This window comes from Teichococcus coralli (genome assembly GCF_009829925.1).
In the GTDB taxonomy this organism is placed as follows: domain Bacteria; phylum Pseudomonadota; class Alphaproteobacteria; order Acetobacterales; family Acetobacteraceae; genus Pseudoroseomonas; species Pseudoroseomonas coralli.
This window is the reverse complement of record NZ_SNVJ01000019.1, coordinates 1-55580: the sequence shown is the minus strand read 5'-3', so window position 1 is coordinate 55580 and position 55580 is coordinate 1. Positions and strand designations below refer to the sequence as shown.

Sequence of the window (55580 nt, the reverse complement as noted above, 5' to 3'; positions counted from 1 at the left end):
CCAGCATCCGCCGCTGGGCCTCGCGCGATTCCTTCGGGCAGGCGCTGATGGCCGCGACGGACGAGCTTTCCGCGCCGGACGACCGCACGATCCTGTTCCGCCTGAAGAAGCCCTTCCCGCTGCTGCCCGCGGCGCTGGCCAAGGCCTCGCCCAGCATGTGCGCCATCATGCCGGAGCGGCTGGCCGGCACCGATGCCGCCAAGCAGGTGACGGAGATCGTCGGCAGCGGCCCATTTCGCTTCCTGGAAAGCGAGCACATGGCCGGCGCCCGCGCCGCCTATGCGCGCTTCGACGGCTACGTGCCACGGCCGGAGGGCGTGGTGGGCGGCACCGCCGGCCCCAAGGTCGCGCATTTCGAGCGGGTGGAATGGAACGTCATGCCGGACGTCTCGGCCGCCTCCGGCGCGCTGATGGCGGGCGAGGCGGACTGGTGGGAGACGCCCTCGCCGGATCTCGTCGCCCTGCTCAGGCGCAACAAGGATGTCCGCGTCGAGGTGAAGGACCGCCAGGGCCTGACGCCCATCCTGCGCTTCAACTGCATCCAGCCGCCCTTCGACAACGTCGCCCTGCGCCGCGCCGTGCTGGGCGCGGTGGACCAGTCCCAGTTCATGCAGGCCTACAGCAGCGATCCCGACACCTGGCACGTCAAGCTCGGCATGTTCTGCCCGGGCACGCCGATGGCCAGCGACGTCGGCTTCGACCATCTCTTCGGCAAGACCGACATCGCCCGCGCGAAGCAGGCGGTGGCCGCTTCCGGCTACAAGGGCGAGAAGGTCGCCTTCATGCTGCCGATGGACCATCCCGTCAGCGCGCCGATCGGCCAGGTCGGCATCGACCTGTTCCAGCGCATCGGGCTCAACGTGGACGTGCAGGCGATGGACAGCGGCACGCTGTTCCAGCGCCGCAACTCGCGCGAGCCGGTGGAGAAGGGCGGCTGGAGCGTGTTTCCCTCCATGGTCTCCGGGCTCAACATCCTGAACCCGGCGGTGACCAACGTGGCGCGCGCCAACGGGCTCAAGGGCTGGTATGGCTGGCCGACCAGCGCGGAGGCGGAGCGGCTGCGCGATGCCTGGATGGATGAGCGCGACCCCGCCGCGCAGAAGCAGCTGGCCGAGCAGATGCAGGCGCAGGCCTGGAAGGACGCCACCTTCCTGCCCACCGGCCAGATCTTCCAGCCCATGGCCTGGCGCCGCGACATCGACGGCGTGCTCGACGGCTTCGTGAAGTTCTGGAACGTGCGGCGGGTGTGAGGCGCCGAAGCCGGGGGGAGAATGAATTCTCCCCCCGAACCCCCCCCTTCTTTTTTCTTTCAGTTTGCCGCCGGGCCTTCAGGAACGCCTTCGCCGTGAACGGAACCTGAGAACGGGCGAAAGGAAGGAGGGGGTGCGGGGGAGTTCACTCCCCCGATCTTCTGCCGGCTGGCAAAGCGGGGCTTTCCGGCATCCGGCCGCCCAGGCTGCGGGTCAGCCGCGCCGCGGCCTCGCGCAGCACGGGGCGGACCGCCTCCGCTGCCTCGGCCGTGAGGCGGGTGATCGGGCCGGTGACGCAGACCGCGCCGGCGAACGCTTCCTCCGGCCCGAAGGCCGGCATGGCCATGCCGGCCACATGCGGATCGTTTGCCCCGGCGGTGTAGAGCGGGAAGTCCAGCGTCGCGGCTTCCGGCGGCAGGGGCGAGGTGGTGAACAGCCGCAGCACCTGTGCGATGGCGGAACCGTCCATCGGCAGCCGGTCGCCCGGCCGCACGTGCAGCCGCAGGCGGTGCGGCGAGTCCACCCGGAACAGGCAGAGCCGGTTGTCGCCGCGGCGGATGTAGAAGGAGGCGCTTTCCCCGGTCCGCTCCACCAGCGTTTCGAGCACCGGAACCACATGCGCCTCCAGCCGGAAGGACTGCTGGTAGATCATTCCGAGGCGCAGCAGCTCGGCATCCAGCCGATACTGCCCCTCCGGCGTGCGGGAGATGTAGCCGAAGCCCTCCAGCGACACCGCCAGCCGCATGATCGTCGTCTTGACCAGGCCCGTGCGCGCCGAGAGCTCGGCCAGCGACAGCGCGGAATCGCCTTTGCGGAAGGCGCTGAGGATGGTCAACAGGCGCTCCGCCGAGGCGACGCCTTCCAGCGCTGGAGCGGGCCGAGCTTTACCGGTCATGGCGGGAGGTCTAGCGCCCGGCACGCATGCCGATCAAGCGCCCTGCGGGCGCCCGGATCGGTGCGCGGCCCCTGCCGCACGCGCGGGCTGCGCCCCGGGATCTCGGCCCGCGACCAGCCTGTCATGCGCTCGAACCGCGCGTTGACGAAGACGATGGGGGGATCGGAGAGGTCGAGGTCCGCTGCGGTGAGCATGACCGCCTCGGCGATCTGCGCCAGACCGAGCAAGGGGTCGGGGCGTGCCGGCGGCGCCCGCCTTTCGCCCAGGATCACCTCCTCCAGAGGTTTGCCTGCCCACTCAAGCGCCCCCGCGCGAAGGCCAGCGGCGAAGCGGCCCGCCGCCACCCTGCCCGCCCGCGCAGCCATGGCCAGCAGAAAGGCGCCCCAGGCGCGATCCTGCCGCAGCGCATGGACGCCGGGCCCGCCCGGTATGACAAGAGTGCCGATGCGCCCGCCGGAACAGGCCTCGACGGCGATGCCGAAGCCGGGCACCGTGGCCGCGGTGCCGGCGGAGCGGCCGGCCACCTGGAATGGCGCAGGGCGGATCGGCGCCTTCCTCGTTGGCCGTGGCGAAAGCTTGCGCCGGGCCGGACCGGTCGATCGGCTGAACCCCGTCAAAGGCGAGAATGGCGATGCGGTGGAATGGCAGGATCTGTTCGTTTTCTGTTATCGACGCCCGCAGGCCGGCTCGGCTCCACTTCGATGCGCCGCCCCTGGCGGGGCGCAGCTTGAGAGGAGCATGCACATGAGCGGACATCCGAATGCAGCCGCCGCTTCCGCCCCCGGGCCGGCCGGCGAGGGCGCCCCGGGCCGCCAGGCGGCGGCGCCGCGGCAGGTCAACGTGGTGCTGGTGCCGGACATGGTGCAGCTCGACATGACGGGGCCCTTCGAGGTGCTGGCCCGGGTGCCGGGCTGGTCGGTCTCGCTGGTGGCGGCGACAATGGAGCCGGTGCGCACCGACCGCGGCCTGCGGATCGTGCCGGACGTCACGCGGGAGGGTGCCGCGCCGGCGGACCTGCTCGTCGTGCCCGGCGGAGCCGGAGTGGATGTCGCGATGCTCGATCCGGCATGGCTCGCGTTCGTGCGGCGGCAGGCGAACTCGGCCGCGCATGTGTTCGGCATCTGCACGGGATCGTTGCTGCTCGGCGCGGCGGGTCTGCTGCGCGGCCGGCGCGCCGGGGGGCACTGGCAGGCGCGGGACCTTCTGGCACGCTTCGGCGCCACGCCCTCGGACGACCGGCTGACGGTGGACGGGAAGTTCTACACCTCCGGCGGCGTGACCTCGGGCATCGACCTCGCCCTGCGCGTGGTCGCGGACCTGGAAGGGGAGACGGTGGCCCGCAAGATCCAGCTGGCCATCGAATACGATCCGCAGCCGCCCTTCGCGGGCGGCACGCCGGCCACTTCGCCTCCCGCGATCGTGCAGGCGGTGCTGGCCGACTCCCGCCGCCGCCGTGCCGAGCGCGAGGGCAGGGTGGCCGAGGCAGCGGAAAGGCTCGGCCGGACCTGATTGCCGGCCCCGCCGCCGCGTCGGTCCTGGTCAGGCGCCTCCCAGGGCGGCGCCGACCTGCCGCACCATTCGCAGCAGCCGGGGCCCCACAGCCTCGAGCTGCGCCGCATCCACGGCAAAGCCGATCGCCGAGCAGCTGAAGCTGAAGACGCTTCGTCCCCGCGGATCGATGAAGGGCGCACCGATCGCCGCCACATCGGCACGAAGCTGCGCGATCACGACGCAGAAGCCCTTCTCCTCCAGTTGCGCGAAGGAGGCGGCAATGGCGGCCTCCTGTGCCGGCCATGCAGCGCCGGCGAGCCGCCGCAGGCGTTGCAGGGTTTCCTCCCGCTGCCGCTTCTCCATGGCGAAAAGCGCCGCGTGGCCGAGCGCCGTGCGGGCAATCGGCAGGCGCGCGCCCATCTCGCTCGCCACCACCACCTGCCCGGCCTTCTGCGCCAGCTCGAAATGCAGCATCTCGTCGCCGACGGGCATGGCGAGGTCCACCGGCAGGTCGATCTCCTCGCTCAACGCGCGCATCAACGGTGCCGCGATGCCGCGGATGTCGAGATTGGCCAGCCGCGTCAGCCCCAGCCGCAGCGCCGCCGGCCCCAGTTGCCAGCCCAGGCCCTCCACGCGCTCCAGATAGCCAAGCGCCGCCAGGCTCAGCGCCAGGCGCGACAGGGTGGAGCGCGTCAGCCCCAGCTCCCCGGCGAGCATCAGGCCGGACACCGGGCGTGGAGAGGCCGCGACCGCCTCCAGGATCTGGAAGCTCTTGCGGACGGCGGTCGGGACGGCTTCGGCGGCGGCGGACGTCATGCCGCCATGGTAGCTCCGGGCCCATACCCGGAAAATCCTGTATTTTGGGATGTAATCCTGCATATTGACATCGATGCGGCGCCGTTATGTGCTGTGGGGAACACGGAAGCCGCTTCCGGGGAGAAGCACGACCAGGCCCGCCCGCCCGTGCAGGAGAAGCCGCCATGACCGCCGATGGGCCTTGCCGCGTGCCGCCCGTGACGCGTCGCTCCGCTCCCGCAGCGGCCGCGCCGGTGCGCGCCGCGCTGGTTTCTGTTGAGGCTGCGGAAGGAGCCGCCTTCTCCTGCGGCAGCCTGCCCCGCGTCGGTTCCAGCGACGCCGCCGCGCCCCCGCTGCACGACGCCGTCACCCGCTTGAGCCCGGAGAGCCCGTCATGAGCCGCATCCTGCACCGCAGCCTGCGCAAGGATCCCCTGCTGGCCGTCTCCGGCCGCGGCCTGATGGTGCAGGGCGCCGAGGGGCCGCCGGTGATCGACGCCTCGGGCGGCGCCGCCGTCGCCTGCATCGGCCATGGCGATCCGCGCGTGGTGCGCGCCATCACCGAGCAGGCGGAGAAGCTTGCCTATGCCCACACGGTTTTCTTCACCTGCGAGGCCGCCGAGGAGCTGGCCGAGCTGCTGGTGGGCCATGAGCCGGGCGGCCTCAGCCACGCCTATTTCGTTTCCTCCGGCTCAGAGGCGATGGAGGCGGCGCTGAAGCTGGCGCGGCAGTACTTCCTGGAGATCGGGCAGCCGCAGCGCAGCCGCTTCATCGCGCGGCGGCAGAGCTACCACGGCAACACCCTCGGCGCGCTTGGCCTCGGCGGCAACATGGCGCGGCGCGAGCCCTACGAGCCGCTGCTTGCAACCTGCTTCAGCCATGTCTCGCCCTGCTTCGCCTATCACGGGCAGAAGCAAGGGGAGAGCGATGCCGACTACGTGGCACGCCTCGCCGCCGAGCTGGATGCGGAGTTCCAGCGCCTCGGCCCGCAGACCGTGGCGGCCTTCGTGGCGGAAACCATTGTGGGCGCGACGGCAGGCTGCGTCACCGCCCTGCCGGGCTATTTCCCTGCCATGCGCGAGGTTTGCGACCGGCACGGCGCGCTGCTGATCCTGGACGAGGTGATGAGCGGCATGGGCCGCTCCGGCACGCTGCATGCCTGGGAGCAGGAGGGCATCGCGCCCGACATCCAGGCCATCGCCAAGGGGCTGGGCGGCGGCTACCAGCCGATCGGCGGCATCCTGATGCAGGGGAAGATCGTGAAGGCGCTGGCCGAGGGCTCGGGCGCCTTCAAGCACGGGCACACCTACCAGGCGCATCCAGTGGCCTGCGCGGCGGCGCTCGCCGTGCAGCGCATCATCCGCGCGGACAATCTGCTCGAAAACGTCCGCGCCATGGCCGCGCGGCTGGAAGCGGCGTTGCAGGAGCGCTTCGGCAACCATGCGCATGTCGGCGACATCCGCGGCCGCGGCCTGTTCTGGGCGCTGGAATTCGTCGAGGACCGCGCCAGCCGCCGGAGCTTCGACCCTGACCGCAAGGTCAATGAAGTGGTCAAGGACGCCGCCATGGCTGCGGGGGTGATGATCTATCCGATGGGCGGCACCATCGACGGCAAGCTCGGCGATCACGTCATCGTCGCGCCGGCCTACACCGCGACCGCACCGGAGATCGACCGCATCGTGGAGCGCCTCGGGCAGGCGGTGGACCAGGTGCTGCGCTGAGCTTCGCAGCCGCCCCGCGAATCATGGGAAACGCAGGCGGCGCCATCGGACAATGGTTGCACCGGCCTGGATCGGTGCTCACAATCCTTCGCAAGCCGTGACTAGAAACAGGGAACCGGGAGGAACATCGTCGCCATGGCCGCGCCTCGTGCGAGAACCGGATCGCGGCCACGCCCTGCGCGCCGCATGCGTGCCGGCGTGGTGCGCCCGGCCTGGAGTTTGCTTGCGGGCGCAGCGATCTCCGCCTCCGCTTGCGCGGGGGGCAAGGGCGCCGGGGCTGCCGCCGGGGCGGGCGGCCCAGGCAGGCGCCGGGCCGTAGGGCGGCCGCTTCCGCACCGCCCGCAGCCCCGAACACCAGTCCGCCCGATCCATCCAAAGCGAGGTGCATCATGACGTTCGAAACGAACCGCCGCGGCATCCTTCGCGTTGCCGGCGGCCTTCTTGCCACCGGCCTTCCGCTCCCTGCCTTCGCGCAGGGCGCCGCCCCGCCGAAGCCGGACCGCATCGTGGTCAACGCCTCCGGCGGCGCCATGGCCTCCTCCATGCGGCGCTCCTATTTCGCCGACTTCGAGCGCGAGCACGGCATCCGCGTCGTGGAAACCTCGCCGGTGGACTTCGGCAAGCTGCGCGCCATGGTCAACAGCGGCAATCCGGAATGGACGGTCACCGAGATCGGCGGCCAGGACGCCGAGCGCGCGAAGGAGCTGAACCTGCTGGAGCCGATCGACACCTCCATCGTCGACCTCTCGCGATACCCCGCCATCGGGCGCCAGTCGCATATCTTCGTCGGCTCCGCCTACTCCACGGTCCTCGGCTATCGCACGGACGTGTTCAAGGACGGCAACCACCCCAAGGGCTGGGCCGACTTCTGGGATGTCCGCCGCTTTCCCGGCGCACGCTCGCTGCGCAACCATCCCGTGGACAACCTGGAGTTCGCGCTGCTCGCCGATGGCGTGCCGATGGACAAGCTCTATCCGCTCGACATGGACCGCGCCTTCCGCAAGCTCGACGAGATCCGCCCGCACATCACAGCCTGGTGGAGCACGGGCGCGCAGCCCGCGCAGATGCTGGTGGACAAGGAGGTGGTGCTGGCAACGGGCTGGAACGGCCGCTTCTTCGAGCTGGCGAAGAAGGATGCGCCGGTCGGCTCGGAGTTCACCGGCGGCTCGCTGAAGAGCAGCGCCTGGGGCATTCCACGCGGCACGCGCCACGCCTATTGGGGGCAGCAGTTCCTGCAGACCATGACCAAGCCCCAACTGCAGGCCATCTACGCGACGGAGCTTTCCTATGCGGGGCTGCATCCGGATACGGTGAACTACGTCCCGGAGGAGATCAGGCCCCTCCTGCCGACGGCGCCCGACAACCTGAAGAAGCAGTTCTGGCTCGACGTCGGCTGGTGGACGGAGAACGCCGCCGCGGCGCAGGAACGCTGGAACCGCTGGATGCTGCAGCGCGGCTGAGGCGGGAGCGGCGCGTGCAGCTTTCCGTCCAGCGCATCGTCCGGCGCTTCGGTCCCGTGGCCGCCCTGGGCGGCGTCGACCTGGAGGTGGCCGAGGGTGAGTTCCTCACCATCCTCGGCCCGTCCGGTTCGGGCAAGACAACCCTCCTGAAGGCCATCGCGGGATTCGAGATCCCTGACGAGGGCACGGTTCTGCTGGGCGGGGAGGATGTCACCCTCGCCCCGCCGCGCCAGCGCGACGTGGGGATGGTGTTCCAGAACTACGCGCTGTTTCCGCACCTGACGGTGGCCCAGAACGTCGCCTTCCCGCTGGAGATGCGCCGCCGCCCGCGCGCGGAGGTCGCGCGCCGCGTCGAGGACGTGCTGCGCCTGGTGGAGCTGCAATCCTTTGGCGGCCGCCTGCCGCGCCAGCTTTCCGGCGGGCAGCAGCAGCGCGTCGCGCTGGCCCGCGCCGTGGTATTCGGGCCGCGCCTCCTGCTGCTGGACGAGCCCTTCGGCGCGCTGGACCGCAAGCTGCGCGAATCCCTGCAGCTTGAAGTGCGGCGCCTGCAGCGCAGCCTGCGCCTGACCACCCTGTTCATCACCCACGACCAGGAGGAAGCGCTGATCATGTCCGACCGCATCGCGGTCATGGACAAGGGGCGCATCCAGCAGATCGGCCTGCCCGGCGACCTCTACGCCCGCCCGGCGACACGCTTCGTGGCGGACTTCCTGGGCGAGTCCAACCTGCTGGAGGGCACGGCGAGCGCCGCATCGGCCAGCATCCCCGGCTTCGGCGAGGTGCCGCTGGCGGCGCCGCAGCCCGCCGGGCCGGTCACCCTCCTTCTCCGGCCCGAGGCGCTGCGCCTGGGCGGAGAGGTGGAGGCCCTTCCCTGCCGCGCGCGGGGCACCGTGGTCGAAACCGTGTTCCTCGGCCTTTCGGCCAAGCTGCGCCTGCGCCTGCAAGACGGACCGGAGGTGCTCGCCCGCGTCCCGCTCCGCCCTTCGGCGCCGCCGCCGGCGGCCGAGGGCGAGGTCGTCACCGTCGGCTTCTCCCCGGAGGACGTGCATGTTGTCCCCCGGGCTTAACCGCCGCGTCATCGCGCGGCGGCGCGAAAGGGGCCTTTTCCTGCTCGCCGTGCCGGCGCTGCTCCTGCTCGGCGTTCTTTTCGCCTGGCCGGTGTTGCGCCTGCTCGCCATGTCGGTGGAGGGCGGCACGCTGGAGCACTTCCGGAAGGCGGCGCTGGACGGGCTCTATGTCAGCGTGCTGCTCGAAAGCATGAAGGTCGCCGGCATGGTGACGGCGATCTGCCTGGTTCTCGCCTATCCCGTCGCCTTCTGGCTTTCGCGCGCCGGCCGGCTTGGCCTGGCCCTCGGCATGTTCGCGCTGCTGCTGCCCTTCTGGACCAGCGTGCTGGTCCGCACCTATGCCTGGCTCGTGCTGCTCGGCCGCAACGGCGTGATCAACCGCGCCCTGCGCGACTGGGGCTGGATCGAGGTGCCGCTGCCCCTCCTGCACAACATGACCGGCGTGCTGATCGGCATGGTGCATGTTCTCCTGCCCTACATGGTCCTGCCGATCTACGCCTCGCTGCTGCGCATCGACCCCGACCTGCCGCGCGCCGCCGAGGGGCTCGGGGCGCCGGCCTGGCGCGCCTTCCTGCGCGTCACCTTCCCGCTCTCGCTGCCGGGCGTCTCGGCGGGATGCGCGCTGATCTTCGTGCTCTCGCTCGGCTTCTTCATCACGCCGGCGCTGCTGGGCGGCGGGCGCGTCATCATGGTGTCCATGCTCATCGAGCAGCAGGTGCGCGAGTTCCTCAACTGGCCCTTCGCCGCCGCGCTCTCCACCGTGCTGCTGGTCGCCACCCTGGCCATCTACGCGCTGATCGGCCGCCTCACCCGGGGGTCCCGCCTTGCGACGCACTAGGCGGCGCTCCGCCGGGAACATCGTCCTCGGGATCTTCGCGGCGGCGGTCTTCGCCTTCCTGTTGCTGCCCCTGCTGGTGGTGTTCCCGATCTCCCTGTCCTCCGCCGCCTATCTCCAGTTTCCGCCGCCGGGCTATTCCTGGCAGTGGTACCAGCGATACCTCGACGACCCGAGCTGGATCGAGGCCACGCTGCGCAGCGTGCAGGTGGCCACGCTCTGCACGGTCCTGGCCATGGCGCTCGGCGTGCCGCTCGCCTTCTTCCTCGTGCGCTCGCGCTTTCCCGGCGTGCGCGTGCTGGACAGGGTGACGGCGGCGCCGATCATCGTGCCGACCATCATCCTCTCCATCGCCCTCTACGGCGTCTTCGCGCGCCTGCAGCTGATCGGCGCGTGGTACGGCCTCGCGGTCGCGCATGCCGTGCTGGCGCTGCCCTTTGTGGTGATCCTGGTCAGCGCCGGGCTCCGCGGCTTCGACGAGGCGCAGGAGCAGGCGGCGGCAGGCCTGGGCGCGACCTGGCCGCGGATCATCTGGCGCGTGACCCTTCCCCAGCTCCGCCCCAGCCTCGTCTCCGCCGCCTTTCTTTCCTTCATCAGCTCCTTCGACGAGCTGGTGGTGGCGATGTTCCTTTCCGGGGCGTCGATGACGCTGCCGAAGAAGATGTTCGACAACATCCTGATGGAGATTGACCCGACCATCGCCGCGGTGTCGGTTCTGCAGATCCTGCTGGTGAGCGTCGCGCTCGGCCTGACCAGCCTGTTCGGCCGTGGCGCGCTCACCACGACCATCACGCGCTGAGGTCATCATGGACAGATCCATCTTCCACCCCGACTTCAAGGCCCGGCCCTTCTGGTGGGAGGCCATCGACATGGGCGGGGACGATCCGCCGGCCGAGCTTCCCGCCAGGGCCGACATCGTCATCGTCGGCGGCGGCCTGACGGGGCTGAACTGCGCCATCGAGCTGGGCCGCGGCGGCGCGCGCGCCGTGGTGCTGGATGCCGAGCCGCTCGGCTACGGGGCCTCCACGCGCAACGGCGGCGGCGTCTCCGGCGGCAACAACGTCGGCAAGGGGCTTTCGGGCGCCAAGGGGCGGCAAAGCCCGGAGGAGATGAAGGACTGGCTGCGCGCCATCATGGGGGATGCCTCGGAGGGGCTCGCCCATATCGAGGCGCTCGTCCAGCGCGAGGGGATCCACTGCCACTACGAGCGCACGGGCCGCTTCGTCGGCGCCTGGACGCCGAAGCACTATGCCGGGATGGCGGCCAAGATCGACGCCCTGAACGAATTCGCGCAGGCGGACGCCGCCATGCTGCCGCGCGCGCGGCAGAGGGAGGAGATGGCGTCCGACTACTACTACGGCGGCATGGTGGTGAACCGCACCGGCAAGATCCATCCCGCGCTCTACCATCGCGGCCTCATGGAGGCGGCCCGGCGCAACGGCGCCGTGCTGCTCGGGCGGACCAGGGCGGGCGCCCTGACGCGTGTCGCGGACGGGTGGCGGGTGGAGACCTCGCGCGGCCCCATCCTGGCGCGGGAGGTGGTCATCGCCACCAACGGCTACACCGGTGCCCTGACGCCCGACCTGCGGCGCCGCCTGATCCCGGTGGCCTCCCACATCATCGCCACGGAGGAGCTCGATCCCGAGCTCGCGAGGAGCCTGATCCCCAAGCGGCGCACCCTGGCCGACAGCCGCCGCATCCTCTGCTACTACCGCATGTCGCACGACAACCGGCGGGTGATCTTCGGCGGGCGGGCCCGCTTCACCCAGGTCACGCCCGAGGTCTCGGCGCCCATCCTTCATGCCATGATGCTGGCGCGATGGCCGCAGCTGAAGGGCACGCGCATCACGCATGCCTGGACCGGCAACGTGGCCTTCGCCTTTGACTACCTGCCGCACATGGGCGTGACGCAGAAGGGCCTGCACTACGCCATGGCCTGCAACGGCTCGGGCGTCGCGATGCTCTCCTATCTCGGCGCGGAGCTCGGCAAGAAGCTGCTGGGGAACAGCAACCGCATGCCGGTCTTCGACGGCCGGGACTTCCCGACGCGGCCCTTCTACACCGGCCATCCCTGGATGCTGCCGATGGTGGGCAACTGGTACCGCTTCCGCGACTGGCTCGACCGCCGCGCCGCCTAGGGCGGCTTCCGCTCGCCCAGGCTCGTTCGAAGCGCGTCAGCTCCCGGTCCTGGCGAGCATCTTCACTCGCTCAGGTGCTTCCGCCTGGCCGGGATCCGCTCGCGCCGAGGCGCACCGCCTTCAGGTGCCGCAGAAGGTCTGCCGCACGCGCTCTTCGGGAGCAGGCGGCAGGGCGAAGCCTTCCAGCCCGGGCCGGTCCTCGTAGGGTCGCGAAAGGACGTCCAGCAGCGTCTCGAAGGGGCCGAGATCCTGCTCCTCGATGGCGGCCTTCAGGGCCGCCTCGACCCGGTGGTTGCGCGGGATGAAGCGGGGGTTGACCGCCTGCATGGCGGCGCGGCGGTGCTGCGGCGCCACGGGCTCCGCCGCCAGGCGCTGCCGCCAGGAAAGCGCCCAGCCATCATAGGCGCCCGGCTCGGCGAAGAGCGCCCGTGGCGCCGCATCGCCTTCCGGCCCCAGGGCCGCGTCGCAAAGGCCCCGGAAGGTCAGGGTGAAGTCTGCGCCGTTCTCCGCCATCCGCCGCAGCAGGTCCTGGACCAGCGCGGCGTCCCCTTCCCGCTCCGTCGCAAGGCCGAGCTTGCGCCGCAGCCCGCCCAGATAGGCCGCCTCGAAGCGCGGGCCGAAGCCTGCCAGCGTCTCCTGCGCCATGGCCACCGTCGCTTCGCCATCCTCATCCAGCAGCGGCAGCAGCGCCTCGGCCAGCCGGGCGAGGTTCCACTGCGCGACGCGCGGCTGGTTGCCGTAGGCGTAGCGGCCCATGTAGTCGATCGAGCTGAACACCGTGGCGGGGTCGTAGGCGTCCATGAAGGCGCAGGGGCCGTAGTCGATCGTCTCGCCGGAGATCGCGGTGTTGTCGGTGTTCATGACGCCGTGGATGAAGCCGACGAGCAGCCAGCGGGCGACGAGTTCCGCCTGCCGCTCCACCACGGCCTCAAGGAAGGCGCGGTAGGGCTGCTCCGCTCCGGCGGCCTCCGGGTCGTGCCGGGCGATCGCGTGGTCGGCCAGCAGGCGCACGCCTTCCACATCGCCGCGGGCGGCGAAGTACTGGAAGGTGCCGACCCGCAGATGGCTGGCGGCCACGCGCGTCAGCACGGCGCCGGGCAACGCCGTTTCGCGACGGACCGCCTCGCCGGTGGCCACCGCGGCCAGGCTGCGCGTCGTCGGCACGCCGAGCGCCGCCATGGCTTCGCTGACCAGGTATTCCCGCAGCACCGGGCCCAGCGCCGCGCGCCCGTCACCCCGGCGGGAGAAGGGGGTCGGCCCGGAGCCCTTGAGCTGGAGGTCCCGCCGCAGGCCGTCCCGCCCCACCACCTCGCCGAGCAGGATGGCGCGCCCGTCGCCGAGCTGCGGCACGAACTGGCCGAACTGGTGCCCGGCATAGGCCATGGCGAGGGGCGCGGAGCCGTCCGGCACGCGGTTGCCGGCCAGAACCGCCACGCCCTCGGGGCTGGCAAGGTCTTCCGGATCCAGGCCAAGGATTTCCCCAAGGGCGGCGTTCACCCGCAGGAGGGCGGGCGCGGCCACCGGCGTCGGCGCAACCCGCGCGTAGAAGCGTTCCGGCAGAGCCGCGTAGGTATTGTGGAAGGGCAAGCGCAGCGGCATGGTCGTTTCCGGATGGATGCGGCACTGAACGCGGCACCGGGTGATGCCGCGCCGCGACAGGCCGCAATGCCGGATGAAGAACGCCGCGCCGGCCACGGAACGGCCGCGCAGCCCTTCCGAGATTGGCCCTCGCGCGCCGCGTGGCAAGGTGCCGCCCGCCCACCTGGAGCTGCCCTGCCCGCGTGCGCGAGGCGCGGGAGGGTGCGCGCTCACGCGTGCCGGGCGGCGTCCATCATCACGGCGCGCCAGATCTGCGCCGGCAGTCCGCCGCCCGATACGCCCCGCATCGGCTCGTTGTCGCCGTTGCCGAGCCAGACCCCGGCGACGTAGGTGTCGGTGAAGCCGATGAACCAGGCGTCGCGGCTGGCCGTGGTCGTTCCCGTCTTGCCCGCGGCCCAGAAGCCCGGATCGGCGGCCTTTCCGGTTCCATGCTCGATCACGCCCGACAGCATGGCCCGCATCGTTTCGGCATGCTGCGGCGCGATGACCTGCCTGATCTCCGAGCTTGCCGGCCTGACGCGCGTCAGCGTTTCGGTGCCCGTCGAATCCTGAACCTTCTGCACCGCGTAGGGAACCACCATCCTGCCGCGGTTGGCGACGCTGGCGAAGGCCGCCGTGAGGTCAACCAGCCGGGCCTCGTAGGTGCCCAGTGCCAGGTCGCCGGCCTCGCCCTGCGGATCGTCGTCGATGTTCATTGCCATGATCAGTTTCCTGACCTCGGCGGTGTTCTGCATCGCCAGCCGGACCGCCGCCGTGTTGGAAGACCTTTCCAGGGCGGTGGAGAGCGGGATCTCGCCGAGATACCGGTCGTCGAAGTTCCTGACCGGGCGCCCGCCCAGCGTCAGCGCGGCATCGCTGACGCGGGTCTCGGGCGTGCTGCCTTCCTCAAGCGCCGCCAGGTAGACGAACAGCTTGGCCACCGAGCCCGGCTGCCGCCTGGCCTGCGTGGCATGGTCCCATTCCTTCTGCCTGTAGTCACGCCCGCCCACCAGCGCGACCACCGCCCCGTCATACCGCATGACGACCACGGCGCCCTCCTCGATCTGCCTGTCGCGGGCATGCTGGCGCAGCGCCTGCTGCAGGTGCTTCTCGGCGGCGGCCTGGATCCGCAGGTCCAGGGTGGTCGTGATGGTTCGCGTCCCCTCCCGCGCGGCGACGGGAGCGTTGGCGTTGGCTTCCTTCTCGGCCCAGCGGGCGAACCAGCCGAGCTGCGTGCCGCGCGGATAGACCCCGCCCCAGGCCGCGCGGGAAGGGGCGATGGCGACCTCCTGCCGCTTGGCGCGGTCCGCCGCGCGCCGCGAGAGCATGCCGGCCTCCACCATCTGCTCGATGACGCGGAAGCCGCGGTCGCGCGAGGTTTCGAAGTCGCGATGCGGGTTGTACCGGTTGGGCGCGGGCAGCAGCCCCACCATCATGGCCGATTCCAGGATGCTGAGGCTGCGCGCGTACTTGTTGAAGTAGACGCGTGCCGCCGCCTCGATGCCATAGGCGTTGCCGCCGAAGAAGACCCTGTTCAGGTACACGAACAGGATGTCTTCCTTGCTCAGGTTCAACTCCAGGATCGGCGCGAGCACAGGCTCCTCCAGCAGCTTGCGCACGATCGGGCTGTGCTCCTTGAGGTAGATCTCCTTGATGGTCTGCTGGGTGAGCGTGCTGCCGCCCTGGGTGCGCCCGGTGAGCGTCGACCAGACGGCGCGCGCCATGGCGCGGGGGTCCAGCCCCCAGTGCTCGTAGAACCGGCGGTCCTCGCTGGCGACCAGCGCGTCGACCAGATGCTTGGGCAACTGGCTGAACGGCACCGGCGGGCCATAATACGCCCCGCGCGCGCCGATGAACTCGCCCTCCGCGCTGAGCAGGCGCACCCCGTCTTCACGGTTGTCGGTGATCAGCCGGCTGGCATCGGCCAGTTCCAGCGCTTCGGACCTGCGGGGCGCTGCGGCTGCGAGGCCTAGAAGGGCAAGAAAGGTTCTGCGGTTCAGGGTGGTGTCAACGGACATGGTACTGCCGGCGCATGCCTCCTGGTACACCGGAACGCCAGCAAGCGATACCTGACAACATGCGGTGCCCCCGCTGCGGCGCCCGCCAGGGCGGGGCGGCGAGGAGGCTGCCGTAACAGCCACGCTTGTTCTTTTTATGTTCTTTTCCTACCTCTCTGCCATTGGAGATCCTGATGGCGCAAAGACCCCCGCTTTTGCCTCCTCCCGGCCCCCGTTGCGTGCCGACGGCCGGCGCATCCGGCCACTTGCGCCGCGTGGTGGAGGGCATGGCGGGCGGCGGAAGCCCGCAGGAGCCCCTGGACCCGGTCTTCATGCTCGCCGGGCTGCGGCTGCGCGTAGTGTGCGGCTGCGGGCACAGCACAAAGCCGCAGATCGGCAAGCTGGCCGTCCGGCACCGGGTGCCCAGCGTCACGCCGATCCGCCAGGTGATCGAGCGGCTGCGTTGCTCGCGCTGCGGCGGGAGGCCGACCGTCGCCGAGCCGCTGCGCGCGTCGGCGGCCTGAAGGCCACAGGCAGCGCGACCCGTCTGGGTCCGCCCCGCTGGACGAGGAGCGGCCCTGCATCGCGGCGTGCCGGCCATCCGGTGCAACACGCGCGCGGCCCGCCGCTGATCAGGCTCGCACACAGGCACCGGACCACGCAGCCGAACGGCACGCCCGCGCGGCAGCTTCTCGGGCGGGCCTGCGGCCGCATGGGCATCCTGACGCCGCCCCGCATCACCGTGTCGAACCGATCCTGACCTTCATCCACCGGCTGGCCGGCCGCAGCGCGGTCGCCATGCCGCCGGGCTGCCTTGTGCGCTGCCCCGGCCGATCGGGGCGCGGCTCTCCGGCCTCGCTCCATCCGCAGCGCCCCGGCGAGCGCCAACCCCGGCGAGCGCCAACCAAGGCTTCCGCGAAGTTCACCCCCCCCCCCCGGTTGCGCGCCATCACCCAGGGCCATGCCTGCCGGAGGGGCCGAGGCAGGGGGGATGCCCTGTTCTCGCCGGCGAGGGCGGCCTGCCGCGGCGGCGCGGCTCTCTCGACACTCGCGTCAGGGCTGAGGGCGTGACAACCTCCGTGCCAGCGCCGGGCGCCGTGCGGCTGCCGGGCAAGACGCCCGACCCTCCGCCAAGCCGCCGGCCATTGAGCCGCTGGGACGCCGGATGCACCCCCGGCCCCGGCATTCCACAAGGGAGGACCGCATGACCACCTCCGATCCTGTTGTCATCATGGGCATGGCCCGCACGCCCATGGGCGGGTTCCAGGGCGATTTCCGGGATGTCAGCGCCGCCGCCCTGGGCGCGGCCGCCATCGGCGCCGCCCTCGCGCGGGCGAGGGTCGCCCCCGACCAGGTGGAGGAGGTGGTGTTCGGCTGCGTGCTGTCCGCCGGCCAGGGGCAGGCCCCGGCGCGCCAGGCGGCCCTTCGCGCGGGCCTGCCGCCCTCCGCCGGCGCCACGACGGTGAACAAGATGTGCGGCTCCGGCATGAAGGCCGCCATGCTCGCCCACGACCTCATCCTGGCCGGCTCGGCGCAACTGGCCGTGGCCGGCGGCATGGAGAGCATGACCAACGCTCCCTACCTCCTGGACCGCGCCCGCGCCGGCTACCGCATGGGCCATGGCAGGGTGACGGACCACATGTTCCTGGACGGGCTGGAGGATGCCTACGAGAAGGGCCGCCTCATGGGCAGCTTCGCGGAGGATTGCGCGGCGGCCTACCAGTTCACTCGCGAAGCACAGGATGCCTTCGCCCTTTCCTCCCTCGCCAGGGCGCAGAAGGCCATCGCCGACGGCTCGTTCCAGGCGGAGATCACCCCCGTCACGGTCATGGCGGGCCGGGTGGAAAAGGTGGTGACCACCGACGAGCAGCCCCCCAAGGCCAGGCCCGAGAAGATTCCGACGCTGAAGCCCGCCTTTCGCGAAGGCGGCACGGTGACGGCGGCCAATTCCTCCTCCATCTCCGATGGTGCGGCGGCCCTGGTCCTCATGCGCCGGTCCGAGGCGGAGAAGCGCGGCCTCGCCCCCCTGGCCGCCATCATCGGCCACTCCACCCACTGCCAGGCGCCGGATCGCTTCACCACCGCGCCGGTGGGCGCCTTGCAGAAGCTGGCCGCGCGCACCGGATGGCAGCTCAAGGACGTGGACCTGTTCGAGATCAACGAGGCCTTCGCCGTGGTGCCCATGGTGGCCATGCGGGATCTCGGCCTGCCGGAGGAGAAGGTGAACGTGCATGGTGGCGCCTGCGCGCTCGGCCATCCCATCGGCGCCTCCGGCGCGCGGGTGATGGTGACGCTGCTCGCCGCGCTGCAGACGCATGGCCTCAGACGTGGCATGGCCTCGCTGTGCATCGGCGGCGGCGAGGCGACGGCGGTTGCGCTTGAACGGCTCGGGTGAGGCGCGGCCCACCCTTTCGCCATAGCAGGTGCAGGGGCCTCACATCGCATGCCCGCACCCCTGCGAGCGGCGCAGCCAACAACAACCACGCCCCTGGAGGAAACCGCCCATGATCCTTACCGAAGCGCAGGCCGAGATCCGCGAGGCCGTGCGCGCCTTTGCGCAGGGTCGCCTCTCGCCCGGCGCTGCCGCCCGCGACCGGGAGCACCGTTTTCCCGGTCAGGAACTCGCGGAAATGGGCGCGCTCGGCTTTCTCGGCATGCTGGTGCCGGAACGCCATGGCGGTTCCGAGGCCGACCTTGTCGCCTACGCCCTCGCGCTGGAGGAGATCGCGGCGGCCGACGGAGCCTGCTCCACCATCGTGAGCGTGCACTGCTCCCTGGTCTGCACGCCCATCATGACGTTCGGCACCGAGGAACAGCGGCAACGCTTCCTGCCGAAGCTCGCCTCGGGCGCGTTGCTCGGCGCCTTCGCCCTCACCGAGCCGCAGGCGGGCTCGGACGCGGCGAACCTCCGGACCCGCGCACGCCGCGACGGCGACCATTACGTCCTTTCCGGTGCCAAGCAGTTCATCACGTCAGGCAAGAACGCCAACCTGGCGATCGTGTTCGCGGTCACCGACCCGGATGCCGGCAAGAAGGGCATCTCCGCCTTCATCGTGCCGACCGACACGCCGGGCTACGAAGTGGTCCGTGTCGAGGAGAAGCTTGGCCAGCACTCCTCGGACACCTGCCAGCTCGCCTTCAACGACATGCGCATTCCGGTGGAGCTGCGCCTTGGAGCGGAGGGCGAGGGGCTGAAGATCGCCTTGTCCAACCTCGAGGGCGGCCGCATCGGCATCGCCGCGCAATGCGTGGGGATGGCGCGCGCGGCCTTCGAGGCGGCCCACGCCTATGCCCGGGAGCGCGTCACCTTCGGCAAGCCCATCCTGCAGCATCAGGCGGTCGCCTTCCGCCTCGCCGACATGGCCACCCGCATCGAGGCGGCGCGGCAGATGGTGCTCCACGCCGCCGCCCTCCGGCAGGCCGGCCTGCCCTGCCTCACCGAGGCTTCCATGGCGAAGCTCTTCGCCTCCGAAGCGGCGGAGCTGGTGTGCTCCGCCGCCATCCAGGTCCATGGCGGCTACGGCTATCTGGCGGACTTCCCGGTCGAGCGCCTGTATCGCGACGTGCGCGTCTGCCAGATCTACGAGGGCACCAGCGACGTTCAACGCCTCGTCATCGCGCGGGGGCTGAAGTAACGGCCGGCTGGCGGACCCGATCAGGTAGCGGCCATGCGCCATGGGCTTGAGGCAGGCGGACCCCAGGCCTGGGTGCCCAATGGCCGGTTGCCGCGTCGCTGGCCTCTCCGGCGGACGGCCTTCCAGCCGCCGCACAAAGTAATTTCAGTTCCGGAATGATTAGGGCTAGGGTTGCGGTCTCGTGGAAGGCCCAACGGCGCCCAGGGACAGTTCAGGCAAACCAGTTCCGGATCGTGATCGGCATTCCCGTGCGCGGGCCGCGCGGGTGATGCCGCCGGTCACCGCAGGGCCTCTGCCGGCCGTCCGCGAGGCCCTGCGGGGAACACCCTGCCTGGAAGTCCCTGAGGGCCGGAGGTGCCTTGTCCTCGCCCGCCTCTCCCCATGCGGAGTTGCTCACCATGGCCGATGTGTCCGCTGCCGACGAAACAATCTCGATACGTCCTTCTCCCGGCCTCGCGCCGCAGACCCGCGCGGCTGGCGCGGCTGGCGCGCCGGCGGGGGGACCTCCCCTGCATCGCTTCGGCACGGTCGAGATCATGCGCGCCACACCAGGCGCCGGAGGGCAGGTCCCCCAGATCGCCACGGCAGGCCTGTCCCTCGTTGAACGGCTCGGCGTCGAGGCGTTCAAACTCCGCCTCTCGCCCAACTTCGCCGCCGCCAAGGCGGCGCGGCCGCGGAACGGGCAGATCTGGGACATGCAGGCCTGCGGCGCCGGTCCGGCGGGGCCGTCCGGCGCCGGAGGGGCAGGGTCTCCGCCAGCGGCGGGGGCGCCGGCACCACGGCCAACCAGCGCCGCCATGACCGGCTCCATCGCCGTTGGGATCGTGATCGTCAACGGACCGACCGACGCCCTGCGCTTCACGAATGAGGAGCAGGTCCGTGTTGTCGCCGAGGCGCAGGCGGGGCTCGGCTGGCTGGCCGAGCAGAACCGCGGAGCGGGCATTTCCTGGGTCTACGACACGAGGGTGGTCGATATCACCACCGCCGCCGACGCCGCCGCCGCGAACAACGAGGAGCGCTGGCGCAACCCGGCCATGGCTGGGTTGGGGCACGCCCAGTCCTGGCAGGGCGTCATCGACTTCGTGGAAGGCCTGCGAAACGGCCACCGCACCGACTGGGCGTACTGCGCCTTCTTCGTGAAGTACCCCCTCGACCATTTCGCCTACGCTTCCATCGGCGGCCCGCGGCTCGTCATGGACTACGCGAATGACGGCTGGGGGGTCGACAACATCGACCGCGTCTTCGCGCATGAGACGGGCCACATCTTCGGGGCTCCGGACGAGTACGCGTCCAGCGGATGCGACTGCGGAGGTGCCTGGGGCGTCTTCAAGGAAGCCAACCTCAACTGCGAGAACTGCGCTCCCGGCGGCGGCATCGCCTGCATCATGAAGGCCAACTCGTGGGAGATGTGCGCGCACACGCGGCGGCACTACGGCTGGGGCCTCACCACCGCCCGCGCGCCCCAGGGAACCGCCATCCATGCTGTGTCCCGCAGCAGGGACAAGCTCGACATCTTCTTCTGCGACGACAAGGGACGGGTGATGTCCGCGGCCTGGGAGCCCGCCATGCCCACCTGGTGGCAGGGCTTCTGGCACATCCTGGGAGGGATGGGGGCGCCCGGCGCCCCGGTCACGGCCGTCTCGCGCGCGCCCGACCATCTCGACATCTTCGTGGTGGGAACCGACAACCATGTCTGGACAGCCGCCTGGCGCCCGGACAGCGGATGGCTGGGATGGTGGCGCATCGGCAACGAGACCTTTCCGCCGAGCACGCCGATCCATGTGGTGTCGCGCAGCCGCGACAAGCTCGACATCTTCGCCTGCGACGTCCGCGGCCGCGTCCTCTCCGCCGCCTGGGAGCCGGCCTTCGCCGACGGATGGCACGGCTGGTGGCACATCAACGGCGGCATGGGCGCCCCTGGCGCGCCGGTGACCACCGTCTCGCGCGCGCCGGACCATCTCGACATCTTCGTGACCGGGACCGATGGCGGAGGCTGGACGGCCGCCTGGCGTCCGGACAGCGGCTGGCTGGGGTGGTGGCGCATCGGCGGCGAGGCCTTTCCGGCGAAGGCACCGATCCACGTGGTGTCGCGCAGCCGCGACAAGCTCGACATCTTCGCCTGCGACGTCCGCGGCCGCGTCCTCTCCGCCGCCTGGGAGCCGGCCTTCGCCGACGGATGGCACGGCTGGTGGCACATCAACGGCGGCATGGGCGCCCCTGGCGCGCCGGTGACCACCGTCTCGCGCGCGCCGGACCATCTCGACATCTTCGTGACCGGGACCGATGGCGGAGGCTGGACGGCCGCCTGGCGTCCGGACAGCGGCTGGCTGGGGTGGTGGCGCATCGGCGGCGAGGCCTTTCCGGCGAAGGCACCGATCCACGTGGTGTCGCGCAGCCGCGACAAGCTCGACATCTTCGCCTGCGACGTCCGCGGCCGCGTCCTCTCCGCCGCCTGGGAGCCGGCCTTCGCCGACGGATGGCATGGCTGGTGGCATATCAACGGCGGCCTGGGAGCGGCCGGTGCCGCGGTCACCGCGGTGTCCCGGAGCACCGACAAGCTCGACATCTTCGTTGTCGGCACCGACGGCTTCATCTACACGGCCGCCTGGGAGCCGGCCTTCGCCGACGGATGGCATGGCTGGTGGCGCCTCAACAACGGGCAGGCGGCGGCACGCTCGCCCGTGGTCACCGTGTCCCGCAGCACGGACAAGCTTGACGCCTTCGTCACCGGGCTGGATGGCCGGGCCTGGACCGCGGCCTGGGAGCCCGCCTTCCCGGATTGGTGGCATGGCTGGTGGGCCATGGGCGCCTGAGAGCCACCCGGCCATTCTTGCGGGCGGCCGGACGAAAGCCGCGCCTTCGGGGCACTCCCCCTCGATGGCGCGGGGCGGCCGCCTGACGGACCTACGGCCTCCGCGGCGGATCAGGCGGCGTGAAGCCCGGCGCATCCCACGGCAGCCCCTCGCCGCGGCGTTCCCCTTTCGCCTGCGTTGCCTGCATCCTCCAGGCCTGCGCAAAGAGGCGCTCGCTCGCGGTCAACTCCGCCAGCAGGTCGGGCGGGATGTCGCCCTCGACGACCATCCTGACGCCTGGTGCCTGGCGGAGGGCCGGCACCTGCCCCTCCTCGGCCTCGACCACGGCGAGGCGGGGCGGGGCGGTGGAGACCACCCGGTATTGCTGGCCGATGGCGCGCAGGACGTCCGGGAGCCGGTCCGCCGGGCCGGCCACCGTGTTCAGGACCAAAAGGACTTCGAGAAGTCTCGCCATGGTCGCCTCCGCCGTGTTCTGGCGAACGCGACGATGCCATAGATCGCAGTCGACGGCAGCCGGATTGATGAAAGATCGAACCCGCAGCACCGGCCTGCCGGGCGAGGCATCGTGACGCACGGCGCACATCATCCTCCGGCCATGAGGTCACGCCAGAGGGCTGCGAGGAGGCTCCAACTGCCGAGTTGTCGCCCGTCCGCGCCGGAGCCGACCGCGGGTGGGCCGACACTTGCCCGGTGTGTCCGTCGCGGCCGCGCGTGCAGGCCCGGACGAAGGCGATCGAGCTCCCTGAGGGGGCCTGTCACGGCGATCCCTCGAGCGCACGCCAAGCGACACGGACCAGGATCCCTGCTATTATGGACGAACTGGAGAGTCCATCGTCGAGATGCCCTTGGAAGACCTGTCCATCGCGCCCGCAGGCAACGCCGGAGAACGCCGCTCGCGTGCACCGGAGCAGACCCGGCGCGACATTCTGGACGCAGCCATCGCCGAGTTCAGTGAGAAAGGCTATTCCGGCGGCCGCGTGGATGAAATCGCCGCCCGCACCCGCACCACCAAGCGCATGATCTACTACTATTTCGGCGGCAAGGAGCAGCTCTTCGCCGCCGTGCTGGAAGAGATGTATGGCGGGATGCGCGACGCCGAGCAGGCGCTTCGTTTCGAGGAATTGCCGCCCGCGGAGGCGTTGCAGCGACTGGTCGAGGTGACCTTCGACCACCATGCCGCGCATCCCGAATTCGTCCGCCTCGTCAGTGTGGAGAACATTCAGGAGGGCCGCCACGTTGCGGCATCGGCAGCTATCCGCAAGCGCAATGCCGCCGTGATCGATACTCTCCGTGCCCTGCTGCAGCGGGGCGAGGGGGAGGGCGTCTTTCGCCCGGGGGTTGATCCACTCGACCTTCACATGCTGATCAGCGCCTTCTGCTTCTACCGTGTCTCCAACCGGTACACCCTGCACGCCATCTTCGGCCGCGACCTGCAGGCTGTTGAATGTATCGCCACGCACCGGCGCATGATCGTGGCAGCGGTTCTGCGCTACCTGGCGCCGGATGGCCACGGATCGCCCTGAGCACGCGCGGGCTCAGGCATCGGCGGACCGGAGCCGCCCAGTCACTCCGCCAGTCACTCCGCCAGTCACTCCCCCAGTCACTCCGCCCAAGGCACCCCGCTCAGGCGCGCTCAGGGCTGCTCCGGCCTGGCTGATGGCCGACTGGTGCCGGCCATGGCGGCGAAGTGGCGCAGCATGCGCCCGGCGTCAGGCTCGATACCGGTGAACAGGCGGAATGCCCCGACGGCCTGGAACACTGCCATGCCGCCGCCGTCGAGCGTCCGGCAGCCCAGCGCCCGGGCCGCCCGCAACAGTTCCGTCTCCAATGGGAAGTACACGATCTCCGCGACCCAGAGCGCGGGCCGCAGCAGGGCCGCGGGCAGGGGCAGCCCGGGATACTTCGCCATGCCGGTCGGCGTGCAGTTGATCAGCCCGTCCGCCGCCGCCATCGCCGCCGGCAGATCCGTGCCGGCCACCGCGCGGCCCGCGCCGAAGCGTGCCGAAAGGTCTGCCGCGAGCGCCGCCGACTTTGCGGCGTCCACGTCGAAGACCGCCAGGCGATCCACGCCCAGTGTCAGCGCCGCATGTGCCACCGCCGCGCCGGCCCCACCGGCGCCGAGTTGCACCACCCGTTCGCGCCGGACATCCGGCAGGCCACGCCGAAAGCCCTCGGCGAATCCCCACCAATCCGTGTTGTGGCCGATCCGCCGGCGGTCCCGCAGCACCACGGTGTTCACCGCCCCCAGGGCACGCGCATCCTCGGAGAGTTCATCCAGGAAGGGGATGACCGCCTGCTTGCAGGGATGGGTGATGTTGAGCCCGGTGAAGCCCATCCGCTCCGCGCCCCTCAACAGGTCCGGCAGCGCCTCCACGCCGAGCCCGAGGCGTTCGATATCCACCAGCCTGTAGACATAGCGCAGCGCCTGCTCGGCCCCCTCGCGTTCATGCAGCGCGGGCGTGAGGGAGGCCTGGATCCCGCTGCCGATCAGGGCGGCGAGAATGGCGGGGCGGGTGTCCCAGCTGGACATGCGGCGATCTCCTCGAAGGACGAGCCGGTCACGAAACGCGGAGGGGTGGCGGACAGTGCCGGAAGAACTGGCCGCCAGCCGAATTTTTCCTTGCTCAGGTTTTGTACTATCCGGTACGTACAGGTCAATGGAGATCAAGGCCGGTGAACGGCTCCGGGGATGGATCCCCGATCGCACGGGAGGAACCAAAATGCCTTCGAACCGTCGCGCTTTCGGCGGCCTGACCCTCGGGGCGCTCGCCATCCTGGCTGCGGGCCCGCGTGGAGCGGCGGCACAGCCGCAGGCCAGCGAAGTTGCCTATCCCGGCAGCCGACCGGTCACGGTGGTGGTGGCCTGGGCCCCCGGCGGCTCGACTGATTTTGTCGCGCGCGTCATCGCCCAGCAGCTCTCGAAGGAGCTGAATGGCAACGTGGTGGTGGACAACCGCCCCGGCGCCTCCGGCACCATCGGGCACGCCTCCGTCGCCCGCGCCCGTCCGGATGGCTACACGCTGCTGCTCGGCGTGAACTCCACCTATGCCATGTCGCGCCACCTCTTCCCGAACCGGGGCTATGACGACGACAAGGCCTTCATCGGGATCGGCCGCATCGCGGTCTCGCCCATCTTTCTCTGCGTCAACCCGCAGCTCGGCGTGCGCGATATCGCCGGCCTCGTCGCCAAGGCGAAGGCAGCCCCGGGCAAGCTGAGCTACGCCTCCTCCGGCGCGGGCTCCTCCGCCCATCTCGCGACGGAGCTGTTCCTCCGCCAGGCCGGCATCGAGATCCAGAACGTCACCTATCGCGGCGGCGCGCCCGCGGTGCAGGCGCTGATGACGGGCGAGGTCGATGCCGCCTTCGTGGACGCGGTGACCGCGCTGCCCCTGATGGCCGACAAGAAGATCATCGCGCTTGGCGTCAGCACATCGGAGCGCAACCCGCTGGCTCCCGCTGTGCCGACCATCGCGGAATCCGGCTTCCCCGGCTTTGAGGCGACCAGCGACTTCGCCCTGCTCGCGCCGGCCGGTCTGCCGGAGCAGATCGTCCACAAGCTCTCCACGGCTCTTCACGCGACGATGATGAATCCTGAAGTGTTGGAGCGGTTGCGGCAGAACTCGATCCTGCCCACCGTCGGCAGCCCGGAGGAGTTCCCGACCTATCTCACCGCCGAGAGCACCAAATGGGGCGAGCTGATCCGCAGCCGCCACATCACGCTGGAGTAGGGAGGGACTGTCGCCATGGCTGAGCCCTGCATCATCTCGGTCGCGATCACCGGATCCGTCCCGCGCAAGCGGGACAACCCGGCGCTGCCCGTCACCGTGGCGGAGCAGGTCGAGAGCGCCCATGCGGCCTACGAGGCTGGCGCGGCGCTGGTCCATGTCCATGTCCGCAACGCCGACGAAAGTCCCTCCAGCGATCCGGAGAAGTTTGCCGCCTTTCAGGAGGGCATCCGCCGGCACTGCCCGGACATCATCGTGCAGTTCTCGACGGGAGGGCGCGGCAGGGCGCTGGAGCAGCGCGGCGCGATGCTGCACCTGAAGCCCGAGATGGCTTCGCTGGCCACCGGCAGCGTGAACTTCCCGACCATCGTCTACGAGAACCCGCCCGACTTCGTGCGCCACCTGGCCGCGCAGATGCGCGATCTCGGAATCAAGCCGGAGATCGAGGTCTTCGACCTCGCCATGCTCTACAACACCGCGGACCTGGTGGCCGGGGGGCTGATCCTCCCGCCGCCGCATGTGCAGTTCGTCCTCGGCGTGAAGCATGCCCTGCCGGCGCGGCGCGACATCCTGGAATTCGAGGTGGCGAAGCTGCGCGAATTGCTGCCGGGCGCCACCTGGACCGCCGCCGGCATCGGCCGCAGCCAGTTCGAGGTGGCGCGCTGGGCCCTTGAGATGGGCGGCCACTGCCGCACCGGCCTCGAGGACAACATCCGCATGGACCGGAACACGCTCGCACCCAGCAATGCCGCCCTTGTCGCGCATGTCGCCGCGCTGGCGGTGGAGCACGGCAGGCGCGTCGCCACGGCGCGGCAGGCCCGCGCCATGCTCGGTCTGCCGGCCAATCCCACGGCCTTGAAGGAGGCCCGCCCATGAATCCTGAAAGCGAGTTTCTCCAGCGCGACCCGGCGGCGCATCCGCCGGCCTTCACGCCGATCTACAAGACCAGTGTTCTCCGCTCCCCCCGCCTGCCGCTCTGGTCGCTGCAGAACTCCCTCTCCGAGATGACCGGCCCGGTCTTCGCGCAAGGCGAGCTCGGCGCCCTCGACAATGACCTCGTGCGGAACCACGCACAGGACGGCGGCGCCCCGATCGGCGAGCGCATCATCGTGCACGGCCGGGTGCTGGACGGCGGTGCCCGCCCCGTTCCCGGCGTGCTGGTGGAATTCTGGCAGGCCAATGCCGCCGGCCGCTACCGGCACCGCAATGACCGCTTCGAGGCGCCCATCGACCCGAATTTCGGTGGCTGCGGCCGCGTGTTGACGGATGCGGAGGGGCGTTGGCACTTCCGCACCATCAAGCCCGGCCCCTACCCTTACCGCAATCGGGTGAATGACTGGCGGCCGGCGCACATCCATTTCTCGGTCTTCGGCGCGGGCTTCGCGCAGCGCCTGGTCACCCAGATGTATTTCGAGGGCGACCCGCTGATCCCGCATGACAGCATCATCGCCACCATCCCTGACCCGGCGGCGCGGGAGCGGCTGGTGGCGCGGCTCGACCTTGGCGCCTCGGTGCCGCTGCACACCCTGGCCTATCGCTGGGACATCGTGCTGCGCGGCCGCCGCTCCACGCTGTTCGAGAACAAGCTGCAGGGGAACTGAGCCATGACGCCGGACCGCCTCGGCTACCTGCCGGAGACGCCATCGCAGACCGCCGGCCCCTATGTGCATATCGGCCTGATCCCGCGTCAGGCCGGCTTCGAGATCTTCGAGAACAACCTGGGCGACCGGCTGATCGGGCCGGAAACGCCGGGCGAACGCATCCGCATCGAGGGACGCATTCTCGACGGCACCGGGGCGCTCGTCCGCGACGCGCTGGTGGAAATCTGGCAGGCCAATGCCGCAGGCCGCTACGCCCATCCCGCGGACCGGCAGGAGGGAAAGCCGCTGGATCCCGCCTTCCGCGGCTGGGGCCGGGCCGGCACGGATTTCGAGACGGGACTCTGGGCCTTCGAGACGATCAAGCCCGGCCCCGTTGCCGGCCGCCGCGGCCACCAGCCGATGGCGCCGCACGTCAACCTCTGGATCGTGGCGCGCGGCATCAATCTTGGCCTCGCCACGCGGCTCTATTTCGAGGATGAGGCGGCCGCCAATGCCGCCGACCCCGTGCTGAACCTGATCGAGCCGCCGGAGCGGCGGCAGACGCTGATTGCGCGGCGCGAGCAACGGGACGACGGGGCTGTCTATATCCTCGACATCCGCCTCCAGGGCGAGCGCGAGACGGTGTTCTTCGACATCTGACGGAGGAAGGACGGGCCATGCACCACAAGCGTTCGATCGCGACGGTCTGCCTCTCCGGCAGCCTTCCCGACAAGCTGGAGGCCGCCGCCGCTGCGGGCTTCGAGGCAGTGGAGATCTTCGAGAACGACCTGCTGACCTTCGAGGGCTCGGCGCGCGAGGCCAGACGGCTCTGCGCGGATCTCGGCCTGGAGATCGCGATCTTTCAGCCCTTCCGCGACTTCGAGGCAATGCCCGAGCCGCAGCGCGCCCGCAACCTCGACCGCGCCGAGCGCAAGTTCGACACCATGCAGGCCCTCGGCGCGGAGCTCCTGCTCGTCTGCAGCAATGTCCAGGCCGCGGCCCTGCCTGAGCCAGCGCGCGCGGCGGCGGACCTGCGCGAGATGGCGGAACGTGCCGGGCGGCGCGGCCTGCGGATTGGCTATGAGGCGCTCGCCTGGGGCACGCATACCAACCGCTGGCGCCAGGCCTGGGATATCGTGCAGCAGGCGGACCACCCGGCGCTCGGGCTCATCCTCGACAGCTTCCACACGCTCTGCCTCGGCGACGATCTTGCCGGCCTGGCGCAGGCGGTGCCGGCGGAGAAGCTGTTCTTCGTCCAGTTCGCGGATGCGCCGCGGCTGACCCTGGACCCGCTCTCCTGGAGCCGCCACTTCCGCAGCTTTCCCGGCCAGGGAGAACTGCCCGTTGCCGGCTTCCTGCGCGACATCCTGGCCGCCGGTTACTGCGGCCCGCTCTCGCTCGAGGTCTTCAACGACGAGTTCCGCGCCGCCCCCTCCCGCCGCATCGCGCGCGATGGGCTGCGCAGCCTGATCTGGCTGGAGGAGCAGGTGGGCAACGCCGCACTTCCCGCCATGCCGAAGCTCTCGGGCATCGAGTTCGTGGAATTCGCGGTGGATCACGCCGCGCGGGCCGAGCTCGGCGCCATGCTCGGCACGATGGGCTTCCGCCATGCCGGCACGCATCGCTCCAAGGATGTCGAGCTGTGGCGCAATGGCGGTGCGAACCTGGTGTTGAACGCGGAACCCGACAGCGCGGCATCGGAGCGCTTCCAGCAGCTCGGTCCCTCGGTCTGCGCCATGGCCTTCCGGGTTGATGACCCGGCGCGGCTGGTGGCGCGGGCGGAGGCACTGCTCTGCCCCGTCTGGCGCGAGCGGACCGGCGAAGGAGAGCGCCGCATTCCCGCTCTGCGTGCCCCGGACGGCACGCTGATCTATCTCGTGGAGAACCCTGAAGGCGGCGCGCGGCGGATCTGGGAGGATGATTTCCACCTGGAGGAGGCTGAGGCAACCGGTAGCGGCGGCCTGCTCGGCATGGATCACGCGGCGCAGGCCCTGGCGCCGGGCATGATGGACAGCTTCGTCCTTTTCTACCGCGCATTGTTCGGCCTTGAGCCGGATACCCCCTGGGAGTTGCCCGACCCTTACGGCCTGGTCCGCAGCCGGGCCTTCGCCAGTGGCGATGGCAGCCTGCGCCTGCCGCTCAACGTCTCGGAGAGCACCCGGACCGGCACGGGCCGCTTCGTGTCCGCCTTCGCCGGCGCTGGCGTGCATCATATCGCCTTTGCCACGCCGGACGCCGAGGCAACCGTGGCCGCCGCGGCGGCGCGCGGTGCCCCCCTGCTCGACATTCCCTCCAACTACTATGAGGATCTCGGCGCCCGGTTCGGGCTGGAGGATGCCGAGCTGAACGCCCTCGCCCGCCAGCACCTGCTCTACGACCGCGATGCGCAAGGCGGCACCTTCCGCCATGCCTATACCCGCGCCTTCCGGGACCGCTTCTTCTTCGAGATCGTGGAGCGGGCCGGCGGCTATGCCGGCTTCGGCGCCGCGAACGCCGCCGTGCGCATGGCGGCGCAGCGCCGGCTGCCCAGGGGCGACTGATCCTGCTCGGCTCCTTCCCGTCCTCGCCCGAAGGTGAGGGCAGGTCGGCCCGCGCGTGATGGGCACGCGCATCGGCAGGCTGGGCGTCGCACCGTGGGCGAGGGGCGCCTCAGTCTCCGAGAAGATCGCGCATGCAGCGAACGGCGGTCGAATAGCCGCGCGCGCCGAGGCCCGCGACCACCGCTGTCGCAACGCTGGAAACAAGTGAACGGTGATAGATCGGCTCACGCCGGTGGATGTTCGAGATGTGCAGCTCGATGATCGGCCCCGGGAACATCTTGAGGGCGTCGAGGACCGGGATCGAGGTGAAGGTCAAGCCGGCCGGGTTGATGATGATGCCATCCGCCGCACTGTCCGTGGCCTCGTGGATCCATTCCACCAGCTGCCCTTCATAGTTGGTCTGGTGGAACAGGATCATGTCCTCGCCGGCCGCATCGCGGCACATCGCCTCCACTTCGGCGAGCGTCGTGTGCCCGTAGATCTCGGGCTCCCGCTTGCCGAGGCGGTTCAGGTTGGGACCATTCAGCACGGCGATTGTTCGGGTCATGACGGTCGCCTTGAGCTTGTGTGGGGGGCTGCCGCGCTCATCCCTGGTAGCCCAGCCGCCGCGGCAGCCAGAGCACCAGTTCGGGCACGTAGGTGATCAGGATCAGCGCGGCGAGCATGGCCAGGATGAAGGGAATCGTGTCGCGGACCACGGCGGCGAGCGGTGCCCCTGAGAGCTTCGCCACGATGAAGAGCAGCAGCCCGTAGGGCGGCGTGATCAGCCCGATCATGATGTTCACCACCACCACCACGCCGAAATGCACCATGTCCACGCCGAGCGCCTGGGCCGTCGGGATCAGCACCGGCACCACCACGAGCAGGATGGTGCTGCCCTCGAGCAGGCAGCCCAGCACCAGCAGCACGAGGTTGACCACGAGCAGGAACTGCCATTGCGAGAGCTCGTATCCGGCCAGCAACTGGCGCACGGTGCCCGGGATGTTCTCGCTGGTCACCACGTAGTTGAAGGCCAGCGCGCCGGCGATCAGCATGCCGATGGCGGCGGTGGAGCGGGCGCTGGCGAGCACGGCGCCGTAGATGTCCCGCAGCGAGACGCTGCGATAGATCAGCACGGCCATCAGGAAGGCGTAGGCCGCCGCAACGGCTGCGGCCTCGGTCGGCGTCATGACGCCGCCATAGATCCCGCCCAGCAGGATCACCGGCATCATCAGCGCCGGAAAGGCATCGAGGGTCAGGCGCGGGACCTCGCGCAGCGGCACGCGTTCCGCCACCGGGTAGTCGTGGCGGTAGGCCATCCAGGTGTTGATTCCCATTTGCGCGAGGCCCATCAGCAGGCCGGGAATCACGCCGCCGAGGAACAGGTAGCCGATGGAGCTGTCGGAGATCAGCGCGTAGAGCACCATCGGGATGGAGGGCGGGATGATCGGCCCGACCACCGCGGTCGCGGCGGTGATGGCGGCGGCATAGCTCGCGGGATAGGCGCCGTCGCGCCGCATCATGTCGATGATCAGCTTGCCGCCGCCGGCCGCATCCGCGATGGCCGAGCCGGACATGCCTGCGAAGATGACGCTTTGGACCACGTTCACATGGCCGAGCCCGCCGCGGAACCGCCCGACAAGCAGGTTGCAGAACCGCAGCAGCCTGTCGGTCATCGTGCCGACGTTCATCAGGCCCGCCGAGAAGATGAAGAGCGGGACGGCGAGCAGGATGTAGCTGCCGTTCAGGCCGTTGAGGATCTGCTCCGCCGCGATCGACATGTCCTGCCCGGAAAGCGCCAGGTAGAGGATCGAGCCCATGATCATGGCCAGGCCGATCGGCAGCCCCAGCAGCGACAGCCCGACCAGCGCGAGGAGCGCGAGGGAGAAGGGGCTGCCGGAGATCATGCGGCGCGATCCGCCGCATGGCGCCGTCCGGTGGCCGCCTGCCAGGCGATCCAGCCGTGGCGGACCATCATGGCCAGCGCGAAGGCCAGGTAGATCGAGTAGAGCAGGTCGAAGCGGATGCCGAGATAGGCCGAGCGCTCCACCTTCATGAAGGTGACGTAGTCATAGACCGCCGGCAGCGACCAGCCGAAGACGGCGACCACCGACAGGCCGGTGATGACATCGGCGAGGCGGCGCAACACCGGCGGCAGGGGGCCGTAGACAATGTCGAACCGGATCTCCTCCTCGTCCCTCAGGACGAACGCGGCGCCCCAGAGGATGCCCCAGAGCCAAGCCAGCGTGGAGACCTCGGTCGTCCAGCCAACCGGACGGTTCACCACGTAGCGCATGACGATCTGGATGATGAAGGCGATGAACATCGCCGCCAGCAGCGCGGCGAGCACATTCTCGGCCCGCCGGTGCAGCCAGCCGAGGGCGGGGCGCGGGACAAAGGCCATTCCCCGGCCTCAGCGGACGGCGCTGATCCGCTCGAGGATGCCGGCCGGCCAGTCCTTCGACTGCGAGGAGGCGAGGTAGCGGCGCTGCGCCTCCGCCCGGAACGCCTCCACATCCGGCGCATAGACCTCCAGGCCCTGGGCCTTGAAGAACTCCGCCGTTTCCTGTTCCTGGGTCAGGTGGCGCCGCGTGCTCTCCTCGATCACGCGATCCGTCGCGGCCTGCAGCTTCTCCTGTTGCGCCGCCGTCAGCCCATCCCAGAAGCGGCCGGAAACGGAAAGCAGGTCATAGGCCACCAGATGGCTGGTCAGCACGAACTGCGTGGTCACCTCGTGGAAACGCATCGTGCGGCTGGTCGGCAGCGGGTTGTCCTGGCCGTCGATCGCCCCGCTCTGCAAGGCCGTATAGAGCTCCGCGAAGGCCACGGGGGTCGGGTTCGCGCCCAGTGCCTCGCCCAGGAACTGCCAGGTCTCGCCGGGCGGCATGCGCAGCTTGATGCCGGCCATGTCGGCGGGCGTGGCGATGCGCTTGCGCGGGCGCAGGTTGACCTGCCGGGTGCCGAAGTAGAGCGGGCCGAGGATCTGCACGTTGAGCTGCTCGCGCGCCATGCGCTTGAACTCGCGCCCGACATCGGAGGCGAAGGTCTTGCGCATGTGGTCCACGTCGCGGAACAGGTAGGCGGAGGCCATCACCGACCAGGCCGGGATCTGGCGCGAGAGGTCCTGCGGCGAAAGGTTCGCCATCTCCACATTGCCGCGCTGCAGCGCAACAAGCTCGGTGCCCTGCCGGAACAGGGTGGCGTTCAGGTGCAGCTCGACGTCGAAGTCGGAGGCGAGGTCGCGCTGGAAGCCGCGCATGGCCTCCCCGCGGATGTCCTGGTCGGAGAAGACGGCGGTGAAGCGCAGGCGCTTGCGGGCCTGGGCTTGCGCCGGGATGGCGGGGGCGGCGGCGAGTGCGGCGGCCGCGGCCACCAGGGCGGACCGGCGTCCGATCAGCGGTTGCATGGGCGTTTCCCTGTCCCGAAACGTTCTCTTGTGCTCTTGGCCGCATGGCGGCGTCCGGTCTGACGGTATTTACAACGAAAGCCAGGATCAACAGCGATTCCGCGTTTGATCGGATATTTTCAAAAACAGCGGATATTGCACTCGGGTCGCGCCACCTCGATATTTCGGCGTCAGGAAAGGGAGCAAAGGCGTGCGGGCACCGGCTGCCGAGATGACGGACGCGGAGGACAGCTCTGGCGAAGGCGTTTATCGCCGCCTCCGCGCCGATGTCGTGCTGGCCCGGCTTGCCCCTGGCCAGAAGCTCGGGCTGGACGCTCTTCGGCAGGTCTACGGGACCAGCATCGGCACCTTGCGGGAGGCGCTGAACCGCCTCGCCTCCGAGGGGCTCATCGCGGCCGAGGGGCAGCGCGGCTTCACCGTCGCCCCCGTTTCAGAAAAGGACTTCCGGGAGATCGCCGATCTCCGGCTCCTGCTCGAGTGCCACGCCCTCGTGCCGGCCTTCGCGGCGGGCGACCTGGAATGGGAGGGCCGCGTCGTCGGCGCGCATCATAAACTCGCCGTGCTGGAGCGGCGCCTGCTCGCCGGCGAACCCGCCGATGCCGCTCTCTGGAAGCGCTACGATCGCGAGTTCCATCACGCGCTGATCGAGACCTGCGGCTCCGCGGCGCTGCTGGAGACCTGCACCGCAGCCTATGACCGCTACCTGCGCTACCAGATGGTGGCCGTGCTGTTCCGCGGCACCGTGGCGGCGGAGCAGCACGCGGCCTTGCTGGACTGCGCGCTTCGCCGCGATGCCGCGAGCGCCTGCCGTGTGCTGGAGGCGCATGTGGCCGGCTGCGTGGACCATGTGGTTCGCACGGGCGCCCTGCTGCCATTCGCCGGTGGCCGCCCTGCCGCGCGCCCCTTGGAAGCCGCGCCTCCGGCCCGGCTGCGGGCAAGGGCATGAACGACGCCTCACCGCTGCTCGCGGCGCCGGAAGCCGCCGGCGAGCGCGCCTATCGCCTGATCCGGGCCGACATCCTGCGCGGCACCCTGGCGCCGGGCCAGAAGCTCAGGCTGGAGGCCTTGCGCGACGCCTATGGCGCCGGCGTCGGCACCCTGCGGGAGACGCTCAGCCGGCTGGTCGCCGAACGGCTGGTGGTGGCCGAGGGGCAGCGCGGCTTCGAGGTCGCCCCCTTCTCCGAAGCCGATCTCCGCGAGCTCGCGAGCCTGCGCCTGCTGCTGGAGGGGCATGCGCTCGAACAGGCCTTCCGCGCGGGTGACGTCGAGTGGGAGGCGCGCGTCGTGGCGGCGCACCACAAGCTTGCACTGATGGAGGAGCGGCTGCGCGCGGGCGAGGCCGCCGCGCTGGAGCCCTGGCGCCGCTTCGACGCTCGTTTTCATCAGGCGCTGATTTCCGCCTGTGGCTCGCACACGCTCATGGCGACCCACGCGGCGGTTTTCGACCGGTATCAGCGCTACCAGAATCGCGCTCTGGGCTTCCGCGGCGACATCGCGGTGCGGGAACACGCGGAGCTGCGCGACTGCGCGATGCGCCGCGATGCCGCAGCGGCGCGGGAGGTGCTCGCCACGCATATCCTGGGAGGCGTCGCTCACGCGCTGCTCGGCGAGGCCCTCTGACCCTTTGCCGCGCGCCGCGCCCAAGGCGCGGCGCCGACGAACCGCCCGGCGCGCCGCCCGCCTCCGCGGGCCCGGGACCGGTGGTCTCCACGCACCGCTCGGTCAAGCAGGTCTGGCCGGACGGCCAGGCATGATGGCCATCGGTGGCCGGCTTGATCTGCCACTCGCAGGAGGTGCCCCTTGCCGGCCGGCTGTTCGCCGGGGTGCGGGCTTCGAGATGCGGGACCCACCCCCGTCAGCGGGGCCTCGGAACGTGCCGCCTCAGGCTGCGCTCCGCTTCTCCGCCAGAAACGTTTCCACGGCGGCATTGAACAATCCTGGCGCTTCAAGGCAGGGAATGTGGCCTGCTCCGGGCACCTCGACAAAGCGCGCGTCCGGGATTGCCTCGGCCATGCCGCGCATCGTCTTCGGCATGGCACCGTCCATCTCTCCGGCCAGCAGCAGCACGGGCTGGCGCAGCGTCGGAAGCTCGGCGCGGATATCGTAGGACTGTAAGGCGGTCGCACAGGCGACGAAGCCGGCCTCGGGCGTGGTCCTGACCATCTCCCGCACATGGGGGATGGCCGCATTTCCCGCCGCGATCGCGGCGGCGGAGAACCAGCGCCTCACCGTCGCGTCGGCGCAGGCCGACATGCCGTTCTCACGCGCGAAATCGATCCGCTCCTGCCAGGTCTGCGCCCCTCCCGCCGCCGTGCCCGCCTGTCCGTCCGAGGCGATCACGGCGGCGACGAGGTCCGGATGGCGCGCGGCGAGGCAGAGAACGGTGGCCGCACCCATGGAGACACCCATGGCCACCGCGCCGCTGACACCGAAATGCGCCATCAGTGCCGCCGCATCCTCGGTGAGCACGTCGAGGTTCGCAGCTTCCGCCGGCACCTCGGTCCCGCCATGGCCTCGCTGGTCGTAGCGCAGGATGCGATAGCGCCCGCCGAACGCCTCGACCTGCCGGTCCCAAACCGAAAGGTTTGTCACCAGCGAGTTGCTGAACACCATCCAGGGGGCACCCTCGGGACCGTCCAGGCGGCAGTTGAAGGAAAGGCCGTTCACGCGCACGGCCTGGGTTTCGTGGCTCATTCTGTTCGCTCCGCTCGATCCAGGGGTCATGTCTCTGCCGGGGCCACGGCGCGCCACCCTGCTCCGGCCAAGGCCGCTCAGGCGGCCAGCGGGTCCGCCTTTTCCAGGAAACGATTGCGGTGCAGCGCGGCGGAGCCATAGGCATTCGCCAGCACCATGGCCTTGCGCAGGAACAGGCCGATGTCGTGCTCGTCCGTGTAGCCGATGGCGCCGTGCATCTGCACCGCCTCGCGGGTGATCAGCATCGCCGCCTCAGCGGCGCGTGCCTTGGCACGGGAGACGGCGGCCGAAGCGCGATCCGGCGCGGCGCCCGCATCCAGGCCGCGCGCCGCCCCCTCCACGCTCGCGCGGCTCAGCGCGATCTGGATTCGCAGGTCGGCGGCACGGTGCTGCAGGGCCTGGAAGCTGCCCAGCGGCTTGCCGAACTGCTGCCGCGTGCGCAGGTAGTCGAGCGTCATCGCGAAGGCACGCTCCATCAGGCCCAGCAGGCTGGCCGCGGTGACCAGCGCCGCCTCCTCCAGCGCCACGGCGAGGGCAGCGCCGACATCGCCATGCAGGCGCCGCGCGCCCGCGAGATCCGGCACCAGCGTACCGAGATTGCCGCCATCCTGGGTGCGCTGCAGGTGCAGGGCCTGGCCGGCGGCGGGGACGGCGTAGAGCGCCAGCGCGCCGCCTTCCGCGACGGGGACCAGCAGGGTCTCCGCCCCGGCGGCCTGCGGCAGGAAGAGGCGCGGCGCGCCGGGCGTGCCGGGCGCCTCCAGGCTATCCGGCGCTTCCTGCCAGGCGGTCAGCACCAGGCTGCGGCCCTGCAGCAGCGCCGGCAGCAGGCTGTCGTCGCCGGCCGCGGCCAGCAACCGGGCGGAGAGCGCGCCGGCCACCAGCGGCTCGGGCGCCAGGGCCTGCCCCAGCTCCTCCGCCAGGGCGCAGGCCTCGGCCATGCCGAGCCCGATGCCGCCATGCGCCTCCGGCACCCGCAGTCCGATCCAGCCCTGCTCGCCCATGGCCTGCCAGATCGCGGTGTCATAGCCGGGATCGGCATAGCGCAGCGCCCGCACCCGGGCGAAGTCGCCATGCCTGGGGACGAGGCCGGCGGCACTCTCGCGGATCATGCGGACCGATTCCCGCCGCTCCGCCTCGTCCTGCTCCATCATGCCGTCCATCACTCCTCCTCCCCTTTCCCCGGCGCGGACAGGGCGATCAGCCCATCCACCGCCACGATGCCCCCCGTCCCGCAGATCAGCGGATTGACATCCAGCTCGCGGATGCGCGGATGCCGGGCCACCAGCTCGCCGACGCGGCAGACGATCTCCGCCAGACGCTCGAGCTCCACCGGCGCGCTGCCGCGGAAGCCCTGGAACAGGCGCGCGCCGCGCAGCCCCTCCAGCATCGCGCGCGCCTGCGGCAGCGACAGCGGCGCCGGGGCCACCGCCACATCCGCCAGCAGTTCCACCAGCACGCCGCCCAGGCCGACCGCGACCACCGGCCCGAACAGCGGGTCGCGATGCGCGCCCAGCATCACCTCCAGCCCGGCCGGCAGCATCGGCTGCACCAGCACGCCGTCGAGCGCCGCGCCGGGTGCCGCGCGGTCGGCATTGGCGAGGATGGCGGCATGGGCGGCGCGGACCTCCGCGGCGTCGCGCAGGTTCAGCCGCACCACGCCAGCCTCGGTCTTGTGCGGCAGCGCCGCGCCTTCCCCCTTCAGCACCACCGGGAAGCCGAAGCCCATGGCGGCAATGACCGCTTCCTCCGCATCCTGCACCAGCCGCTCCGGCACCACCGGCACGCCGCAGGCCGCCAGCACCGCCTTGGCGCGGCGTTCCGTCAGCACCGGCGCGCCCTCCAGCAGCGCAGCCACCCGCGCGTGCTGCGCCTCGCCGAGCAGCGCGGACGGCGTCGCCGATGGCTGCGCCCGGCGGGCTGCGCGCGCCTGCCAGGCGGCAATGGCGGCGAAGCAGCGCTCCACGCTGCCGAAGAGCGCGGCCCCCGGCACCGCCTCGGCCGCCGCCGTGCCTTCCCCTTCGCGCCGCTCCGCCACCCAGGGCACGCAGAGGAAGCGCCCCTCGCGCGCGGCGATCTCCGCCATCACCGGGATGCGGCCGAGCGAGAAGGGATAGGCATGGGTGTTGGGGTAGAGCAGCAGGCTGAAGGCCGGGTCGCGCGCCAGGGCGCCGGTGCAGGCGGCCAGCGCCTCGGGGTCGTTCAGCACCTGCGCCGTCAGGTCGCAGGGGTTGCGGGCGGAGCCGTATTCGGGGATGCGGCCATCGAGCACCGCCTGGGCCGCGGCACCCGCCTGCGGCAGAGGGACGCCGTGCCGTTCCGCCGCGTCGGCGGCCAGGATGCAGGCGCCGCCCGAGGTGGAGACCACCGCCACGCCTGGCCCCGCCGGCATGGCGGGCGCGCGGGCGAGGAAGGAGGCCATTTCCATGACCGCGCCGAGATCCTCGACCACCACCGCGCCCGCATAGGCCAGCGCGGCACGCCAGACCGCATGGCCGCCGGCGACGGCACCGGTATGCGACAGGGCCGCCGCCGCGCCGGACTGGCCCGAGGCCATCTTGTGCACCACCACCGGCTTGCCGGCGGCCTCGGCGCGGGCGATTGCCGCCAGCAGCCGGCGCGGGTCGCGCGCGCCTTCCAGCACGCAGGCGATGGCGGCGCAGTCCGGCGCCTCGGCCAGGAAGGCGATCAGGTCGGCGATATCCAACCCGGCGCCGTTGCCCGAGGTCAGGACATGGCTGACAGGCACGCCGCGCTCCACCGCCTGCGCCAGGGCGAAGCCGACCGCGCCCGACTGGCTGGCGATGCCCACCGCCGGCGGCCGCGCGCCGGTCGGCGGCCGGACCGGAGGCCCCGCCGAGAAGGTCACCCCGGCGCCGCTGGCGAAATGCGCGAAGCCCAGGCAGTTGGGGCCGAGCAGCGGCAGGTCGGCTTCGGCCGCACGCGTGGAGAGCGCCGCCTGCGCCGCCATCCGCTCCGGCAGCCCGGTCTCCGCGAAGCCGGCGGCGAAGACCACCAGCCCGCCCGCGCCGGCCGCGATGGCCTCCTCCAGCACCGCAGACACGCCCTCGCGCGGGGTGGCGACGGCGACGCAATCCGGCGCTTCCGGCAGCGCCGCCAGGCTTGGATGGCACGGGCGGCCGCCGATCTCGTGATAGCGCGGGTTCACCAGGTGGACGCGGCCCTGGAAAGCGGCGAGGTTCTCCAGCACGCGCGCGCCGAAGGCTCCCGCGCGGGCCGTGGCGCCCACGATGGCGACGCTGCGCGGCTGCAGGAAGCGCCGCATCCGCTCCAGGGCAGGGGGGTTCATGCCGCCCCCTCCCCGAGCCAGTCGGCGAGCACCTCCTCCGTGTGCTCGCCGAGCCGCGGCGGCACGCGGCCATAGGCGACCGGCGTCTCCGAAAAGTTCACGGGATTGGCGATGAAGGGAAGCTCCCCGCCATCCGGATGCGGCATGCGGCGCCACATCGCGCGGTGATTGAGCTGCGGATCCGCGGCCGCGGCGCCGAAGTCGTTGAGCGGGCCGGAGGAGATGCCGGCCTCGTTCAGCAGCGCCATCCATGCTCCCGCGCCGCGCGCCAGCAGCGCCTGTTGCAGGACCGGCAGCAGCGCCGGCTTGTGCGCCATGCGCTGGCGGTTGGTGGCGAAGCGGGGATCCTCCGCCAGCCCCTCAAGCCCGAGCACGGCGCAGAACTGCGCGAACTGCCGGTCATTGCCGATCGCCACCATCAGCGGCCGGTCGGCGGTGTCGAAGGCCTGCCAGGGCGTGTTGATCTGCGAGGCGGTGCCGGCGCGCACCGGCATGCGGCCGGAGATGAGGTAGTTCATCGCGATGTGGGAGTGCGCGGCGAGCTGCGCGTCCAGCAGTGCCAGGTCGATATGCTGCCCGCGGCCGGAAACGGTGTCCCGGTGGTGCAGCGCCGCCAGGATGGCGATGGTGGCGTAGAAGCCGGCATTGAGGTCGGAGACGCTGTAGCCGACCAGGGCCGGGCCGGCGCCGGGCTCGCCCTCCGGCACGCCGGTGACGCTCATCAGCCCGCTCATCGCCTGGAAGATCGGGTCATAGCCCGGCAGCGCCGCATAGGGACCACCCTGGCCGAAGCCGGTGATCGAGCAGTAGACGAGGCGCGGGTTGAGCGCCGCCAGCGTGGGGTAGTCCAGCCCGAAGCGGCGCAGCCCGCCGACCTTGAAGTTCTCGATCAGCACGTCCGCCCGGCCGGCGAGCGCCTTCAGCCGCGCCTGCCCCTCCGGCGCCCCGATGTCGAGGGCGATGGAGCGCTTGCCGCGGTTCATCGCCAGGTAGGAGGAGGTCTCGCCGGTCTCCCGTCCCGCCGCATCGCGCCGTGGGAAGCCCATGCGGCGGACGTCGTCGCCGCCCTTCGGGTGCTCCACCTTGACCACGTCGGCGCCGAAATCCGCGAGGATCTGCGCCGCCCAGGGTCCGGCGAAGATCCGCGTCATGTCGAGCACCCGGATGCGCGGAAGGGCGCTCATGCCGGCAGCTCCAGCACGTTGCGGGCGAGGATGTTGCGCAGGATCTCGGAGGAGCCGCCGAAGATGGTGGAGGGACGCGCCAGCAGGAACTGGCCGGCGGGATGCAGCCCCTCGCCCGGCATCGGGTCGAGCAGCCCGGCATGGCCGCCGGCCACCTCCAGCATGGCATCCGTGATGCGCTGGAACAGCTCGGTCTGCACGATCTTCAGGATCGACACCTCCGGTCCCAGCGTCTCGCCGCGCTTCAGGGCGGCGACGAAGGATTCGTAGAGATCCTTGAGGTCGCCCAGCTCCATGGCGAAGCGCGCGTAGCGGTCGCGGAACACCGGGTCCCGGTCCTTGCCCACGGCCTCCGCGAGCCGCCACAGCCGCGCCAGGCCGTTGGAGGACAGCTTGGGCGAGCCGATGGCGATGCGCTCGAAGCCAAGCAGCGCCTTGGCATAGGTCCAGCCCTGGTTGACCTCACCGACCACCATGTCCTTCGGCACGCGGACATTGTCGAAGAAGATCTCGCAGAACTCGTCATGCAGGTCGAGGTTGATGATCGGCCGGATGGTGATGCCCGGCGTGTCGGCCGGCATCAGCAGGAAGGAGATGCCCTGCTGCTTCTTGCCGGACCTGTCGGTGCGCGCCAGCACGAAGAGCCAGTTGGCGTCGTTGGCCAGCGTGATCCAGGTCTTCTGGCCGTTCAGCACCCAGTGGTCGCCGGCATCGGCGGCATCCAGCCGCAGCGCGGCGAGATCCGAGCCGGCACCGGGCTCGGAATAGCCCTGCGCCCAGATATCCTCGCCGGAAAGGATGCGCGGCAGGAAACGCCGCTGCTGCGCATCGGTGCCGTGCTTGATCAGCAGCGGGCCGAGCATGATCAGCCCCATGTCGCTGACCCGGGCGCAGCCGTGCCGCTCCAGTTCCTCGATCATGATGAGCTGCTTGGTGGCGCCCAGCCCCATGCCGCCATATTCGCGCGGCCAGTTCGGCGCCAGCCAGCCCTTGCGGGAGAGCGCCATGTACCAGGGGCGGTTCTCCCGCCAGTGCAGGCGGCGTCGTGGGAAGCGCATTTCCGGCGGGTAATTGGCCTCGATCCACTGGCGCACGTGCCGGCGGAAGCGGGCATCGTCCATCGCGTCCAGCGCCTCGGGCGGCAGGTCGCTCTCGGTTTCCATCGGTATCCTCCCGCCGGGCTCTGCCGGCCCGGTCGCAGCGGGGCGGCCTCAGCGGCCGTTGAAGGTCGGGCGGCGCTTCTCGGCGAAGGCGCGCTGCGCCTCCCTGGTGTCTTCCGTGCGGGAGAGGGCCACGGTCTGCGTCTGCTCGTAGCGGTAGCCGTCGCGCAGCGGCATCTCCTCGGTCAGTCCGAAGGAGCGCTTGGCCGCCTGCACGGCGAGCGGGCTCTTGGCGGCGATCTGCCGGGCGATGCCGAGCGCCTCCGGCAGCAGCGCCTCGGGCGCCACGCAGGCGGAGGCGGCATTCATCCGCAGCAGCTCCGGCCCGGTGATGCGCTTGGCCGTGTAGATCATCAGCCGCGCGTCGGACTGGCCGAAGAAGCGCAGCACGTGCCGCACGCCGCCGGCGAGGCCGACATCCACCTCCGTCATCGCCAGGAAGGCGTTCTCCGAGACGATCAGGATGTCGCAGCACAGCGCCAGGACGCAGCCCGCGCCGATGGCGGCGCCGTTCACGGCGGCAATCACCGGCTTGCCGCATTCCAGCACCGCATCGAAAGAGGCGCGGACCAGGCGGTTGTGGCGGGGATAGGCGCCCGGCACCTCCGCGAGGTTCGGCCGCTCGCGCAGGTCGGCGCCGGCGGAAAAGGCGCGGCCGTCGCCGGTCAGCACGATGGCGCGCACCTCCGGCAGGTCGTTCAGCGTGTCGAAGACCCGCACGATTTCCTCGCGGAACAGGCGGTCCTGCGCGTTCACCGGCGGCGCCTGCATGGTCACCGTGGCGACATGCTCCTCCACGTTGACGCGGAAGCGCTGCAGGTCCTGGAAGGCCTCGTGCATGGCGGTCATTCTCCCTTGGCGCCGCGCGCGGGCGGCAGCGGCGACAGCCCCCCCGCCGCCTGCGGCAGCGGGTGGAGCGGCGGCTCGACGCCGTCCGGCAGCGGGATCTCGTGCGCGTTCAGCGTCATGGAAACCATCGTGTAGTAGCCGATCACCGCTGTCAGCTCGACAACGCCGCGCTCGCCCCAGCGGTGCTCCACGGCGCGATAGGCCGGCAGCGGCACCTGCCCGGTCTGCTGCAGGTGCCGCGCGAACTCGTAGATCTCGGCATCCGCGGCGTCCTCGAACAGCGGCGGCTCACCGAGGCGGATGGCCTCGATCGCCGCCTGCGGCAGGCCGGCCTCGGCGGCGGCGCGGGCATGCACCCACCATTCGATCTGGCTGGTCCAGCGGCGGCCGGTGACGATGATGGCCAGCTCGTTCAGCCGCTTCGGCAGCACGGTGTCGAAGCGCAGGAACTCGCCGAGGCGCGACCAGCGCTCAGCCAGGTCGGGACTGTGGATGACGGCGCGCAGCGGGCCGATGACGGCGCCGCGCGGGCCGGCCAGCACGGCGTCATGCACGCGCCGCTGCGCCGGCGACATCTCCTGGGGCTCCGGCAGGGCGATGCGGGGCATGGGGTTTCCTTTGGTCGTTGCGGGCGTCACAGCACGCCACGCGCGGCGAGGTCGTCCTGCGCGGCGGCATCGAGGCCCAGCTCGGCGAGGATCTCGGCATTGTGCTGGCCAAGCGTCGGCGGCGCGCGGTCGAAGCGCAACGGCGCCTCGGCGAAGCGCATCGGGCTGACCACCTGCGGCACCGTGCCGGCCAGCGGGTGCGGCAGGTGGCGCAGCATCTCGCGGTGCCGGATCTGCGGGTCGTCGAAGACCTGCGGCACGGTGTTGATCGGCGCGCAGGGCACGCCCGCCTCGTCCAGCCGTTGCGTCAGCGCCTCCCGCGTGAAGCGCGCGAAGGCCTCGTTCAGCAGCGACGTCAGCGCGGCGTTGTTGCGCACGCGCCCGGCATTCGCCGCGAAGCGCTCATCGGTGCCCCATCCGGGGTGGTCAAGCGCCTCGCAGAGCTTGCGGAACTGCCCGTCATTGCCGACCGCCAACACGAGATGGCCGTCGGCGCAGGCGAAGACGTCCTGCGGCTGGATGTTGGGGTGCCGGTTGCCGCCGCGCCGCGGCGTCTTGCCGCCGACCAGCCAGTTCATCGCCTGATTGGCCAGGAAGGCCGCCTGCACGTCGAGCATGGCGAGGTCGATGGTCTCGCCCTCCCCTGTCTCGGCGCGCCGCGCCAGCGCGCCCAGCACGGCGACGGCGGCATACATGCCGGTCATCAGGTCCACGATCGGCACGCCGACCTTCTGCGGCCCGGCGCCGGGCATGCCGTCGCGCTCGCCGGTCACGCTCATCAGCCCGCCCATCGCCTGGATGGCGAAGTCATAGGCCGCCTGGTCCCGCCGCGGGCCGTCCTGCCCGAAACCGGTGACGGAGCAGTAGATCAGGCGCGGGTTGACGGCGCGCAGCGCGGCGGCGTCCAGCCCATAGCGCGCCAGCGCGCCGGCCTTGAAGTTCTCGATGACGATGTCGGCCTTGGCGGCGAGCTGGCGCAGGAGCGCCTGCCCCTCCGGCTTCGCCATGTCGACGGTCAGCGAGCGCTTGCCGCGGTTGACGGAGAGGAAATAGCCGGCCTCGCGCGTCGGCTCGCCCTGGGCATTCCGCAGGAAGGGCGGCCCCCAGCCCCGCGTATCGTCGCCGGCGCCGGGGCGCTCCACCTTGATGACGTCGGCGCCCATGTCGGCGAAGATCTGCGTCGCCCAGGGCGCGGCCATGATGCGGCTGAGGTCCAGCACGCGGATATGGCTGAGCGGCCCGCTCCGTGCGTTCCCCTCAGGCATCGACGATCTCCGTGGCGCGCACGGAGGGCCTCGCATCGAAGGTGGCGTGCCAGGCCGCCAGTTGCGGACGGCCCTCCCGCCAGTTCCATGCCGCGAAGCGGAAATCCAGGTAGGAGAGCGCGCAGCCGATGGCGATGTGGCCGACGCCGAAGCGCACCGCCTCCAGCGCCCCGGCCATGCCTTCCAGCCGGTCCAGCGTCGCGTTCGCCTTGCGGTCGAAGCTTTCGAGCAGGGCCGGCGTCTGGCGCGCCTCCGGCTTGTCGCGCTCGTTGCGCCAGAGGACCAGGAGGTCCAGCAAGCCGTTGCCCAGGCTCTGCCAGGTCAGCGCCTGCCAGCGCGCGGCACCGGAGCGGGGAAACAGATCGCCGCCGGCAAGGTCGTCGAGGTACTCGCAGATGGTCAGGGAGTCGAACAGCGCTGTGCCGTCCTCCAGCACCAGGGTCGGAATCTTGCTGAGCGGGTTGTCGGGCAGCAGCGCGGGGTTTGGCGTGTCCATCCGCACCACGGTCCGGACGGTCTCGATGCGGCCGGCGAGGCCAAGCTCGTGCGCGGCGACCATGACCTTGCGCACGAAGGGCGAACGTGGGGACCAGTGCAGCTTCATCGGCAGGGCTTCCTCCTCGCTGGCGGCGTGGAACCGCACTTCATTCGTTAGGTCATCTTTATGGTTTTTACGCGGCGCGCCCGTGCGGCGTCAAGCGCGCCAAGCCGTCAGCCGCCTTGGCCGCCGGTGGAAAGCTTGATGTCGATCCGCACGATGTCGCCCCGGTAGATGCCGTCCGCCACCAGGATCAGCGTGCCGTGTGCATCCACCGCGACGCGGCGCACATGCGCGACAGGCGCGTTCAGCGGCATCTTCAGCTCGTCGGCCACCTCGACATCGGCGGTGCCGATGGTGAGCGTCTGCCGGGCATCGGCGATGGTGACGCCGGGCAGGCTGGCCACCAGGTTCAGCGCGGTGCGGCTGCGCAGGTCATGCGCCTTCACCTTGGGCCAGAGCTTCTCGTCAAGGTAGACATCCGCCAGCAGGAAAGGCTGCCCGTCACGCCAGTGGCGCCGCCGCAGGTGGCGATAGGCAGCGGCACGGTGGCCGAGCCCCTCCGGCATCATGGGCGGCATGGCATCGCCCCGGCTGCCCAGGATCTCGATCTCCGCGCCCTCGCGCGAGCGCAGCAGGCCGGACCAGTCCGTTTGCACCTCGCACCACAGGCGGTTGCGGCCCTGCCCCCGCACGAAGGTGCCCTTGGCGCGAAATCGTTCGATCAGCCCCTCCGCCTCAAGCTGCCCCAGCGCCTGACGGATCGTCGCGCGGGCGACGCCGCATTCGGCGGCCAGTTCCTCGACAGTCGGGATCTGCTCGCTCGGGCGCCAGGCGCCGGAATCAATCCTGCTGCGGAACAGGGTTGCCAGCTGAAGATAACGGGGCACCGCGCTGCGGCTGAGATCCACCACGCCCCGGAGGGCCCCCGCGGGAGACGATTTCATCATTCCTTCTCTTTGCGGCAGCGAAGGCCTTTCGCCAAGCCCGACCCGTCGATTGCCGCTTCTAAAGGTCAATCATATGGATTTAATATCAAAGCGGAGGAAAGCAATCCATGATCAAACATCCCACCCGCCGCGCCGTGGTCTCGGCTGCCCTTGCGCTGCCGGCCTTCTGGCCGCTCCGCCGCGCCCTGGCCGAGAGCGGCCGGCCCGCGCGGCTGATCGTACCCTATCCACCCGGCGGCATCACCGACCTCGTCGCCCGCCGCGTGGCCGACGCCCTCGCCCGCCGCCAAAACCGCCCCTATGTGGTGGACAACCGGCCCGGCGCGGGCGGCAACCTCGCCGCCGAGATCGCCGCCCGCGCCGCGCCGGATGGCGACACGCTCTACATGGGCTTCGCCGGCACGCACGCCATGAACGTCAGCCTCTACCCGCGGCTGGGCTATGACCCGGTGAAGGACTTCACGCCGTTGTCAATGCTGGTGGAGTCGCCCCTGGCACTGACGGTGCACCCCTCCGTGCCGGCCAGGACCCTTGGCGAGCTGACAGCCTACGCGAAGGCAAACCCGGAGGCGCTGGCCTTCGGCTCCTCCGGCAATGGCGGCGCCTCGCACCGCGCGCTGGAACTCTACAAGGCGGCTGCCGGCATCCAGATCCTGCACGTGCCCTACCGCGGAGCCGCCGCTTCCAGCACGGACCTGCTCGGCGGCAAGATCCAGGGCATGTTCGACACGCTGATCACCGCCCTCCCGAACATCCGCGCCGGCGCGGTGCGGGTGCTGGCCACCACCGGCCGCAACCGCGCCGCCCTGCTGCCCGACACGCCCACCATGGCCGAGGCCGGACTGCCCGGCTACATGTTCGTCACCTGGCTCGGGCTGCTGGCGCCCGCTGGCCTGCCGGATGCGCAACGAGACAGGCTGAACGCCGAGCTGCGTGCGGTGATGACGGAGCCCGGCATGGCGGAATGGTGTGCCCAGAACGGGCTGGAGCCGACGCCCTCCTCGCCGCAGGAGTTCGCCGTCTACATGGCGGCGGAAACCGAGCGCTTTGCGCAGTTTGTTCGCGAGACCGGCATGCGCGTCGACTGATTCCGCCTGCGGCCGTCCGCCGCGCGCCGCGGCGGACGGCGGCAAGCCCTACTCGATGGTGATCTTCGCCGCCCGGATCAGCTCGACCCACTTTGCCGTCTCCTTCCGCAGGTGATCGGCAAAAGCCTCGGCGTCGGCGCCGATGATGCGCACGCCGAGCTGGGTGAGCCGCTCCCGCGTGTCCGGCTCCTGCAGGGCACCAAGAATGGCCTGCTGCAGCTTTGCGATGCGATCCGGCGGCGTGCCGGCCGGAGCAACGACGCCATACCAGTTCTCCACGTTCACGCCCGTCACGCCCACCTCTTCGAGCGTGGGCACACCCGGCAGCAACGGCGAAGGCTCGGCGCTGCCCAGGGCCAGCGGAACCAGCGCCTTGTCCCGCACCGGGCCGAGCAGCGCCGGCAAGTCGGCGAACATCAGGTCCACGCGCCCGGCCATCAGGTCGGTGATGGCGGGCGCCACGCCACGGTACGGCACATGGATCAGCTCCATGCCGGTGCGCAGCGCGAGCGACGACATGGCGAGGTGCGGCGAGTTCCCGTTGCCGGACGAGCCGAAGGTGAGCCGGCCCGGCTCGGCGCGCGCCTTCTTCAGCAGGGAAGGCAGGTCTGTCAGCTTGCTCGCCTTGCTGGCGACCAGCAGCTGCGGCACGCCCACCACCAGGACGACGGGCGCGAGGTCCTGCATGGCCTTGTAGGGCACGTCCGGCAGCAGGTTTTGCGCCACGGTCATGCTGCCGACGCCGACCAGGCCGACCGTGTAGCCATCGGGCGCGGCCTTCGCCACGGCGTCCGTGCCGATCACGCCGCCGGCACCGGAGCGGTTCTCCACCACCATGGTCTGGCCCAGCCGCTTCTCCATCGCGGCGGCCAGGATGCGCCCGATCGGGTCGGCCGAGCCGCCTGGCGGAAAGGGCACGATCAGGCGAACGGGGCGATCCGGAAAGGCTTCCGCCCAGGCGGGCGTGGCCGCCGCGAGCAGCCCGGCCAGGCCGGAAAGGAGGAGGGTTCGGCGGTGCGACATGACGGATCTCCCTTGTGCCGGTTGTCGAGACCGGCTTGCGCGGAGAACCCTGCTCGACTCCCCTCCTAAAAGTCAATAATATGATTGATAGGTCATAAGAGCCAAGGGAGGAGTTCGTCCATGATCTTTGACTTCGCCGAACTGGCGCGGGAAAAGCGCGCCAAGCTGCTCCTCTCCACCGTTGTGCCGCGCCCGATCGCCTGGGTCACGACGTTGGATGGCGCGGGTCGTGTGAACGCCGCGCCCTTCTCCTTTTTCAACCTGCTCTCGACGGAGCCGCCGGTGGTCGGTCTCGGCATCGCCGCGCGTGCGGGCGCGGACAAGGACACCGCCTCCAACATCCGCGCGGGCGGCGAATTCACCGTCAATCTGGTCAGCACCGGCCTTGCCCCGGCGATGAACGTCACCGCTCTTGATTTCGCGGCAGGAATCGAGGAGCTCCGGCATGCCGGCCTGGAAACCGCGCCCTCGCAGAGAGTGCGCTCGCCGCGCATCGCGCAGGCCCCCGTCGCGCTGGAGTGCCGGGTCATGACGCTGCTGGACCAGTCGGGCGGCAGCCTGATCGTGCTCGGCGAGGTCCTCGCCTTGCACATCGCCCGGGAGCACCTGCTCGATGCCGAGCGGTGCCATGTTGATACGCCCGCCCTGGACCTGGTCGGCCGGCTGCATGGCGGCGGCTGGTACACGCGGAGCATGGCCGGCGCCTTCGAGATGCCACGCCTGCCCGCCTCGGCGATGGAAGCCGTCCCGGAGGGTCGCTGATTGGCCGTGGCGACCCGCAGTCCGGTCTTGACCTGCGCGGTGACCGGTTCGACCCTGTCACCTTCCATGTCGCCCGACCTGCCGGTCACGGCCGAGGCGATGATCAACCGATCGCTGGAAGCCGCCTCCGGCGCAGCCATCCTGCACTTCCACGCCGGCGACCCCGCGGATGGCCGCCCCAGCAATGACCTGGCGGCCTGGCGCGGCTTTCTGCCCGAAATCCGCACCGCCGTGACGCCATCATCAACATGCCCTGCTCCGTGGGCGCAACGGCGGAAGAGCGCGTCTCCGTCGCGCTGGAGCGGCGGCCGGAGGTCGCCACGGTCATCGCCGGCTCGATGAATGACGGGCGCTTCGAGAAGGCGCAAGACCATGGCATCTCCGTGTTCCGGCACCAGGGGGAGCGGGATTTCTACGCACCGGGCTCGCCATCCGTGAGCCGGATGGCGTCCGCCGCGACGCGCACCATCCCCCGAGGCCAGCCTCGGCGGCCCGAATCCCTGTGCTTTGGCTCTCAGGAGAAGCCGGGCAGCGCCGCCCAGCCGTGGAATCCCATGTACAGCCCCACCAGCAGGATGAGGGCCGCGGAGGCATAGGGCGCCCGGCGGGCGAAGCGGTCGAAGAACCCGGCCCAGCGCCGCTCCGCGTGCCGCATGCCGAGCGCCGCGGCCACACCGACCGAAACCATGGTCACGGCGAGGCCGATCGAGAAGCACAGCACCAGGGCGGTGCCGAGAGTGAACTGCTTGAGCTGCAGGCAGAGCAGCAGGACGGTAACGGCCGCCGGGCAGGGGATCAGTCCACCCGTCAGGCCGAAGAGCATGATCTGCCCGGTGGTGACGTGGCGGCTGGCGAAGCGGCGCCGGATGTCCTCGGCGTGCGCGCGCTCGTGCGCATCCTGGAAGCCGGGGGCGGAGAGGTCGAGCCCCTCGTGGTTGTGGGCGTGCTCTCGGAACGCGACGCCGTACTCGTGCGTGTGCCCGCCATGCGCGAGGCGCACCTGCGCGTCGAAGGCATGCGGCTCGGGAATCTCCTCGACGGATTCCAGGTAACCGCCGCGGTCGGTGAAGGCGAAGGCCTGCCGGGCACCGTCCGCCCGGATGGTTTCGACCGTCACCGCGCCGGCCGGCCAGCCCTGGCCACGCTCGAAGCGCACGCGCCAGCGGGGTGGCGCACCGCTCTCGAACACCTCCAGCGCCATCACCCCGTGGCCGGTGTCGATGCGCCGGATCTCATCCTCATGGTGGTGGCCATGATGATGGCCGTCGCCATGCCCAGGGCCGTGGTGGGCGCACTGCTCGCGCCGGATGCGCCACAGCATCCAGGCGGCGATGGCGGCGACAACAACCCCCGAGGCCAGCTGGAAATAGGACTCGGACGTCTCGGCGTCGAACCGGCTGGCATAGTGCAGACCGACCAGCGCCACGGCCCAGACCACGGCCGTGTGCGACAGCGCGGCGGACAGGCCAAGGAGGACGGCCTGGGCCACCGTGCCGCGGACCGCCACGATGAAGGCTGCCATCATCGTCTTGGAGTGCCCTGGCTCCAGCCCGTGCAGGGCGCCGAGCAGGATGGCGGAGGGGACGAACAGCCAGGCATGCGCGGCGCCCTGCTGCATCAGCTCGGAAAGCGGGGTCATCGCGGCCTCACAGGTACTTCGTGATGTCCTTGAACTCCTCGAGGGAGCGCCGCGCCGCACGCGCGTCGGCGCCGAGGGCGTCCTCGAGGCAATGGTCGATGTGGTCATGGATGAGCAGGCGCTTGGCGTTTCCGACCGCCTTCTCGACCGCGTGGAGCTGCTGGGCGAGATCCAGGCAGGGGCGGCCCGCCTCGATCATGGCAACGATGCTGCGCAGGTGCCCCTCGGCCCGCTTCAGGCGCTGGACGACCTCAGGGTGGCTCAGGTGCAGGTGTGACGGGTCGGGCATGCGAGATCCTATCCCCGGGGAGGGGATACTGGCAAGCCGCTGCGCTTCGCGGAGGCCCGCATCCCCGGCGGCCGGAACCGCCTGGGCACGCCAGGTCTTGGATTGCGGGCCAGATGAATCGCTGAAGGCCCGATGCCGCAATGCCGACCATGTCTGCTACTGGCCAATGCTGTTGAAAACTCCGTTGAAGGAGGGCTTCAGCCCTGATTCAGGTCTCCTGCTGATGGAGGGCTGGGCCATGATGGGCGAGCGGCAGGCCAGGCAGGAGGCGCTGCGACAAGCTTCTCAGCAGATCACTCCACTCTAATCTGCCAAGGTAGCGCTAGGGCCCGGCTCATCCGGGCTCGATCTCGAAGTCATATGGCCTGCTGCTGGCATAGCAGGCGGTGCTGTTGAAGGGGCTGGCGCTTGATGCCCTTGCATTCCTACAGAATGGCCGGGTAGCCAGTGAACCCCAGGGCCGCGCGGCGATCATGCCCGCTTCCGGCATAGGTCCGGCCGCTCTACCGTTGGGCCATGGACCGGCTGACCGCACTCCGGCTTTTCCTACGCACCCTTGACCGGGGCGGCATCGCCGCGGCGGGGCGCTCGCTCGGGCTGTCGGCGACGGCCGCATCGCGAGCGCTGCGGGAATTGGAGGAGGAGCTCGCGATCCGGCTTTTCAACCGCACGACGCGTCATGTCGCGCCCACCGAAGCCGGGCGGCGCTTTGCGGCCCACATCGCGCCGCTGCTTGAGAGCCTCGACGCCGCGATGACCGAGGCGCGCGAGATGCACGAGGAAGCAACCGGCACGCTGCGCATCGTCGCGCGGCGGTCCTATGCGCTGCGCCACGTGGTGCCGCATCTCGCCAGCTTCCGCGCCACGCATCCGCGGGTGGAGATCGATCTCGCCCTGACCGAGCAGACCGGCCTGGTGCCGGCGCATGGGGTGGACCTGGTCATCCGGCTCGGCCTGCCCTCAGGCAAGTCGTTCGTCGGTCACCGGCTGGCTTCGGGCCGGCGGATACTCTGTGCCAGCCCCGACTACATTGCCCGGCACGGCGCCCCGGCCACGCCCGACGCCGTGCTGCGCCACCCCTGCCTGACCTACCGCGAGGCCGATGAGGCACCGGTGTGGGTTTTCACGCTGGCGAGCGGCAACCAACAGGAACTTGCAGTGTCCGGCCCGCTCCGCTCCAACAGCGGGGAGGCGCTGCGCCTGGCCGCGCTGGACGACATGGGCCTGGTGCTGCTGCCCGAATGGATGATCGGCGAGGACGTCGCCGCCGGCCGCCTGACCCCACTGTTGTCCAGCCTGCCGGCCTGGCCGGGCCGCTACCAGGCCGAGATCCACGCCGTGCATGCCCGCACCGATCGCTTGCCGGCCAAAATCGTTGCCTTCGTCGCGCATCTGCTCGCCGCTGAGGATCCTGCCGTCTGACGGCAGAGTGTTTTGCGTAAATGCCGGCTGGCGCCCGAATGCGCCTCCGCGCCAAGGTGCGGGCAGGAGGAAATGTTCCATGGTCGAGACCACCCCGCTCACCCCCGTCTTCGGCGCCCGCATCAGGGGCCTCGACATCGGCCGCGGCCTGGACGCGGCGAGCATGGCCGAACTGCGGGACGCGCTCGATCGCTTCTCGGTTCTGGTTTTCCCCGAACAGCGCCTGGACGACGCCGCGCAGATTGCTTTCAGCGAAGGCTTCGGGCCACTGGAACGCACCCGCCCCGGCGCGCCCGGGGCGGGCAGCCCGGTGGTCGTCCTGTCCAATATCGGCCCAGATGGCACGATCGCGCCGCCCACCGACAAGCAGGTGCTGAACAACAAGGCGAACCGGCTCTGGCACCACGATTCCTCCTTCAAGCCGGTGCCGGCGCGGGCCTCGCTGCTCTCGGCGCGGGAGATTCCCTCCGCCGGGGGGGATACCGAGTTCGCCTCGATGCGCGCGGCCTTCGCCTCGCTCGACCCGGCCGAGCAGGCCGCCCTGCGCGGCCGCGTCGCCATTCATGACTTCGGCTGGTCGCGCACGCGCGTGGACGCCGCACTGGTGACCGAGGCCGAACGCGGCCAGCACCCGCCGGTCCGTCAGGCACTGGTGCTGGAGGAGAACCCACATGGTCCGGCGCTGTACCTGGGCGCGCATGCGCGCAGCATCGAGGGGATGGACGAGGCGGAATCCCGTGCGCTGATCGACCGGCTGATGGCGCTGGCGACGCAGCCCGCCTTCACCTACGCACACAAATGGCAGCCGCACGACCTGGTGGTATGGGACAACCGCGCCGTGCTGCATCGCGCCACCCCCTTCGCCACGACGACGGAACGCCGCCACATGGTGCGCACCTGCGTGGCCGGCACCGCGCCGACCCTCGCTGCGGCGGCATGACGGCCGAGACCTTCGAGGGCGACTGGGACCACATCATCGTCGGCGCGGGCAGCGCGGGCTGCGTGCTGGCCAACCGTCTCTCGGCCGACCGGCGCCGTCGCGTGCTGCTGCTGGAGGCAGGCGGCGAGGCGCGGCATCCCTACCTGCATGTCCCCGCCGGCTTCCTCAAGACCTTCCGTGATCCGCGCTTCAACTGGAACTTCGTCGCCGAGCCAGGCCCCGGAATCGACGGGCGGGCGATCCATACGCCGCGCGGGCGGGTGCTCGGCGGCTCCTCGGCGATCAACGGGCACCTGTGGGTGCGCGGCTCGGCGCGGGATTTCGAAGATTGGGCGCAGAGCGGCTGCCGGGGCTGGTCGCATGCGGATGTGCTGCGGCACTTCCGCCGTCTCGAGGACTACCGGGACAACGCGCATCGCGGCGCTGGCGGGCCGCAGCATGTCTCCGACATTCCCCGGCTGCATCCGATCGTCGCGGCCTTCCTGGAGGGCGGCGCGGAATGCGGGCTGGCGCGCAACCCGGACTACAACGGCGTGGCGCAGGAGGGCGTCTTCACCTACCAGCGGAGCATCCGCCGCGGCAGCCGCTTCAGCGCGGCGAGCGCCTTTCTTGCACCGGTCCGCGACCGCGACAATCTGCGCGTCGTCACCGGTGCGCAGGTCTTGCGCATCGAGACGGCCGCGGGCCGTGCCACAGGCATCACCTTCGCCCGCGGCGGGCGGCTGCTGACGGCGCGAGCGACCGGCGACCTCGTGCTGACGGCGGGCGCCATCGGGTCTCCACATCTGCTGCAGGTCTCCGGCCTGGGCCCGGCGGCGCTGTCGCGGGCGCTCGGCGTGCCGGTCGTTGCCGACAATCCCGGTGTCGGCGAGAACCTGCAGGACCACTACGCCATGCGCGTGGTCCATCGCGTCACCCGTCCGGTCACGCTGAACGAGCAGGCGCGGCCGCCGCGCCTGTGGTGGGAGATGGCGCGCTGGCTGCTGACGCGGCGCGGCATGCTCGCCTTCAGCCCCGCCCATGCCGGCGCCTTTGCCCGGTCACGCGCCACGCTCGACGAGCCCGACCTGCAATTCGTGTTCACCCCGGCTTCCTATTCCGAGGAAGGCGTGACAGGGCAGTTGCAGGATGTGCCAGGCATGACCATCGGGGTCTGGCAATGCCGCCCGGAAAGCCGCGGCACCGTCCTCGCCCGCGATGCCGATCCACGCGAGGCGCCGGCGATCCAGCCGAATTACCTGACGGCGCAGGAGGATCGCGCCGCAGCCATCGCCGGGCTGCGCATGGCGCGCCGCCTGCTGGGCACCTGCGCGCTCGCCCCGTGGTCGGCGGCAGAAACCGCACCTGGTCCGGAACAGGTGAGTGACGATGCCCTGCTCGCCTATGCCCGGGCCAAGGGGGCGACCGTTTATCACCTGTGCGGCACCTGCCGCATGGGCGGCGATGGCGCACCCGTGACGCCGGAGCTTCGGTTGCGCGGCATCGACGGGCTGCGCGTGGCCGATGCCTCGGTCATGCCACGGATCGTCTCGGCCAACACGAATGCGACAACGATGATGATCGCGGAGAAGGCTGCGGCAATGATGCTTGATCAGTCTTCCACGAGGGCGCGCAAGGGCGGATAACTCAAGATCTCAAGTCGGCATTTCCCAAGGTTGGACCAAGCTGCCGGAGGCGGATCTGACCGACTGCGCCGCATGGGATCTGCCAGCTCTCGCGCCAGAGAGGCTCAATTGGCGAGGTGGGGCAGGCATGGGTAGGCTTCTTGCCGGCCGAGGTGTGGCCCGTTGACGAAACCTACCTGAAGGTCCGCGGAGGCGGGTGCTACCTGCATCGGGCGATCGACCGGAATGGCGATCTGGTCGCCACCATGCCGAGCGAGCATCGCGACATGGCGGCGGCCAGGGTTTCTTCCGCTCGGCCAGGCTCGTCACCGGCCTCGTCCCTGACAAGGTCACCACGGACGGACATGGCTCCTACCCGCGGGCGATCCGCTCAACGCTGGGCAAGGGGGTCACCCACCGCACCGGCGTCTACAAGGACAAGGGGCTCGAGCAGGATCACCGGGGCATCAAAGGCCGGATCCGATGCAGGCGCGGGTTCAAGAGCTTCGTCTCGGCAGAGCGCTTCTCTCGCCGCTATGACGAACTCCGCAACCACTTCCGCCCTCGCCGCAGCGGAGGTCGGCAGCATCAGCCAGCCTGCGACTGCACTTCTGGCGCGAGAGCTGACAGATCCCAGAAACTGCTCACCAAGTTCAGGACAGAAAAAGGGGAGCATTTCTGCTCCCCTTCAATGTGCCTACCTATCAATAACGGTTGCGAGGCGCAGTGAGTGCGCCTCCTGCGGCACCGATGCCGCCGCCAACCAGCGCCCCTGTGCCGGCATTCCCGCCGGTTAGAGCACTGACACCAGCACCGGCACCCGCTCCCAGCAATCCACCAGAAACAGCGCGTCCGCCCGGGCTCTCACCGCACGCTGCGAGCCCGAGCGCCAACACGCCAACACCAACAAGTTTGATAACGCCGCGCATTGTGCTGATCCTCCCGTGTTATGTGCCAGCACGCTGTTAACAGCGCACTCTTAGCTGAGTTGCTGGGACGATGCTAAAAAATGACACTCCGGACGCCTCCTTCAGACTTTCAGTGAACAGAAGTTCCAGAGAGCGGGGGCAAGATTATCTCGGGCAATAGGAACATCGCATCCTTAGTCAATTACATAACAGTATAAGATAATAATTATATTTAATGATTATCAATGTATGACATAGTTAACAATTTTATAAATACAAGTACCTGATCAATTTGCATTTTGTATCAGAATTAAATGATATTTTCAATATCTATATTGCTTTTTTATTTTTGAATATCAGAATATAAATATCGATTTCGCGCAGAAAAGGTTCTGGGCCCGTTGATAGATCCTGGTCCTAGAGCGGTTTCCGATCAGTCTGCATCG

The 55580-nt window shown here is 70.3% G+C and carries 51 protein-coding genes and 1 pseudogene (1 of these 52 running past the window's edge); 28 read left to right on the top strand and 24 right to left on the bottom strand.

The genetic code is table 11. From position 1 onward, the window contains the following. On the top strand, nt 1–1250 hold the 3' portion of the coding sequence (locus tag E0493_RS18130; RefSeq protein ID WP_160938664.1) for an ABC transporter substrate-binding protein. The gene continues 337 nt to the left of window position 1, outside the view; only the last 1250 of its 1587 coding nucleotides appear in the window; the start codon falls outside the window, past its left edge; the stop codon is at nt 1248–1250. A 145-nt stretch (nt 1251–1395) separates the two neighbouring features. Here the strand turns inward: E0493_RS18130 and E0493_RS18125 are convergent, their stop codons facing one another. Both E0493_RS18125 and E0493_RS23775 read right to left on the bottom strand, forming a co-directional pair. Then, a complete protein-coding gene (locus tag E0493_RS18125; RefSeq protein WP_160938663.1) occupies nt 1396–2145 on the bottom strand; it encodes an IclR family transcriptional regulator in 750 nt (249 codons plus the stop codon). Continuing rightward, nucleotides 2142–2669: a PAS domain-containing protein gene (locus E0493_RS23775; RefSeq protein WP_160938662.1), complete on the bottom strand. Its 528-nt coding sequence runs from the start codon at nt 2667–2669 to the stop codon at nt 2142–2144. Before E0493_RS23775 ends, E0493_RS18125 begins: the two co-directional genes overlap by 4 nt. A gap of 220 nt (nt 2670–2889) precedes the next feature. Between E0493_RS23775 and E0493_RS18115 the strand changes: the two genes are divergently transcribed. Further along, on the top strand, nt 2890–3654 hold the full coding sequence (locus E0493_RS18115) for a DJ-1/PfpI family protein (protein ID WP_160938661.1): 765 nt from the start codon (nt 2890–2892) through the stop codon (nt 3652–3654). A 30-nt stretch (nt 3655–3684) separates the two neighbouring features. Here E0493_RS18115 and E0493_RS18110 read toward each other — a convergent pair whose 3' ends face one another. Further along, nucleotides 3685–4452, bottom strand: coding sequence for an IclR family transcriptional regulator (locus E0493_RS18110; protein WP_160938660.1), 768 nt, complete (start codon nt 4450–4452; stop codon nt 3685–3687). Nucleotides 4453–4616: 164 nt separating this feature from the next. Here E0493_RS18110 and E0493_RS18105 point away from each other — a divergent pair, with 164 nt between their 5' ends. The 7 genes from E0493_RS18105 to E0493_RS18075 all read left to right on the top strand — a co-directional run bounded on the left by E0493_RS18105 (nt 4617) and on the right by E0493_RS18075 (nt 11651). Next, a complete protein-coding gene (locus tag E0493_RS18105; protein WP_160938659.1) occupies nt 4617–4829 on the top strand; it encodes a hypothetical protein in 213 nt (70 codons plus the stop codon). Further along, nucleotides 4826–6151: an aspartate aminotransferase family protein gene (locus E0493_RS18100; RefSeq protein WP_160938658.1), complete on the top strand. Its 1326-nt coding sequence runs from the start codon at nt 4826–4828 to the stop codon at nt 6149–6151. Before E0493_RS18105 ends, E0493_RS18100 begins: the two co-directional genes overlap by 4 nt. 389 nt (nt 6152–6540) lie before the next feature. Then, nucleotides 6541–7611 carry an ABC transporter substrate-binding protein gene (locus E0493_RS18095; RefSeq protein WP_160938657.1) on the top strand — a complete coding sequence of 357 codons (1071 nt, stop codon included), beginning with the start codon at nt 6541–6543 and terminating at the stop codon, nt 7609–7611. A 14-nt stretch (nt 7612–7625) separates the two neighbouring features. After that, the gene (locus E0493_RS18090; protein WP_160938656.1) at nt 7626–8678 is read left to right on the top strand and encodes an ABC transporter ATP-binding protein; all 1053 of its coding nucleotides are present in this window, start codon (nt 7626–7628) and stop codon (nt 8676–8678) included. Then, the gene (locus tag E0493_RS18085; protein WP_160938655.1) at nt 8659–9516 is read left to right on the top strand and encodes an ABC transporter permease; all 858 of its coding nucleotides are present in this window, start codon (nt 8659–8661) and stop codon (nt 9514–9516) included. The genes E0493_RS18090 and E0493_RS18085 overlap by 20 nt, the downstream gene beginning before the upstream one ends. Continuing rightward, entirely contained in the window at nt 9503–10312 is an 810-nt protein-coding gene (locus E0493_RS18080) for an ABC transporter permease (RefSeq protein WP_160938654.1), read from the top strand. Before E0493_RS18085 ends, E0493_RS18080 begins: the two co-directional genes overlap by 14 nt. Nucleotides 10313–10319: 7 nt before the next feature. Beyond that, a complete protein-coding gene (locus E0493_RS18075) occupies nt 10320–11651 on the top strand; it encodes an NAD(P)/FAD-dependent oxidoreductase (protein WP_160938653.1) in 1332 nt (443 codons plus the stop codon). Nucleotides 11652–11771: 120 nt separating this feature from the next. On the opposite strand, the gene E0493_RS18070 is transcribed toward E0493_RS18075, so the two are convergent. Both E0493_RS18070 and E0493_RS18065 read right to left on the bottom strand, forming a co-directional pair. Continuing rightward, a complete protein-coding gene (locus E0493_RS18070) occupies nt 11772–13250 on the bottom strand; it encodes a protein adenylyltransferase SelO (RefSeq protein ID WP_160938652.1) in 1479 nt (492 codons plus the stop codon). A gap of 209 nt (nt 13251–13459) precedes the next feature. Next, a complete protein-coding gene (locus E0493_RS18065) occupies nt 13460–15247 on the bottom strand; it encodes a transglycosylase domain-containing protein (protein WP_160938651.1) in 1788 nt (595 codons plus the stop codon). A gap of 173 nt (nt 15248–15420) precedes the next feature. Here E0493_RS18065 and E0493_RS18060 point away from each other — a divergent pair, with 173 nt between their 5' ends. From E0493_RS18060 to E0493_RS18045, 4 genes are all read left to right on the top strand, one after another. Further along, nucleotides 15421–15750 (top strand): hypothetical protein, encoded by a 330-nt coding sequence (locus E0493_RS18060; protein WP_160938650.1) that lies wholly within the window; start codon nt 15421–15423, stop codon nt 15748–15750. A 680-nt stretch (nt 15751–16430) separates the two neighbouring features. Further along, a complete protein-coding gene (locus E0493_RS18055; protein WP_160938649.1) occupies nt 16431–17621 on the top strand; it encodes an acetyl-CoA C-acyltransferase in 1191 nt (396 codons plus the stop codon). A gap of 109 nt (nt 17622–17730) precedes the next feature. Next, nucleotides 17731–18861, top strand: a complete 1131-nt coding sequence (locus tag E0493_RS18050; protein ID WP_160938648.1) for an acyl-CoA dehydrogenase family protein — start codon at nt 17731–17733, stop codon at nt 18859–18861. Between the two features lie 398 nt (nt 18862–19259). Then, nucleotides 19260–21674 (top strand): hypothetical protein, encoded by a 2415-nt coding sequence (locus tag E0493_RS18045; RefSeq protein WP_160938647.1) that lies wholly within the window; start codon nt 19260–19262, stop codon nt 21672–21674. 91 nt (nt 21675–21765) lie between these two features. Here E0493_RS18045 and E0493_RS18040 read toward each other — a convergent pair whose 3' ends face one another. Further along, on the bottom strand, nt 21766–22248 hold the full coding sequence (locus E0493_RS18040) for a hypothetical protein (RefSeq protein WP_160938646.1): 483 nt from the start codon (nt 22246–22248) through the stop codon (nt 21766–21768). Nucleotides 22249–22513: 265 nt separating this feature from the next. Here E0493_RS18040 and E0493_RS18035 point away from each other — a divergent pair, with 265 nt between their 5' ends. Continuing rightward, a complete protein-coding gene (locus E0493_RS18035) occupies nt 22514–23197 on the top strand; it encodes a TetR/AcrR family transcriptional regulator (protein WP_160938645.1) in 684 nt (227 codons plus the stop codon). Nucleotides 23198–23307: 110 nt separating this feature from the next. On the opposite strand, the gene E0493_RS18030 is transcribed toward E0493_RS18035, so the two are convergent. Continuing rightward, entirely contained in the window at nt 23308–24204 is an 897-nt protein-coding gene (locus tag E0493_RS18030; RefSeq protein WP_160938644.1) for a shikimate dehydrogenase, read from the bottom strand. 190 nt (nt 24205–24394) lie between these two features. Between E0493_RS18030 and E0493_RS18025 the strand changes: the two genes are divergently transcribed. The 5 genes from E0493_RS18025 to E0493_RS18005 are packed head-to-tail and all read left to right on the top strand — an operon-like array spanning nt 24395 to nt 29519. Then, the gene (locus E0493_RS18025; RefSeq protein WP_160938643.1) at nt 24395–25402 is read left to right on the top strand and encodes a Bug family tripartite tricarboxylate transporter substrate binding protein; all 1008 of its coding nucleotides are present in this window, start codon (nt 24395–24397) and stop codon (nt 25400–25402) included. A 15-nt stretch (nt 25403–25417) separates the two neighbouring features. After that, complete coding sequence (locus E0493_RS18020) at nt 25418–26275, top strand: BKACE family enzyme (RefSeq protein WP_160938642.1); 858 nt, start codon at nt 25418–25420, stop codon at nt 26273–26275. Beyond that, entirely contained in the window at nt 26272–27000 is a 729-nt protein-coding gene (pcaH, locus tag E0493_RS18015; protein ID WP_160938641.1) for a protocatechuate 3,4-dioxygenase subunit beta, read from the top strand. Before E0493_RS18020 ends, pcaH begins: the two co-directional genes overlap by 4 nt. A gap of 3 nt (nt 27001–27003) precedes the next feature. Then, nucleotides 27004–27639, top strand: a complete 636-nt coding sequence (gene pcaG / locus E0493_RS18010) for a protocatechuate 3,4-dioxygenase subunit alpha (RefSeq protein ID WP_160938640.1) — start codon at nt 27004–27006, stop codon at nt 27637–27639. A gap of 17 nt (nt 27640–27656) precedes the next feature. After that, complete coding sequence (locus tag E0493_RS18005; protein ID WP_160938639.1) at nt 27657–29519, top strand: bifunctional sugar phosphate isomerase/epimerase/4-hydroxyphenylpyruvate dioxygenase family protein; 1863 nt, start codon at nt 27657–27659, stop codon at nt 29517–29519. Between the two features lie 109 nt (nt 29520–29628). Here E0493_RS18005 and E0493_RS18000 read toward each other — a convergent pair whose 3' ends face one another. The 4 genes from E0493_RS18000 to dctP are packed head-to-tail and all read right to left on the bottom strand — an operon-like array spanning nt 29629 to nt 32904. Next, nucleotides 29629–30066, bottom strand: a complete 438-nt coding sequence (locus tag E0493_RS18000) for a type II 3-dehydroquinate dehydratase (RefSeq protein ID WP_160938638.1) — start codon at nt 30064–30066, stop codon at nt 29629–29631. A 37-nt stretch (nt 30067–30103) separates the two neighbouring features. After that, nucleotides 30104–31405: a TRAP transporter large permease gene (locus E0493_RS17995; RefSeq protein WP_160938637.1), complete on the bottom strand. Its 1302-nt coding sequence runs from the start codon at nt 31403–31405 to the stop codon at nt 30104–30106. Continuing rightward, complete coding sequence (locus E0493_RS17990) at nt 31402–31902, bottom strand: TRAP transporter small permease (protein WP_160938636.1); 501 nt, start codon at nt 31900–31902, stop codon at nt 31402–31404. The genes E0493_RS17995 and E0493_RS17990 overlap by 4 nt, the downstream gene beginning before the upstream one ends. A gap of 9 nt (nt 31903–31911) precedes the next feature. Next, on the bottom strand, nt 31912–32904 hold the full coding sequence (gene dctP, locus E0493_RS17985; protein ID WP_160938635.1) for a TRAP transporter substrate-binding protein DctP: 993 nt from the start codon (nt 32902–32904) through the stop codon (nt 31912–31914). A 190-nt stretch (nt 32905–33094) separates the two neighbouring features. Here dctP and E0493_RS17980 point away from each other — a divergent pair, with 190 nt between their 5' ends. Together E0493_RS17980 and E0493_RS17975 are read left to right on the top strand one after the other, a co-directional pair. Continuing rightward, nucleotides 33095–33850: a GntR family transcriptional regulator gene (locus E0493_RS17980; RefSeq protein ID WP_367614541.1), complete on the top strand. Its 756-nt coding sequence runs from the start codon at nt 33095–33097 to the stop codon at nt 33848–33850. After that, entirely contained in the window at nt 33847–34524 is a 678-nt protein-coding gene (locus tag E0493_RS17975; RefSeq protein ID WP_160938634.1) for a GntR family transcriptional regulator, read from the top strand. The genes E0493_RS17980 and E0493_RS17975 overlap by 4 nt, the downstream gene beginning before the upstream one ends. A gap of 261 nt (nt 34525–34785) precedes the next feature. Here the strand turns inward: E0493_RS17975 and E0493_RS17970 are convergent, their stop codons facing one another. The 10 genes from E0493_RS17970 to E0493_RS17925 form a co-directional block, all read right to left on the bottom strand. Further along, complete coding sequence (locus E0493_RS17970) at nt 34786–35598, bottom strand: alpha/beta fold hydrolase (protein WP_160938633.1); 813 nt, start codon at nt 35596–35598, stop codon at nt 34786–34788. 77 nt (nt 35599–35675) lie between these two features. After that, nucleotides 35676–36758, bottom strand: a complete 1083-nt coding sequence (locus E0493_RS17965) for an acyl-CoA dehydrogenase family protein (protein ID WP_160938632.1) — start codon at nt 36756–36758, stop codon at nt 35676–35678. Continuing rightward, nucleotides 36758–38905, bottom strand: a complete 2148-nt coding sequence (locus E0493_RS17960) for an acetate--CoA ligase family protein (RefSeq protein WP_160938631.1) — start codon at nt 38903–38905, stop codon at nt 36758–36760. The genes E0493_RS17965 and E0493_RS17960 overlap by 1 nt, the downstream gene beginning before the upstream one ends. After that, nucleotides 38902–40089, bottom strand: a complete 1188-nt coding sequence (locus E0493_RS17955; RefSeq protein ID WP_235913863.1) for a CaiB/BaiF CoA transferase family protein — start codon at nt 40087–40089, stop codon at nt 38902–38904. The genes E0493_RS17960 and E0493_RS17955 overlap by 4 nt, the downstream gene beginning before the upstream one ends. Continuing rightward, entirely contained in the window at nt 40086–41252 is a 1167-nt protein-coding gene (locus tag E0493_RS17950) for an acyl-CoA dehydrogenase family protein (protein ID WP_160938630.1), read from the bottom strand. The genes E0493_RS17955 and E0493_RS17950 overlap by 4 nt, the downstream gene beginning before the upstream one ends. Before the next feature lie 48 nt (nt 41253–41300). Continuing rightward, on the bottom strand, nt 41301–42089 hold the full coding sequence (locus E0493_RS17945) for an enoyl-CoA hydratase/isomerase family protein (RefSeq protein WP_235913862.1): 789 nt from the start codon (nt 42087–42089) through the stop codon (nt 41301–41303). 5 nt (nt 42090–42094) lie between these two features. Next, nucleotides 42095–42706 (bottom strand): carboxymuconolactone decarboxylase family protein, encoded by a 612-nt coding sequence (locus E0493_RS17940; RefSeq protein ID WP_160938628.1) that lies wholly within the window; start codon nt 42704–42706, stop codon nt 42095–42097. A gap of 26 nt (nt 42707–42732) precedes the next feature. Continuing rightward, nucleotides 42733–43971, bottom strand: coding sequence for a CaiB/BaiF CoA transferase family protein (locus E0493_RS17935; RefSeq protein WP_160938627.1), 1239 nt, complete (start codon nt 43969–43971; stop codon nt 42733–42735). Continuing rightward, complete coding sequence (locus tag E0493_RS17930; protein WP_160938626.1) at nt 43964–44575, bottom strand: glutathione S-transferase family protein; 612 nt, start codon at nt 44573–44575, stop codon at nt 43964–43966. Before E0493_RS17930 ends, E0493_RS17935 begins: the two co-directional genes overlap by 8 nt. Before the next feature lie 107 nt (nt 44576–44682). Continuing rightward, nucleotides 44683–45456 (bottom strand): GntR family transcriptional regulator, encoded by a 774-nt coding sequence (locus E0493_RS17925; protein WP_235913861.1) that lies wholly within the window; start codon nt 45454–45456, stop codon nt 44683–44685. A gap of 110 nt (nt 45457–45566) precedes the next feature. Here E0493_RS17925 and E0493_RS17920 point away from each other — a divergent pair, with 110 nt between their 5' ends. Continuing rightward, nucleotides 45567–46547 carry a Bug family tripartite tricarboxylate transporter substrate binding protein gene (locus tag E0493_RS17920; RefSeq protein ID WP_160938624.1) on the top strand — a complete coding sequence of 327 codons (981 nt, stop codon included), beginning with the start codon at nt 45567–45569 and terminating at the stop codon, nt 46545–46547. Between the two features lie 48 nt (nt 46548–46595). Here the strand turns inward: E0493_RS17920 and E0493_RS17915 are convergent, their stop codons facing one another. Beyond that, a complete protein-coding gene (locus tag E0493_RS17915; protein ID WP_160938623.1) occupies nt 46596–47570 on the bottom strand; it encodes a Bug family tripartite tricarboxylate transporter substrate binding protein in 975 nt (324 codons plus the stop codon). A gap of 120 nt (nt 47571–47690) precedes the next feature. Between E0493_RS17915 and E0493_RS17910 the strand changes: the two genes are divergently transcribed. Next, nucleotides 47691–48332, top strand: coding sequence for a flavin reductase family protein (locus E0493_RS17910; RefSeq protein ID WP_160938622.1), 642 nt, complete (start codon nt 47691–47693; stop codon nt 48330–48332). A 6-nt stretch (nt 48333–48338) separates the two neighbouring features. Further along, a complete protein-coding gene (locus E0493_RS23950; RefSeq protein WP_367614543.1) occupies nt 48339–48674 on the top strand; it encodes a 3-keto-5-aminohexanoate cleavage protein in 336 nt (111 codons plus the stop codon). A 172-nt stretch (nt 48675–48846) separates the two neighbouring features. Here E0493_RS23950 and E0493_RS17900 read toward each other — a convergent pair whose 3' ends face one another. Both E0493_RS17900 and E0493_RS17895 read right to left on the bottom strand, forming a co-directional pair. Beyond that, nucleotides 48847–49971, bottom strand: coding sequence for a nickel/cobalt efflux transporter (locus E0493_RS17900; RefSeq protein ID WP_160938620.1), 1125 nt, complete (start codon nt 49969–49971; stop codon nt 48847–48849). A 7-nt stretch (nt 49972–49978) separates the two neighbouring features. Further along, nucleotides 49979–50260 carry a metal-sensing transcriptional repressor gene (locus E0493_RS17895; RefSeq protein ID WP_160938619.1) on the bottom strand — a complete coding sequence of 94 codons (282 nt, stop codon included), beginning with the start codon at nt 50258–50260 and terminating at the stop codon, nt 49979–49981. A gap of 516 nt (nt 50261–50776) precedes the next feature. Between E0493_RS17895 and E0493_RS17890 the strand changes: the two genes are divergently transcribed. The 4 genes and pseudogenes from E0493_RS17890 to E0493_RS23940 all read left to right on the top strand — a co-directional run bounded on the left by E0493_RS17890 (nt 50777) and on the right by E0493_RS23940 (nt 54956). Next, entirely contained in the window at nt 50777–51682 is a 906-nt protein-coding gene (locus E0493_RS17890; protein WP_160938618.1) for a LysR family transcriptional regulator, read from the top strand. Between the two features lie 79 nt (nt 51683–51761). Further along, nucleotides 51762–52622: a TauD/TfdA dioxygenase family protein gene (locus tag E0493_RS17885; protein ID WP_160938617.1), complete on the top strand. Its 861-nt coding sequence runs from the start codon at nt 51762–51764 to the stop codon at nt 52620–52622. Continuing rightward, entirely contained in the window at nt 52619–54247 is a 1629-nt protein-coding gene (locus E0493_RS17880; protein ID WP_160938616.1) for a GMC family oxidoreductase, read from the top strand. The genes E0493_RS17885 and E0493_RS17880 overlap by 4 nt, the downstream gene beginning before the upstream one ends. A 116-nt stretch (nt 54248–54363) precedes the next feature. Further along, a pseudogene (locus E0493_RS23940) lies at nt 54364–54956 on the top strand (IS6 family transposase). Nucleotides 54957–55580 lie beyond the last annotated feature (624 nt).

What these genes read in the sequence shown, in the direction of transcription:
- E0493_RS17935 (WP_160938627.1), bottom strand. Translation starts at nt 43,971, where the DNA reads ATGCCTGAGGGGAACGCACGGAGCGGGCCGCTCAGCCATATCCGCGTG.
- E0493_RS17990 (WP_160938636.1), bottom strand. Translation starts at nt 31,902, where the DNA reads ATGGCCTTTGTCCCGCGCCCCGCCCTCGGCTGGCTGCACCGGCGGGCC.
- E0493_RS17995 (WP_160938637.1), bottom strand. Translation starts at nt 31,405, where the DNA reads ATGATCTCCGGCAGCCCCTTCTCCCTCGCGCTCCTCGCGCTGGTCGGG.
- E0493_RS18035 (WP_160938645.1), top strand. Translation starts at nt 22,514, where the DNA reads ATGCCCTTGGAAGACCTGTCCATCGCGCCCGCAGGCAACGCCGGAGAA.
- E0493_RS18110 (WP_160938660.1), bottom strand. Translation starts at nt 4,452, where the DNA reads ATGACGTCCGCCGCCGCCGAAGCCGTCCCGACCGCCGTCCGCAAGAGC.
- E0493_RS18125 (WP_160938663.1), bottom strand. Translation starts at nt 2,145, where the DNA reads ATGACCGGTAAAGCTCGGCCCGCTCCAGCGCTGGAAGGCGTCGCCTCG.
- E0493_RS18100 (WP_160938658.1), top strand. Translation starts at nt 4,826, where the DNA reads ATGAGCCGCATCCTGCACCGCAGCCTGCGCAAGGATCCCCTGCTGGCC.
- E0493_RS17895 (WP_160938619.1), bottom strand. Translation starts at nt 50,260, where the DNA reads ATGCCCGACCCGTCACACCTGCACCTGAGCCACCCTGAGGTCGTCCAG.
- E0493_RS18000 (WP_160938638.1), bottom strand. Translation starts at nt 30,066, where the DNA reads ATGACCCGAACAATCGCCGTGCTGAATGGTCCCAACCTGAACCGCCTC.
- E0493_RS17925 (WP_235913861.1), bottom strand. Translation starts at nt 45,456, where the DNA reads ATGAAATCGTCTCCCGCGGGGGCCCTCCGGGGCGTGGTGGATCTCAGC.
- E0493_RS18005 (WP_160938639.1), top strand. Translation starts at nt 27,657, where the DNA reads ATGCACCACAAGCGTTCGATCGCGACGGTCTGCCTCTCCGGCAGCCTT.
- E0493_RS17955 (WP_235913863.1), bottom strand. Translation starts at nt 40,089, where the DNA reads ATGAGCGCCCTTCCGCGCATCCGGGTGCTCGACATGACGCGGATCTTC.
- E0493_RS17880 (WP_160938616.1), top strand. Translation starts at nt 52,619, where the DNA reads ATGACGGCCGAGACCTTCGAGGGCGACTGGGACCACATCATCGTCGGC.
- E0493_RS18025 (WP_160938643.1), top strand. Translation starts at nt 24,395, where the DNA reads ATGCCTTCGAACCGTCGCGCTTTCGGCGGCCTGACCCTCGGGGCGCTC.
- E0493_RS17950 (WP_160938630.1), bottom strand. Translation starts at nt 41,252, where the DNA reads ATGGAAACCGAGAGCGACCTGCCGCCCGAGGCGCTGGACGCGATGGAC.
- E0493_RS17910 (WP_160938622.1), top strand. Translation starts at nt 47,691, where the DNA reads ATGATCTTTGACTTCGCCGAACTGGCGCGGGAAAAGCGCGCCAAGCTG.
- E0493_RS18070 (WP_160938652.1), bottom strand. Translation starts at nt 13,250, where the DNA reads ATGCCGCTGCGCTTGCCCTTCCACAATACCTACGCGGCTCTGCCGGAA.
- E0493_RS18050 (WP_160938648.1), top strand. Translation starts at nt 17,731, where the DNA reads ATGATCCTTACCGAAGCGCAGGCCGAGATCCGCGAGGCCGTGCGCGCC.
- E0493_RS18045 (WP_160938647.1), top strand. Translation starts at nt 19,260, where the DNA reads ATGGCCGATGTGTCCGCTGCCGACGAAACAATCTCGATACGTCCTTCT.
- E0493_RS17900 (WP_160938620.1), bottom strand. Translation starts at nt 49,971, where the DNA reads ATGACCCCGCTTTCCGAGCTGATGCAGCAGGGCGCCGCGCATGCCTGG.
- E0493_RS18095 (WP_160938657.1), top strand. Translation starts at nt 6,541, where the DNA reads ATGACGTTCGAAACGAACCGCCGCGGCATCCTTCGCGTTGCCGGCGGC.
- E0493_RS17915 (WP_160938623.1), bottom strand. Translation starts at nt 47,570, where the DNA reads ATGTCGCACCGCCGAACCCTCCTCCTTTCCGGCCTGGCCGGGCTGCTC.
- E0493_RS17885 (WP_160938617.1), top strand. Translation starts at nt 51,762, where the DNA reads ATGGTCGAGACCACCCCGCTCACCCCCGTCTTCGGCGCCCGCATCAGG.
- E0493_RS17940 (WP_160938628.1), bottom strand. Translation starts at nt 42,706, where the DNA reads ATGCCCCGCATCGCCCTGCCGGAGCCCCAGGAGATGTCGCCGGCGCAG.
- E0493_RS18020 (WP_160938642.1), top strand. Translation starts at nt 25,418, where the DNA reads ATGGCTGAGCCCTGCATCATCTCGGTCGCGATCACCGGATCCGTCCCG.
- E0493_RS17945 (WP_235913862.1), bottom strand. Translation starts at nt 42,089, where the DNA reads ATGCACGAGGCCTTCCAGGACCTGCAGCGCTTCCGCGTCAACGTGGAG.
- E0493_RS18030 (WP_160938644.1), bottom strand. Translation starts at nt 24,204, where the DNA reads ATGTCCAGCTGGGACACCCGCCCCGCCATTCTCGCCGCCCTGATCGGC.
- pcaG (WP_160938640.1), top strand. Translation starts at nt 27,004, where the DNA reads ATGACGCCGGACCGCCTCGGCTACCTGCCGGAGACGCCATCGCAGACC.
- E0493_RS17970 (WP_160938633.1), bottom strand. Translation starts at nt 35,598, where the DNA reads ATGAGCCACGAAACCCAGGCCGTGCGCGTGAACGGCCTTTCCTTCAAC.
- E0493_RS18060 (WP_160938650.1), top strand. Translation starts at nt 15,421, where the DNA reads ATGGCGCAAAGACCCCCGCTTTTGCCTCCTCCCGGCCCCCGTTGCGTG.
- E0493_RS17930 (WP_160938626.1), bottom strand. Translation starts at nt 44,575, where the DNA reads ATGAAGCTGCACTGGTCCCCACGTTCGCCCTTCGTGCGCAAGGTCATG.
- E0493_RS18055 (WP_160938649.1), top strand. Translation starts at nt 16,431, where the DNA reads ATGACCACCTCCGATCCTGTTGTCATCATGGGCATGGCCCGCACGCCC.
- E0493_RS18075 (WP_160938653.1), top strand. Translation starts at nt 10,320, where the DNA reads ATGGACAGATCCATCTTCCACCCCGACTTCAAGGCCCGGCCCTTCTGG.
- pcaH (WP_160938641.1), top strand. Translation starts at nt 26,272, where the DNA reads ATGAATCCTGAAAGCGAGTTTCTCCAGCGCGACCCGGCGGCGCATCCG.
- E0493_RS17960 (WP_160938631.1), bottom strand. Translation starts at nt 38,905, where the DNA reads ATGAACCCCCCTGCCCTGGAGCGGATGCGGCGCTTCCTGCAGCCGCGC.
- E0493_RS17920 (WP_160938624.1), top strand. Translation starts at nt 45,567, where the DNA reads ATGATCAAACATCCCACCCGCCGCGCCGTGGTCTCGGCTGCCCTTGCG.
- E0493_RS18115 (WP_160938661.1), top strand. Translation starts at nt 2,890, where the DNA reads ATGAGCGGACATCCGAATGCAGCCGCCGCTTCCGCCCCCGGGCCGGCC.
- E0493_RS18085 (WP_160938655.1), top strand. Translation starts at nt 8,659, where the DNA reads ATGTTGTCCCCCGGGCTTAACCGCCGCGTCATCGCGCGGCGGCGCGAA.
- E0493_RS18105 (WP_160938659.1), top strand. Translation starts at nt 4,617, where the DNA reads ATGACCGCCGATGGGCCTTGCCGCGTGCCGCCCGTGACGCGTCGCTCC.
- dctP (WP_160938635.1), bottom strand. Translation starts at nt 32,904, where the DNA reads ATGCAACCGCTGATCGGACGCCGGTCCGCCCTGGTGGCCGCGGCCGCC.
- E0493_RS17975 (WP_160938634.1), top strand. Translation starts at nt 33,847, where the DNA reads ATGAACGACGCCTCACCGCTGCTCGCGGCGCCGGAAGCCGCCGGCGAG.
- E0493_RS17965 (WP_160938632.1), bottom strand. Translation starts at nt 36,758, where the DNA reads ATGGACGGCATGATGGAGCAGGACGAGGCGGAGCGGCGGGAATCGGTC.
- E0493_RS17890 (WP_160938618.1), top strand. Translation starts at nt 50,777, where the DNA reads ATGGACCGGCTGACCGCACTCCGGCTTTTCCTACGCACCCTTGACCGG.
- E0493_RS18065 (WP_160938651.1), bottom strand. Translation starts at nt 15,247, where the DNA reads ATGTCCGTTGACACCACCCTGAACCGCAGAACCTTTCTTGCCCTTCTA.